This is a genomic window from Paraburkholderia xenovorans (assembly GCF_046030735.1).
Taxonomy (GTDB): domain Bacteria; phylum Pseudomonadota; class Gammaproteobacteria; order Burkholderiales; family Burkholderiaceae; genus Paraburkholderia; species Paraburkholderia xenovorans_A.
On the sequence record NZ_JAQQBV010000020.1, the window covers coordinates 57,319 to 114,122 of the forward strand.

The 56,804-nt window shown below is 65.7% G+C and carries 53 protein-coding genes (2 of these 53 only partly in view); 14 read left to right on the plus strand and 39 right to left on the minus strand.

Annotated features, from left to right (window positions below; translation table 11 throughout):
• From PQQ51_RS20405 to PQQ51_RS20480, 16 genes are all read right to left on the minus strand, one after another.
• Positions 1-53 carry the start of a class I adenylate-forming enzyme family protein gene (locus PQQ51_RS20405; protein ID WP_408498629.1) on the minus strand. It extends 1,525 nt beyond the left edge of the window, so the window shows 53 of its 1,578 coding nt (coding positions 1-53); the start codon lies at positions 51-53; its stop codon lies off the left edge, out of view.
• Entirely contained in the window at positions 50-814 is a 765-nt protein-coding gene (locus tag PQQ51_RS20410; protein ID WP_408498630.1) for a VOC family protein, read from the minus strand. The genes PQQ51_RS20405 and PQQ51_RS20410 overlap by 4 nt, the downstream gene beginning before the upstream one ends.
• Positions 814-1,281: a PaaI family thioesterase gene (locus tag PQQ51_RS20415; protein WP_408498631.1), complete on the minus strand. Its 468-nt coding sequence runs from the start codon at positions 1,279-1,281 to the stop codon at positions 814-816. The genes PQQ51_RS20410 and PQQ51_RS20415 overlap by 1 nt, the downstream gene beginning before the upstream one ends.
• 27 nt (positions 1,282-1,308) lie before the next feature.
• Entirely contained in the window at positions 1,309-2,313 is a 1,005-nt protein-coding gene (locus PQQ51_RS20420) for a zinc-binding dehydrogenase (RefSeq protein ID WP_408498691.1), read from the minus strand.
• Between the two features lie 53 nt (positions 2,314-2,366).
• Positions 2,367-3,404, minus strand: a complete 1,038-nt coding sequence (locus PQQ51_RS20425) for an ABC transporter substrate-binding protein (RefSeq protein WP_408498632.1) — start codon at positions 3,402-3,404, stop codon at positions 2,367-2,369.
• Positions 3,405-3,423: 19 nt separating this feature from the next.
• Positions 3,424-4,197 carry an ABC transporter permease gene (locus tag PQQ51_RS20430; RefSeq protein ID WP_408498633.1) on the minus strand — a complete coding sequence of 258 codons (774 nt, stop codon included), beginning with the start codon at positions 4,195-4,197 and terminating at the stop codon, positions 3,424-3,426.
• Between the two features lie 3 nt (positions 4,198-4,200).
• Positions 4,201-4,944 (minus strand): ABC transporter ATP-binding protein, encoded by a 744-nt coding sequence (locus tag PQQ51_RS20435; protein WP_408498634.1) that lies wholly within the window; start codon positions 4,942-4,944, stop codon positions 4,201-4,203.
• Positions 4,941-5,714: a GntR family transcriptional regulator gene (locus tag PQQ51_RS20440; protein WP_408498635.1), complete on the minus strand. Its 774-nt coding sequence runs from the start codon at positions 5,712-5,714 to the stop codon at positions 4,941-4,943. The genes PQQ51_RS20435 and PQQ51_RS20440 overlap by 4 nt, the downstream gene beginning before the upstream one ends.
• A gap of 214 nt (positions 5,715-5,928) precedes the next feature.
• A complete protein-coding gene (locus tag PQQ51_RS20445) occupies positions 5,929-7,185 on the minus strand; it encodes an SfnB family sulfur acquisition oxidoreductase (RefSeq protein ID WP_408498636.1) in 1,257 nt (418 codons plus the stop codon).
• Positions 7,186-7,188: 3 nt separating this feature from the next.
• Positions 7,189-8,439, minus strand: a complete 1,251-nt coding sequence (locus PQQ51_RS20450; protein ID WP_408498637.1) for an SfnB family sulfur acquisition oxidoreductase — start codon at positions 8,437-8,439, stop codon at positions 7,189-7,191.
• A 199-nt stretch (positions 8,440-8,638) separates the two neighbouring features.
• Positions 8,639-8,842 (minus strand): cold-shock protein, encoded by a 204-nt coding sequence (locus PQQ51_RS20455; protein WP_408498638.1) that lies wholly within the window; start codon positions 8,840-8,842, stop codon positions 8,639-8,641.
• Positions 8,843-9,041: 199 nt separating this feature from the next.
• Complete coding sequence (locus PQQ51_RS20460) at positions 9,042-10,148, minus strand: substrate-binding domain-containing protein (RefSeq protein WP_408498639.1); 1,107 nt, start codon at positions 10,146-10,148, stop codon at positions 9,042-9,044.
• A 47-nt stretch (positions 10,149-10,195) separates the two neighbouring features.
• Positions 10,196-11,626, minus strand: coding sequence for an LLM class flavin-dependent oxidoreductase (locus PQQ51_RS20465; protein WP_408498640.1), 1,431 nt, complete (start codon positions 11,624-11,626; stop codon positions 10,196-10,198).
• A gap of 80 nt (positions 11,627-11,706) precedes the next feature.
• Positions 11,707-12,951, minus strand: a complete 1,245-nt coding sequence (locus tag PQQ51_RS20470) for an SfnB family sulfur acquisition oxidoreductase (protein WP_408498641.1) — start codon at positions 12,949-12,951, stop codon at positions 11,707-11,709.
• A 168-nt stretch (positions 12,952-13,119) separates the two neighbouring features.
• Complete coding sequence (locus PQQ51_RS20475) at positions 13,120-14,184, minus strand: ABC transporter permease (RefSeq protein WP_408498642.1); 1,065 nt, start codon at positions 14,182-14,184, stop codon at positions 13,120-13,122.
• Positions 14,181-15,746 carry a sugar ABC transporter ATP-binding protein gene (locus PQQ51_RS20480; RefSeq protein WP_408498643.1) on the minus strand — a complete coding sequence of 522 codons (1,566 nt, stop codon included), beginning with the start codon at positions 15,744-15,746 and terminating at the stop codon, positions 14,181-14,183. Before PQQ51_RS20480 ends, PQQ51_RS20475 begins: the two co-directional genes overlap by 4 nt.
• Positions 15,747-16,028: 282 nt before the next feature.
• Between PQQ51_RS20480 and PQQ51_RS20485 the strand changes: the two genes are divergently transcribed.
• Complete coding sequence (locus tag PQQ51_RS20485; protein ID WP_408498644.1) at positions 16,029-17,387, plus strand: LLM class flavin-dependent oxidoreductase; 1,359 nt, start codon at positions 16,029-16,031, stop codon at positions 17,385-17,387.
• A gap of 32 nt (positions 17,388-17,419) precedes the next feature.
• Here the strand turns inward: PQQ51_RS20485 and PQQ51_RS20490 are convergent, their stop codons facing one another.
• From PQQ51_RS20490 to PQQ51_RS20520, 7 genes are all read right to left on the minus strand, one after another.
• Entirely contained in the window at positions 17,420-19,186 is a 1,767-nt protein-coding gene (locus PQQ51_RS20490) for a dipeptide ABC transporter ATP-binding protein (RefSeq protein WP_408498645.1), read from the minus strand.
• Positions 19,183-20,064: an ABC transporter permease gene (locus PQQ51_RS20495; protein WP_408498646.1), complete on the minus strand. Its 882-nt coding sequence runs from the start codon at positions 20,062-20,064 to the stop codon at positions 19,183-19,185. The genes PQQ51_RS20490 and PQQ51_RS20495 overlap by 4 nt, the downstream gene beginning before the upstream one ends.
• The gene (locus tag PQQ51_RS20500) at positions 20,061-20,990 is read right to left on the minus strand and encodes an ABC transporter permease (protein ID WP_408498647.1); all 930 of its coding nucleotides are present in this window, start codon (positions 20,988-20,990) and stop codon (positions 20,061-20,063) included. Before PQQ51_RS20500 ends, PQQ51_RS20495 begins: the two co-directional genes overlap by 4 nt.
• Position 20,991: 1 nt before the next feature.
• Positions 20,992-22,623, minus strand: coding sequence for an ABC transporter substrate-binding protein (locus PQQ51_RS20505; RefSeq protein ID WP_408498648.1), 1,632 nt, complete (start codon positions 22,621-22,623; stop codon positions 20,992-20,994).
• Between the two features lie 39 nt (positions 22,624-22,662).
• Positions 22,663-23,946: an acyl-CoA dehydrogenase family protein gene (locus PQQ51_RS20510; RefSeq protein WP_408498649.1), complete on the minus strand. Its 1,284-nt coding sequence runs from the start codon at positions 23,944-23,946 to the stop codon at positions 22,663-22,665.
• Positions 23,947-24,101: 155 nt separating this feature from the next.
• The gene (locus tag PQQ51_RS20515; protein WP_408498650.1) at positions 24,102-24,941 is read right to left on the minus strand and encodes a CmcJ/NvfI family oxidoreductase; all 840 of its coding nucleotides are present in this window, start codon (positions 24,939-24,941) and stop codon (positions 24,102-24,104) included.
• 18 nt (positions 24,942-24,959) lie between these two features.
• On the minus strand, positions 24,960-25,715 hold the full coding sequence (locus PQQ51_RS20520) for an SDR family NAD(P)-dependent oxidoreductase (protein WP_408498651.1): 756 nt from the start codon (positions 25,713-25,715) through the stop codon (positions 24,960-24,962).
• 237 nt (positions 25,716-25,952) lie between these two features.
• Here PQQ51_RS20520 and PQQ51_RS20525 point away from each other — a divergent pair, with 237 nt between their 5' ends.
• A complete protein-coding gene (locus tag PQQ51_RS20525; protein ID WP_408498652.1) occupies positions 25,953-26,900 on the plus strand; it encodes a D-isomer specific 2-hydroxyacid dehydrogenase family protein in 948 nt (315 codons plus the stop codon).
• A 74-nt stretch (positions 26,901-26,974) separates the two neighbouring features.
• Here PQQ51_RS20525 and PQQ51_RS20530 read toward each other — a convergent pair whose 3' ends face one another.
• From PQQ51_RS20530 to zigA, 3 genes are all read right to left on the minus strand, one after another.
• Complete coding sequence (locus PQQ51_RS20530) at positions 26,975-27,301, minus strand: 4Fe-4S binding protein (RefSeq protein ID WP_408498653.1); 327 nt, start codon at positions 27,299-27,301, stop codon at positions 26,975-26,977.
• The gene (locus PQQ51_RS20535; protein WP_408498654.1) at positions 27,298-28,947 is read right to left on the minus strand and encodes an FAD-dependent oxidoreductase; all 1,650 of its coding nucleotides are present in this window, start codon (positions 28,945-28,947) and stop codon (positions 27,298-27,300) included. Before PQQ51_RS20535 ends, PQQ51_RS20530 begins: the two co-directional genes overlap by 4 nt.
• A 324-nt stretch (positions 28,948-29,271) precedes the next feature.
• Complete coding sequence (gene zigA, locus PQQ51_RS20540; RefSeq protein WP_408498655.1) at positions 29,272-30,510, minus strand: zinc metallochaperone GTPase ZigA; 1,239 nt, start codon at positions 30,508-30,510, stop codon at positions 29,272-29,274.
• Positions 30,511-30,717: 207 nt separating this feature from the next.
• On the opposite strand from zigA, the gene PQQ51_RS20545 reads away from it, so the two are divergent.
• On the plus strand, positions 30,718-31,530 hold the full coding sequence (locus PQQ51_RS20545) for a VOC family protein (RefSeq protein WP_408498656.1): 813 nt from the start codon (positions 30,718-30,720) through the stop codon (positions 31,528-31,530).
• Between the two features lie 66 nt (positions 31,531-31,596).
• Here PQQ51_RS20545 and PQQ51_RS20550 read toward each other — a convergent pair whose 3' ends face one another.
• The 4 genes from PQQ51_RS20550 to PQQ51_RS20565 all read right to left on the minus strand — a co-directional run bounded on the left by PQQ51_RS20550 (position 31,597) and on the right by PQQ51_RS20565 (position 36,401).
• Entirely contained in the window at positions 31,597-32,337 is a 741-nt protein-coding gene (locus PQQ51_RS20550) for an ABC transporter ATP-binding protein (RefSeq protein ID WP_408498692.1), read from the minus strand.
• 65 nt (positions 32,338-32,402) lie between these two features.
• On the minus strand, positions 32,403-33,323 hold the full coding sequence (locus tag PQQ51_RS20555; protein ID WP_408498657.1) for an ABC transporter ATP-binding protein: 921 nt from the start codon (positions 33,321-33,323) through the stop codon (positions 32,403-32,405).
• 11 nt (positions 33,324-33,334) lie between these two features.
• A complete protein-coding gene (locus PQQ51_RS20560) occupies positions 33,335-35,158 on the minus strand; it encodes an ABC transporter permease (RefSeq protein ID WP_408498658.1) in 1,824 nt (607 codons plus the stop codon).
• A 40-nt stretch (positions 35,159-35,198) separates the two neighbouring features.
• On the minus strand, positions 35,199-36,401 hold the full coding sequence (locus PQQ51_RS20565) for an ABC transporter substrate-binding protein (protein WP_408498659.1): 1,203 nt from the start codon (positions 36,399-36,401) through the stop codon (positions 35,199-35,201).
• A 338-nt stretch (positions 36,402-36,739) separates the two neighbouring features.
• Here PQQ51_RS20565 and PQQ51_RS20570 point away from each other — a divergent pair, with 338 nt between their 5' ends.
• The 5 genes from PQQ51_RS20570 to PQQ51_RS20590 all read left to right on the plus strand — a co-directional run bounded on the left by PQQ51_RS20570 (position 36,740) and on the right by PQQ51_RS20590 (position 41,762).
• Positions 36,740-37,762 (plus strand): LysR family transcriptional regulator, encoded by a 1,023-nt coding sequence (locus PQQ51_RS20570; protein WP_408498660.1) that lies wholly within the window; start codon positions 36,740-36,742, stop codon positions 37,760-37,762.
• Entirely contained in the window at positions 37,759-39,264 is a 1,506-nt protein-coding gene (locus tag PQQ51_RS20575; RefSeq protein ID WP_408498661.1) for an NAD(P)-binding domain-containing protein, read from the plus strand. The genes PQQ51_RS20570 and PQQ51_RS20575 overlap by 4 nt, the downstream gene beginning before the upstream one ends.
• A 27-nt stretch (positions 39,265-39,291) precedes the next feature.
• A complete protein-coding gene (locus PQQ51_RS20580) occupies positions 39,292-39,867 on the plus strand; it encodes a CMD domain protein (RefSeq protein WP_408498662.1) in 576 nt (191 codons plus the stop codon).
• The gene (locus PQQ51_RS20585) at positions 39,864-40,439 is read left to right on the plus strand and encodes a peroxidase-related enzyme (RefSeq protein WP_408498663.1); all 576 of its coding nucleotides are present in this window, start codon (positions 39,864-39,866) and stop codon (positions 40,437-40,439) included. The genes PQQ51_RS20580 and PQQ51_RS20585 overlap by 4 nt, the downstream gene beginning before the upstream one ends.
• A 147-nt stretch (positions 40,440-40,586) precedes the next feature.
• Positions 40,587-41,762, plus strand: a complete 1,176-nt coding sequence (locus tag PQQ51_RS20590) for an ABC transporter substrate-binding protein (protein ID WP_408498664.1) — start codon at positions 40,587-40,589, stop codon at positions 41,760-41,762.
• Positions 41,763-41,867: 105 nt separating this feature from the next.
• Here PQQ51_RS20590 and PQQ51_RS20595 read toward each other — a convergent pair whose 3' ends face one another.
• The 3 genes from PQQ51_RS20595 to PQQ51_RS20605 all read right to left on the minus strand — a co-directional run bounded on the left by PQQ51_RS20595 (position 41,868) and on the right by PQQ51_RS20605 (position 45,316).
• A complete protein-coding gene (locus tag PQQ51_RS20595; protein WP_408498665.1) occupies positions 41,868-43,241 on the minus strand; it encodes an MFS transporter in 1,374 nt (457 codons plus the stop codon).
• A gap of 4 nt (positions 43,242-43,245) precedes the next feature.
• The gene (locus PQQ51_RS20600; RefSeq protein WP_408498693.1) at positions 43,246-43,998 is read right to left on the minus strand and encodes an alpha/beta hydrolase; all 753 of its coding nucleotides are present in this window, start codon (positions 43,996-43,998) and stop codon (positions 43,246-43,248) included.
• Positions 43,999-44,188: 190 nt separating this feature from the next.
• On the minus strand, positions 44,189-45,316 hold the full coding sequence (locus PQQ51_RS20605) for a C45 family autoproteolytic acyltransferase/hydrolase (protein WP_408498666.1): 1,128 nt from the start codon (positions 45,314-45,316) through the stop codon (positions 44,189-44,191).
• Between the two features lie 218 nt (positions 45,317-45,534).
• Between PQQ51_RS20605 and PQQ51_RS20610 the strand changes: the two genes are divergently transcribed.
• The 5 genes from PQQ51_RS20610 (at position 45,535) to PQQ51_RS20630 (ending at position 51,067) form a co-directional block, all read left to right on the plus strand.
• Positions 45,535-46,419, plus strand: coding sequence for a LysR family transcriptional regulator (locus PQQ51_RS20610; protein ID WP_408498667.1), 885 nt, complete (start codon positions 45,535-45,537; stop codon positions 46,417-46,419).
• A gap of 101 nt (positions 46,420-46,520) precedes the next feature.
• Entirely contained in the window at positions 46,521-47,669 is a 1,149-nt protein-coding gene (locus PQQ51_RS20615; RefSeq protein ID WP_408498668.1) for a porin, read from the plus strand.
• 2 nt (positions 47,670-47,671) lie between these two features.
• Positions 47,672-48,358, plus strand: a complete 687-nt coding sequence (locus PQQ51_RS20620) for an ABC transporter ATP-binding protein (RefSeq protein ID WP_408498669.1) — start codon at positions 47,672-47,674, stop codon at positions 48,356-48,358.
• A gap of 13 nt (positions 48,359-48,371) precedes the next feature.
• A complete protein-coding gene (locus tag PQQ51_RS20625; protein ID WP_408498670.1) occupies positions 48,372-49,337 on the plus strand; it encodes an ABC transporter substrate-binding protein in 966 nt (321 codons plus the stop codon).
• Positions 49,337-51,067 (plus strand): ABC transporter permease, encoded by a 1,731-nt coding sequence (locus tag PQQ51_RS20630; RefSeq protein ID WP_408498671.1) that lies wholly within the window; start codon positions 49,337-49,339, stop codon positions 51,065-51,067. The genes PQQ51_RS20625 and PQQ51_RS20630 overlap by 1 nt, the downstream gene beginning before the upstream one ends.
• A 73-nt stretch (positions 51,068-51,140) precedes the next feature.
• Here PQQ51_RS20630 and PQQ51_RS20635 read toward each other — a convergent pair whose 3' ends face one another.
• Together PQQ51_RS20635 and PQQ51_RS20640 are read right to left on the minus strand one after the other, a co-directional pair.
• On the minus strand, positions 51,141-52,010 hold the full coding sequence (locus tag PQQ51_RS20635; protein ID WP_408498672.1) for a hypothetical protein: 870 nt from the start codon (positions 52,008-52,010) through the stop codon (positions 51,141-51,143).
• A 94-nt stretch (positions 52,011-52,104) separates the two neighbouring features.
• On the minus strand, positions 52,105-52,995 hold the full coding sequence (locus PQQ51_RS20640; protein WP_408498673.1) for an AraC family transcriptional regulator: 891 nt from the start codon (positions 52,993-52,995) through the stop codon (positions 52,105-52,107).
• 162 nt (positions 52,996-53,157) lie between these two features.
• Between PQQ51_RS20640 and PQQ51_RS20645 the strand changes: the two genes are divergently transcribed.
• Positions 53,158-53,937, plus strand: a complete 780-nt coding sequence (locus PQQ51_RS20645) for an SDR family NAD(P)-dependent oxidoreductase (RefSeq protein WP_408498674.1) — start codon at positions 53,158-53,160, stop codon at positions 53,935-53,937.
• A 15-nt stretch (positions 53,938-53,952) separates the two neighbouring features.
• On the opposite strand, the gene argE is transcribed toward PQQ51_RS20645, so the two are convergent.
• The 4 genes in view from argE to PQQ51_RS20665 are tightly spaced (at most 9 nt apart) and all read right to left on the minus strand, a layout consistent with a single transcriptional unit that may run on beyond the window.
• A complete protein-coding gene (gene argE / locus PQQ51_RS20650) occupies positions 53,953-55,116 on the minus strand; it encodes an acetylornithine deacetylase (protein WP_408498675.1) in 1,164 nt (387 codons plus the stop codon).
• Positions 55,109-55,786: a DUF1028 domain-containing protein gene (locus tag PQQ51_RS20655; RefSeq protein ID WP_408498676.1), complete on the minus strand. Its 678-nt coding sequence runs from the start codon at positions 55,784-55,786 to the stop codon at positions 55,109-55,111. Before PQQ51_RS20655 ends, argE begins: the two co-directional genes overlap by 8 nt.
• Positions 55,787-55,795: 9 nt before the next feature.
• Positions 55,796-56,227: a RidA family protein gene (locus PQQ51_RS20660; RefSeq protein WP_408498677.1), complete on the minus strand. Its 432-nt coding sequence runs from the start codon at positions 56,225-56,227 to the stop codon at positions 55,796-55,798.
• Positions 56,227-56,804, minus strand: the final stretch of a protein-coding gene (locus PQQ51_RS20665) for a flavin-containing monooxygenase (protein ID WP_408498678.1). The gene runs 772 nt beyond the window's last position; the window shows 578 of its 1,350 coding nt (coding positions 773-1,350); the start codon falls outside the window, past its right edge; the stop codon is at positions 56,227-56,229. Before PQQ51_RS20665 ends, PQQ51_RS20660 begins: the two co-directional genes overlap by 1 nt.

A 56,804-nucleotide genomic window follows, 5' to 3' on the forward strand; every position in this document is an offset into this window, starting at 1 on the left:
TGCGGGTCCTGATCGCGATCGATCAACGCGCCGAGATTCAACGGAAACGTCATCGAACGAATTCCAGCAGCGTGTCGAAGCGCGGCAACGCCACCAGCGTGCGGCCCGGTTGCGTGACCGTAGGCAGGGCCGCCGCGGCCGCACGCTCGCCGATCTCGCGCCATTGCGGCGTGCGAACCGTGATCGCCGCATAGCGCGGCGCGCGCTGGACCACATGCTCCGCGAGCGGAGCGAACTGCGCGTCGAATGCGTCACGCGTGTGGAACGCCAGTTCGAAGCCCGGCGCGAGCGCGCCCAACCGCGCATAGGTATCCGCCGACGCATCGATCAGATGCAGACGCTCGAGTGCGTACGCGCCGTTCGGATGCGCGCGCCACGCGTCGCGAAACACCAGCTCGGGCGTCAGATGCTGGCAGAAGTACACGCGCCCGCCCGGCAACTGGCCTGGCGCGAGCCGCACCGTCGTGAACCGCGCGTCGCCGAGCGGCGGCACGGGGCGCGAGAAAGTTTGCGGCGGCGTCGCTTCGAGACCGGCGTCGCGCAACGAGGCGAACGTCGCGTCGGGGTCGTCGATACGAAACACCAGACCGTCCGCGCCGAGCGGGCTCGACGCGATTTCCTCGCGGATCGTCTTGCCGTCCGCCGGCAGGCCGATCAGTTCCAGATAGTGGTCGTCGAACACGATCGCGTGATTCAGCGAGCCGAGCGTATGGTAGCCGCGCGGCGTCAGCGTGAAACCGAGCTGCTCGAAAAGACCCTGAGCCGCGTCGGTATCGAAGCGCGTGTTGATGACGAGATGATCGAGTTTCAGCATCAGCTTTTCGCGGGCTGCGGGGCCGGGGTTGCTGTGGCTGCTGCCGTTGTCGCTGCCGTTGTCGAATAAACGCCGCGGCCGCTCGCGACGAGCTTGCCGTCCGCGTCGTACACATGGGCCTCGGCCGTCGACACCTGCGAGCCGAACTTGATCACCTTGCCCTTCACGCGCAAATCGCCCGGCAGCGCCGCACGGTGATAGTCGACCCGCAGATCGATCGTCGGCACGCCGCGGCCGGTCTTCGACACCAGCGCCCAGTCGGCGGCCAGATCGACGAGCGCCGCCAGAATACCGCCGTGCGTATAGCGTTTTTCCACGTTCACGACCCACTCTTCGCGCCACGTCGCGCTGAGTTCGATCTCGCCTTCGGCCACCGCGAGCACTTTCAGGCCCAGCCATTCATGAAAAGGCGCACGGCGCAAACGCGCCTCGATCTCGTGCGGCGCCGGTAATGTCGTTTCGCTCATGTTGTTTCCTTCGGATGCGGATGAGGTTCAGGGATTGACGACGACCTTGCCGAGCACTTCGCGGTCGCGAATCAGGCGCAGACCTTCGGCAGCCTGTTCGAGCGGCAGCACGCGATCGATCGACGGCTTGAGCTCGCCCTTCGCGATCTGGTCGAGCAACGCGCGCAGGTTGTCGTCGTAGAAACTGTTCGAGCCGAGCACCTTCAGCTCGAAGCTCCAGATGTAGCGCAGATCTTCGGCAGGCGCGTGGCCGGCGGTCGCGCCGCACACCAGCAGCGTGCCGCCGCGTTTCAGGCATTTCAGCGACGGCACCCACGTGTCGCCGCCGGTGAAGTTGACCACCACGTCGACACCGCCTTCGAAGCTGCGGCGCTGCGGCTTGCCATACTGGGCGACGGCCCACTTCGAGAAATCGGTGGTCTTGTAGTTGACCACGTGGTCCGCACCCAGCGCTTTCAATTGCGCAGTTTTCTCGTCGCTGCCGGCGCACGCGATGACTTCCGCGCCGAGTTGCTTCGCGAGCAGCAGCGACGCCGTGCCCACGCCGCCGCTCGCGCCGAGAATCAGCACGCGGTCGCCGGCCTTGACCGTGTTGTGCGTGATCAGCATCCGGTGCGCGGTGCCGTAAGCGACCGGCAATGCGGATGCATCGTCGAAGCCGACCGCGTCGGGCAACGCGATCAATTGTTCGGCCGACACCGCGCAGTACTGCGCCATCCCGCCGTCGAGCATTTCGCCCATCAGCCCTTTCTCGCGGTTCAGCGGATTCACCAGTACGCGATCGCCGACCTTCCAGCCGTCGACGTCCGCGCCGACCTGCACGATCTCGCCGGCCATATCGAGGCCGATCACGACCGGCAACGGCACCTTGATGCCAGGCATTCCCTTGACGGTGAACACGTCGTGATAGTTGAACGACGACGCGCGCACGCGAATCACGACGCCGCCGGCCGCCGCGCCCGGCACGGCTTTATCGGTGACGACATGCAACTGGTCGAGATTGCCTTGCTCGTTCAGCACGAGCGCCTTCATCGTCGACGGAATGGGTGATGCCATGATCTGCTCCAATGGGTTTGACTGAATAGTTATTGAATCGATTTCGATGCGATGTACGGGCCGGTCGCGAACAGATCGTCGGGCAGCTTGCCCTTGATCACCCCGCCGTCGACGAAAATCTGGTGCTCGCGTTTCAGCGTATCGAGATCGATCGGCTCGAAGGTCACGCGATTGATGTCCGACCAGCGCGCGGCGTACGCCTGCGCGTCGTTGGCCGGCAGATTGGCGCTCTTCTGCAGGATCGCCGCCACGTCGTTCTGATGCGTCGCGCCCCACTGCAACGCGGTGCGCAAACCGGCGATCAGCTTCGCGACGTCCTGCGGATGCTTCTCGAGATAGTCGGCGCGGATCGCGCTGACGCCGATATACGGCGTCGCGTCCGACTTCGTCAGCTTCTTCCATTGATCGCCGAAGCTGCCGAGCCGGCGAACTTTCAACTCCTGCAATTGCGCGATCGTCACCGAGCGCAGCGCGGCCGCGTCCACCTGCTTCTGCACGAGAAATTGCGCGAGGCGGCCTTCGTTGCCCGGCACGAGGGAAAAGTCGCCGCTTTTGATGCCGTCGTTGCCTTGCAGCACTGCGGTCGCGATGGCCGCAACCGAGCTGCCCGCGGGCGACATGCCGACCTTCTTGCCGCGCAGCTCCGCAAGCGTTTTGATCGGCGAATCGTCGGGCACGACGAAATCGACGTCGGCGGGTTGCGTGGCCAGCACGATCTTCAGCGGCACGCCTTCGGCCGCCGTGCTGAACACCGCCGCGGCCGGTGCGGCGAACGCGAAGTCGATCGCATTCGCGGCGAGCGCGCGGTTCGGTGCGTTGACGTCGGCAAAGCGCACGAACTGCACGTCGAGCCCGCGTTGCTGCAGGAATTTCTGTGCTTCGAGCACCGCGCCGAAGCCGAGGCTCACGCCGCTCGTCCAGTAGCCGACGCGGATCGGTTCGGCTTGCGCCGTTTGCGCCGTTTGCGCCGTTTGCGCCGTTTGCGCGGTTTGCGCGACCCCGAGCACTGCGCCCGCAACAAGCGCCGCCGACAGCACCGCGCGTTTGAGCAAAGGAATACGTTTCATGGTCCAGGCCCCGTTATGGTTAAGCTGTTTTTTTCCAGCGAAAGAGCCGCCGTTCAAGCGGCTTGAGCACGCCCGCTTCGAGCGCGAGCATCAGCACGACGAGCGTGACGGTCCACGCGAACACCTGATCGGTCTGCACGAGGTCTGCCGCCTGCCGCAAGCGGTAGCCGATGCCGTTCGACGAGCCGATCGTCTCCGCGACCAGCGACACGCGCCAGCCGAAACCGAACGCGAGCCGCGCGCCGGCGAAGAAATGCGGCAGGATCGTCGGCAGAAAAATCTTGCGCATGATCTGCGCGGAGTTCATCCGGAAACTGCGCGCCAGTTCGACATGCTGACGATCCACCGTCAACGCGCCTTGCCAGACGTTGGTCAGGATCAGCGGCATCGCGGTCATGAACACGACGAAAATCGTCGTCGCGTTGGAGATGCCGAACCAGATGATCGCGAACACCGCCCAGATCGCCGACGACACCGTATTCACGATCGACAGCAACGGCTCGAAAAAACGCGCCGCGCGCGGACTCGAACCGAGCACGATGCCGAGCGGCGCACCGACGAGCGCGGCCAGCACGAAACCCGCGAGCACCCGGTACAGCGTGATGCCGAGATCCTCGAAGAAGGTCCCGCTGTGCAGCAGCGCGATGAACGCGGTGCCGACTTTTGCGGGTCCGGGCAGCACGAATGGCGGCATCCGCAACGACGCGAGCCACCACGCGGCGAGCAGCAGCGCGACGAGCACGGCGCGCTGGACGAGCAGCCCGGCCAAAGAACGCGAATACGCAGTAGACATGGGTCAGATCAGCAAACGGAGTTGGCGGATCGCCTCGGCAACGGCGGGATCGGTGGCGACGCGCGGGCGCGGCAGGTCCACGTCGACGATGTCGCGCACGCGGCCCGGCCGCGGCGCGAGGACGACCACGCGATCGGCCAGCACGACCGCTTCTTCCACGTCATGCGTGACGAACAGCACCGTCATCTGTTGCAACTCGCGGATGCGCAGCAGTTCGTGGTGCATCTGCTCGCGCGTCTGCGGATCGAGTTTGGAAAACGGTTCGTCCATCAGCAGGATGCGCGGCTCGGTGACGAGACTGCGCGCCAGCGCGACGCGGCTGCGCATTCCGCCGGACAGTTGATGCGGATGCGCGTCGCCGAACGCGCCGAGGCCGACCAGTTCGAGCGCGGCCGCGGCGCGCGCGTGACGTTCGCGTTTCGGCACCGGCGGCTGTTGCGCCTCGAGACCGAACGCCGCATTCGCGCGCGCGGTGCGCCACGGCAGCAGCCGGTCCTCCTGGAACATGTAGGCGAGCGCGTGGCGCTCGCGCGCGCCTTCCGCGCGCCGGCCGTCGATCCACAGTTCGCCCGCGTCCGGATCGACGAGACCTGCGACGATGTTCAACAGCGTGCTCTTGCCGCAACCGGACGTGCCGAGCAACGCGACGGTCTCGCCTTGCGCGACATCGAACGCGACCTGCTCCAGCACCGGCAGCGCGCCATAGTGTTTGTTCACGCCGCGCAATGAAATGGCCTGCGTGGTCATCGGCGCAACTCCGCCACGCTGAACACCGGCAGCGACGCGCCGGCGCTCGACAGACTTGCGTAGACCTTCTCCATCGTCATGCTCTGGAAGGTTTCGATATGGCGGCGCGCGATGGTTTCGGCGCGGCGGCCGTCGCCCGCGTCGAACGCGTCGATCATCGCGTTGTGGTCGTGCTTGATCTCGGGCTTGGTGCCCTGCACGCCGAAGCCGAGCGCGACGAGCCGGGACATTTCGTCCATCAGGCTCGCGAGCGTGCGGTGCAGCCGTTCGTTGCCGCTCGCGGCCGCGATCGCCAGATGGAAATCGCGGTTCGCGTCGAGGAATACGCCGATCTGATCGGACAGCGCGCGCTCCGGATACGGCACCCGGCATGCGGCTTCGAGACGCCGCAGCAGCGCGATGTCCACTCGCCCGCACGCGAGCCGCGCCGCGAGCGGTTCGAGCTGCACGCGCAGCGCGAACACTTCTTCGACGTCGCGCAGCGTGACCGGCGCGAGACGGTAGCCCTGGCGCGGAATCGAGCGGATAAAGCCTTCCTGCACCAGACGCACCAGCGCGATACGGCAACTGTTCTTGCCGATCGCGTAGGTTTCCATCAACTGGCTCTCGCTGACGGTCGAGCCGGGCATGAAACGGCACGACAGAATGTCGCGGCGGATTCTCGCGTAAGCATCGTCACCGCGCGACAGCGCGGCACGGCCGTCGGCTTCGGTGAGATTCGCGTGGGGGTCTTCGTGGATCATCGACGATGGCAGTCGTGAGCTGCTCACGACCTCTCCTTGAAACACTCAAGCGGCCATCGTAGGTGTTCTGTCGGGAATAAGTAACGAACAAAACACGCTATCGATCTTATGCATTTTGCTAGCGTGGGCCGCCCAGCGGCGCGCCCCGCGCGGGGCGGGGAGCCGCCGCGCGTCGCCTTCGGAGGGTCATGGCAGGGTCACGGCGCAACTACCGCACAATGACATGGCACTTGCAGCGCAATTACAGCGCGCCGTGCCGCGGCGGCAACGTGTCGTTCAGATAGAAGTTGCCCACCGCGTGATATTTCCAGCGCACCGGATCGTGCAGCGTGTGCGTGCGCGCATTGCGCCAGAAACGGTCGAGACCGAGTCCGTCGAGCGTGGCCGCCGTGCCCGCGAGTTCGAACAGACGCGAGCCGGTGTCGAGCGAAACGGTGGTCGTCAACGCGCGGGCCTCGGCGACCGCCACGGACGCCTCCGCCACCGTGCGTTCGTTCGGCTGCGCCTGAGCGGCGTCGACGAAACGGCCGGCACGCCGCAACAATGCCTCGGCCGCGCGCAGCCGCACCGCGAGGTCGCCGAATTGCGCGACGGTGAGCGGGTCGTCCGCGGCGCGTTCGACCTTTGCATCGACCCACGGCCGCGAGCGCTCGCGCACGAACTGCAACGCCGCCGCGAACGCGCCGCGCGCCTGCCCCAGATCGATCGCCGCGTGGATGATCTGCGCGAGCGGGCCGATGGTCGTCGGCCGTTCGAACGAGGCCTGATACGGCACCAGCCATTCGGGCTCGACGCGCACGTGTTCGAACTGCACCGAGCCGCTGCCGGTCACGCGCTGGCCGAAGCCGTCCCAGTCGTCGGTCACGGTCACGCCCGGCGTATCGCGCGGGATGAACGCGAGATACGCGACCTCGCGTCCTGCGTCGTCGGCGACGACCAATGTCGGAATCCAGTGCGCGTACAGCGCGCCGGTGCAATAGAACTTGCGGCCGTCCACATGCCAGCCGCTCGCCGCGCGCGTCAGACGCGTACGCCGCTCGAAATCGCGGCTGCCGATTTCGGCAAGCGCATTGCCCAGACGGTCGCCGGCCAGCACCCGGGCGTAGAAAAAGCGCTGCTGCTCGACGGTGCCGCCCACGCGCAGCACTTCGAGCGCGTAGAAATGATTTTGCGGAATCTGGCCGAGCGAGCCGTCGGCCGCGGAGATCGTCGCCGTCACTTCGGCGAGCGTGCCGCTGCGCACGCCCGCACCGCCGAATTCGCGCGGCACCGTGATGCCCCACAAGCCGCTCGCGACGAATGCGTCGAGCTCCGCCCACGGCAGACGCCGCTCGCGGTCGCGCAATGCGGCGTCGGGCGCGAACTCATCCGCGAGACGGCGTGCGGCGGTTAGGGCTTGTGCATCGTCCGCGATCAGATCGGGGCCGTGCGGGTGCGGGGTGTTCGATACGCCGGGACGCGTAGTGTCAGGTGTCGCTACGGAGAGATCGAGGCTCATGTGTCAATTCCACGAATGCCGAGCCGGCAGCGCATGATTCAGGTGATAGTTGCCCAGCAGATGCAGCTTCCAGCGCACCGGATCGTGCAGTGTATGGGTGCGTGCGTTGCGCCAGTGACGGTCGAGGTTGTGAGCCGCGCGCGTCGATGCGGAGCCGGCGAGTTCGAATAGCTTTTCGCTCGCTTCGAGCGCGATGCGCGTGGTCAGCACCTTGGCCTCGGCCACCGCGACCGACGCCGCCGCGCTGCCCTCGGCATCGAGCGGCTGCGCGGCGAGAAGATCGAGCGCGCGGCCGGTTTCCTGCAGCACTTCGTGCGCGGCATGCAGGTCGATCTGCAAACGGCCGACATCGGCGACGATGTACGGGTCGTCGCTCGCGCGCGCGACGCCGGAGTCGACCCACGGGCGCGCGCGCTCGCGCACGAACGCAAGCGTGTCGGCGATGGCGGCCTGCGCGATGCCCTGATCGATCGCGGCCTGGATCAGTTGCGAGTTCGGACCGAACAGACCCGGGCGGTCGGCGAATTGCCAGATCGGCAGCACGTCGTCGGGGTCCACCGGCACGTGTTCGAACGTGACCGTGCCGCTCGCCGTGGTGCGCTGGCCGAACGCACTCCAGTCGTCGACGACGGTGAGACCCGGCGCGTCGCGCGGCACCCACACCTGCACGGCGCGGCCTTCGTCGTCGGTCGCGCGGGTCGGCACGCGATGCGCGAACAATGCGCCGGTCGAGTAGAAACGCTGACCGTCGAGGCGCAAACCGTCAGGTGTTCGACGCAAGCGCGTGGTGCCTTGCAGCACCGTCGCGGCGCTCGCGGAGCGGCGTTCGGGCCCGGCGTTGCCGAGTCTGCGGCCTGCGAGCACTTCGCCGTACAAGCGCGCTTGCTGCTCCGGCGTGCCGATCTCGCGCAACACGCCCAGCACGCCGAAATGATTCTGCGGAATCTGGCCGAGCGCCGGATCGGCCGCGCACAGAATCACGAAGACTTCCGCGAGCGTCGCATACGACACGTCGGCGCCGCCGTATTCGCGCGGCACGGTGATCGCACCGAGCCCGCTCTCCGACCACAGGTCGAGTTCGGCCCACGGCAGCAGGCGTCGCCGGTCGCGCTCGGCCGCGCCCTCGGCGAAACGCGCGGCGAGCGCATGGGCGCTGGCGAGTGCTTCGGCATCGTCGGCGATGCGCCGCACGCGGGCCGGATCGGGATCGCGCGGCAACAGATTCGGTACAGCGGGAGCTTGAGAATTAGACATGCTGGTTCGTACCGGCAGAGTGACGTGCGGACGTGCGGACGTGCTGATGTGCTGACGTGCGACCGCCACCCGCGCCGTCCGGCACGGCACTGGCGGCCTACGCGGGCGATGCAGGCCCGGATAGATCGGATGAGTATGCAGATCGCCGAAGCGCGCGGCGCCTGGAAAGCCCGAAAGCCTGGGACAGACAGTCCACCGCTTACAGCGGCTTGATATCGGCGGCCTGCTTGCCTTTGGGGCCCTGCTTCACGTCGAAACTCACCTTCTGGTTTTCCTTCAGCGACTTGAACCCTTCCGAGCGCACCTCGGAGAAATGCGCGAACAGATCTTCGCCGCCGTCATCCGGTGTGATGAAGCCAAAACCTTTTGCATCGTTGAACCACTTGACCGTACCTGTTGCCATGACCTTTCCTTGCTGTTTGTCGGACTGGACCTCGGCGAAGGCGTTACGCGCACAAGGCGCTCCGTTGCTGCCGGGTCCAGTTATGCTGGCGCGGGATCGTCGATCCACGTGCCGCAATAGACACGATACGGGTAAGGCGGCCGACTCGAAACCAAGAAATTCTTGAATGTTTATCAGCCGCAGCGCAGGTCCGCGACGCTCAGTCGGCGGCTGGAATCCATGCGGCGGTGGCCGCGTCGCTGGCGCGGAACGCGGAAAACTTCTGACCGAGCTCGGCGATCGTCCTGATGTTGTTCTTCACCAGATCGTCGCGCGTGATCAAGGTGGGTTTGACGACGATCCGGTGCTCGGGCTGCTGCCCGGCGAGCAGCAGCGCGGCGGCGCGCACCGACACCGCGCCGACCACTGCGGGATTGGTTGCCGCGGTCGCGACCCAGGCGCTGTTCGGCGCGCGGATCGCCTCGATATCGGAGGTCGAAATATCGGCGCTGTAGATACGCAGTTTCGACGACAGATTCGCCTCGTCCGCGGCGAGCTTCGCGCCGCGCGCGAATTCGTCGTAAGGCGCGAACACCACGCGAATCTCGGGATGCGCGCGATAAGCCGCCGCAGCCTGATTCGCGACGGACTGCGCGATCGGATTGTCGACCGTGCCCCAGCGCGCCTTTTCCTGAACCTTCGGATGCGCGGTCTTGAAGTCGCGCCACACCGCATCGCGCCGGTCGAGCGGCGCAAAGCCGGCGACATACACGTAGCCGGCCGCGAACGCGTCGCCGTTGTCTTTCACTGCCTGGTCGAGCAGCAGCGCCGCGAGGTCGTGATCGCTCTGCTCGATTTGCGGCACCTTCGGATTGCCGAGGTCGACATCGAACGCGACGACCTTGATGCCCTTGTCGAGCGCGCGTTGCACGACGTCCTTCAGCGATTCGGGCAAGCCGTGATTGACGATGATCGCCGACACGCCGAGGCTGATCGCCTGCTGGATCTGCTCGCGCTGCTCGGCTGCGTCCTGACGGCCTTCGTAGATGCGCAGATCGATGCCGAGCGCCTTCGCCTGTTTTTGCGCGCCGGCCTCGTAGGCCTGGAAGAAATCGCCGGTCGACAGATAGTTGACGAGCGCGACCTTCACGCCGCCTTTGTCGAACGGCGCGGGCGCGTCCTTGAGCGGCGCGGCGTGCGCGGCGGCGCCCGCCAGCATCGCGGCGGCAGCGACAGCCGCGGTGATCGCCGCGGTGACGGCAAGCGCACGCGGCTTCAGGCTCGTCTTCACGCTCGTCTCGAACTTACGACGCAGAAATGATTTCATCAGCGATCTCCAGACCGGAAAGGACAGCGTAGTAATGGATGGTTTTTTTATCCGGCATGCGCCGGTGTGTGGGTGGGCGCGTCGGTCTGCCCGTCGGCGTGCGCCTGGGTCCGCGCCGTCACCCGATAAGCCGCGCCCGGATGCGGCTCGGCGAGCCGCGGACCGCGCCCGTGCAACTTCTCGCGCAACGAGCCTGCCGCGTAGTCGGTTTTATAAACACCGCGCCGTTGCAGCTCGGGCACGACGAGGTCGACGAAATCCGTGAAGCTTTCGTGAGTCAGCGCGTATGCGAGGTTGAAGCCGTCGACGTCGGTCTCTTCGACCCATGATTGCAACTCGTCGGCGATCTCCTGCGGACTGCCGACGGACAGCGGACCCAGACCGCCAATGCCGCCCCACTTCGCGATCTCGCGCACGGTCCACACGCGCGTCGGGTCGGCGCTCGACAGCGCTTCCACCGCCGACTGCACCGCGTTGCTCTCGACGTAGCGCAACGGCTCGTCGAGGTCGTATTTCGACAGGTCGATGCCGGTCCACCCGGACATCAGCGCGAGCGCGCCCTCGTCGCTCGTGTAGCGGCGATAGTCGGCGTGCTTCGCGTGCGCGTCCGCCGACGTTTTACCGGTGATCACCGTGTGCAGATTGAAGATCAGCACGTCGTGCGGATCGCGTCCGAACGACTTCACGCGCGCCCGGATATCGGCGACAAAATTCTTCAGAATGGTGCGCGACGGCGCCGCGATGAAAATGCACTCGGCGTGCTGCGCGGCGAAATCCTTGCCGCGTTTCGATGCACCCGCCTGATACAGCACCGGCGTGCGCTGCGGCGACGGCTCGCAGAGATGAATGCCCGGCACGTCGAAATACTGCCCGAGATGCCCGATCGGGTGGACTTTAGACGGCTCCGTGAACACGCGCCGCGCGGTGTCGCGCACCACCGCGTCGTCTTCCCACGACGCTTCCCACAGCTTGTAGCACACCTCGAGATATTCCTCGGCGAGCGAATAGCGTTCGTCGTGATTGGCCTGGGCGGGCAAGCCGACATTGCGCGCGGCGCTATCCAGATACGACGTGACGATGTTCCAGCCGACCCGGCCGTTCGTCAGATGGTCGAGCGTCGACATGCGCCGCGCGAACGGATACGGATGCTCGTACGACAGCGAGCAGGTCAGGCCGAAGCCGAGATGCTCGGTCACGTGCGCCATCGCCGACACCAGCAGGATCGGATCGTTGACCGGCACCTGCGCGGCCTGGCGGATCGCGGCTTCGCCGTTGCCGTTGAAGACGTCGTAAATGCCGAGCACGTCCGCGATAAAAAGGCCGTCGAACTTGCCGCGTTCGAGCAGCTTTGCGAGGTCGGTCCAGTAGTCGATCTGCTTGTAGCGCCACGACGCATCGCGCGGATGCGCCCATAAGCCCGGCGATTGATGCCCCACGCAATTCATGTCGAATGCGTTGAGACGGATTTCTCTGGCCATGTTCGGATTCAGTGGAAAGTGACGACGGCGCGCCGGCACGGCCGGCCGCGAGCGATTGCGCAAAGCCCGGTCTCAGCCCGTCAATTCCACGGATGCCGCACCGGTTTGACGCCGTTCAGATAGTAGTTGCCGACCAGGTGATATTTCCAGCGCACTGGATCGTGCAGCGTATGCACACGCGCGTTGCGCCAGTGGCGATCGAAGTTGTGTTCGGCGAGCGTCGACTGCGTGCCGGCGAGCTCGAACAGCTTTTCGCCGGCGAGCAGCGCGACTTCCGTCGTCAGCACTTTCGCTTCGCCGACCGCGACCGATGCGCGCGCCACGTCGTCTTCGCTCGTTTCAGGTTTTGCCGCGATCTCGTCGATCACGCGTGCCGCACGCTCCAGCAGCGCTTCCGCCGCATGCAACTGGATATGCAGATGACCGATTTCGCGCACCGTCAACGGGTCGTCGCTCGCGCGTTCAACCCCGCTGTCGACCCAAGGCCGCGAGCGCGCGCGCACGAACGTCAGCGTATCGGCGAGCGCGGCCTGCGCGATGCCCGCATCGATCGCGGCCTGGATGATCTGCGAGATCGGCCCGTTCAACGTCGGAAAATCGGACACGCGATGCGCAGGCAACACATGCGATGCCGGCACGCGCACATGCTCGAGCGTCACCGTGCCGCTGGCCGTGGTGCGTTGACCGAAGCCCGACCAGTCGTCGATCACGGTCAGCCCCGGGGTGCCCTTCGGAATGTAGGCGAGCCAGCCCTTGCGCTCGGCGTCGAGTCCAAGCACCGGCACGAAGTCCGCGAACAGTGCGCCGGTCGAATAGAACTTCGTGCCGTGCACCACGTAGTCGTCGCCGTCGCGCGTCACGCTGGTCTTCAGGTCCAGCACGTTCTTCGTGCCCTTCTCCGAAAAGCCGTTGCCGAAGCGCTTGCCGCCCAGCACCTGCGCGAAGAAATACTGTTTTTGTGCTTCGCTGCCGGTCAGCGCGATCACGTCGACGAGACCGAAGTGGTTCTGCGGCAACTGTCCGAGCGACGGATCCGCTGCTGCAATGATCCTGATCACTTCGGTCAGTGTGACGAAAGACACGCCCGCGCCGCCGTAGGCCTTCGGCACGGTAATCGCCCATAGGCCCGACTGCGAGAACCAGTCGATTTCCTCGTGCGGCAGACGGCGCTCCGTATCGCGCTCCGCAGCGCCTGTCGCGAGGCGGCCTGCGAGTTCGTGAGCGACGGCGAGCGCTTCGGCGTCGTCGGCAATCACATGCGCCGCGGACCGGCTTGTATCGAGCGTTGTCGATTTCGAGGAAGCCGCTTCGTCAACTTCTGCCATCGGAGTCTCCGTTTGAATGACCGTTCGCTCAATCTATCAGCGGCCCTCGCGCGCGCAAACTGAACGATTCCGCAATCGATATTCCTTCGGACGGCAAAGGACTGGCGCGGACCGCTCGCGGCCACTTCGCCGAGCCTCGAACTCGACTCAAGCCTGAAGCCTGAAGCCTCAAGCGCGCGAGTCCACCCGCCGTCCGACGCTGAACGTGAATGCCAGCGCGAGCACCAGCAGCACGCCCTTGATGAAATCCTGCATGTAGTAAGGCGCGTTCAACATCGTCAGCCCGTTGAGCAGCACGCCGACGAACACCGCGCCCACCACGGTGCCGAACACATTGGGCCGCTTCGCGCCCCACACCGCGTAACCCATCAGCGCCGCCGCCACCGCGTCGAGCAGCAGCGAGTGACCGGCGCTGACGTCGCCGCGCCCGACCCGCGCGGCGATCAACACGCCGCCGAGCGACGCGATCGCCCCCGACGCCACATAGGCCGCGATCCGGTAACGCGCGGTCGGCGCACCCGCGAGCCGCGCGGCCGTCTCATTGCCGCCGATTGCATAGATCACGCGTCCCCAGCGGGTCGTCTCCATCACGACGCACGCAAGCACGGTCAACGCGAGAAGAACCAGCACGGGCAACGGCACCACGTCGAACAGACGCAGCCGGCCGAGCGCCAGAAACGCGTCCGGGAAAATCCCGCTCGCCTCGGTGCCGTCGGGCAAGATCGTGCCGGTGGCGAGCGATCGGCCGCCGGTCGGAATCAGTTGCAACCCGGCGAGCAGGAACAGCGTGCCGAGCGTCGCCAGTTGATCCGGCACGCGCAGCCGGGTGATCAGCAGGCCGTTGAACAGGCCGGCCGCGACACCGAGCACGAGACACGCGGCGACCGCCTCCAGCATCCCGCCGTGCCAGACGATCAGCACGTAGCTCGCCGCCATCTGCGCCGAAGCGGCCACGCTGCCCACGGAAAGATCGAAGCCGCCCGCGGCCAGCGTGATCGTCACGCCGATGCCGAGCAACGCGACGATCGATACCGCCTGGAGGATGCTGAACAGGTTGTCGATGTTCAGGAACGCGGGTTCTTTCGTCGCGAACACGACGATCAGGATCGCGAGCACGAGCAGAATGCCGGTGCGCTCCAGATGGTCGCGCAAGCTGCGTAAGCCACGCCGGGTGGGACGCGTATGGCGGCTTTCGGCGACGTCGCGCGCAACGGGAGGAGTGACGGATTTCATCGATCGGAAAGAGAACTCGGGTCGTGGATGGGTTGATGATCGAGCGTTGCGCGATCGAAACGGACGACGCGATCGGCGATCTCGAACGCCTCTTCGAGATCGCTGACGAACACGATCGTCGCGCGCTGCGGCGCATGGCGCCGCAACGTATCGGCGATGTCGGCGCGCGCGCCCGCGTCGACGCCCTGGAACGGTTCGTCGAGCAGCAGCAGCCGCGCGGGTTCGACGTGCCAGCGAGCCAGCACGACTTTCTGCTGATTGCCGCCCGATAAGCGCGTGAGGCGATCGTCGGGGCCGGTGCAGCGAATCCCGAAGCTGGCGATCGCCTGCGCGGCGACTTCGCGTTCCGTCGCCGGCTTCACCGCGCCGCGCCGGAACCAGCGCGACAGGAACGGAAAACTGAGCGTGCCCGCAATCGACGCGAACGGCACGCTGTCCGGAAACAGCGACGTGCGCCAACGGTCCTCGCCGGCAAGGAACACGCCCGCGCGAATCGCCGCGGCCGGCGAACGCGGACGCCACGGCTGTCCGTCGAGCAGCATCCGGCCGCCGCTCGCGCGCGTCGCACCGAAAATCGCACTCGCGAGCCGCGACTTGCCGCCGCCGACCGGACCCGCGATCGCGACGATCTCGCCGCGCCGCACGTCGAGATCGAACGGCACGCTGTGCGGGGTCAACTGGAAATCGCGCAGACTGAACGACGGCTCGCGCGGCAGCGCGCCGGCCGTCTGCCGGTTGCGTGCGTCCGGCAACGAGCGGCCGATCATCGTTTCGACAGCGGCGTCGAAATCGATCGGCGGGTGCAGGTCGGCCACCAGCCGTCCGTCGCGCACCACCGCGACGCGGTCCGCGATACGCCGCAAATCGCCGAGGCGATGCGAGACCAGCAGGATCGCGACGCCCTCCTGCCGCAACGGTTCGAGGCGTGCGAACAGCCGCTCGGCTTCGGCGGCGGACAGGCTCGCGGTGGGTTCGTCGAGAATCAGCAGCCGCGGGCGCGACGCCAGCGCCCGGGCCAGCGTCACGAGTTGCTGATTCGCGAGCGACAACGAACCGAGCGGCGCCGCCAGATCGACTTGCAGACCGACGCGTTCCGCGAGCGGTCGGGCCGCGGCGCGCCGCGCGGCAGGCGGCACGCGCCACGGCGAGCCCGGATCGCACAAACGATCCAGCAGCAGGTTGTCCGCAACCGACAGCGTGGGCACGACCGCATCGGCGATCGCCTGATGCACCGTTGCGACGCCGAGTTGCTTCGCGGCCTGCGCGGACGTCGGGCGATACGGCTTGCCGTCGAGCGTCAGCGTGCCGCCGTCGGGCAAATACACGCCGCTCAGGATTTTCACGAGCGTCGACTTGCCCGCCCCGTTCGCGCCCATCAACGCGACGACTTCGCCGGGATGAATCGACAGATCGAGGTTCGACAGCGCGAGTGTCGCGCCGAAGCGTTTCGTCACAGCGGCGGCGCTCAGAAGCGGCGCACGCGAGCCGCTACCTGCCGGCCGCACTGCGTCGCCGGCAGTTCTCTCCTGTGTTGCGTTTTCCGTGACGCTCTCCTGAACCATCCGATCGATCAGCCTGTAGTAACGGCAAACAGCGAGCAGCGAGCAGCGAGCAAGCAGCCGCTCTTCAACCGACCTATGCTAGCGGCGATTCGAGCGCGACTGAAACGATCATTTGTGATTTGAATATGGCGCCGCGGCTTTAGTCTCTGTCGACATATCGATGCCAGAATTGATTGGTGGCCCCGGATCGGCCGCCGATCGACAATGGAAAGATTCGCCCCGGCGCAGTTGCCCCTTCGCCATCGCTCCTCCTGCCGTCCTCTCCCGCATCCGACACGATCCATGACAACCGCCCCGCGCCGCCAGCTCCATCTGAACGTCAACATTCTCCACTCGGGTTTCGTGCCGTCCGCGTGGCGCGTGGCAGAAGCCGATCCGCGCGCGTTCGTCGATATCGACCACTACGTGCGCGTCGCGCGGATCGCGGAAGCCGCGAAATTCGACGCGGTGTTTCTCGCGGACAACGCGTCGATCGCCGATCAGATCGACTTCCGCCCGATCACCGCGCTCGAGCCGACCGTGCTGCTGGCCGGCATCGCATCGGCCACCACGCATATCGGCGTGATCGGCACCGCGTCGACCAGTTACAACGAGCCGTACAACATCGCGCGGCGCTTCGCGACGCTCGATCATCTGAGCGGCGGACGCTCCGGCTGGAACATCGTGACCACCGCCGATCTCGGCTCGGCACGCAATTTCGGCCGCGACGCGGTGCCGAATCACGCGGAGCGCTACGAACGCGCGGCCGAATTCACCGACGTGGTGAAAGCGCTATGGGATAGCTGGGAAGACGACGCGTTCATCGGCGACAAGGCGAGCGGCCGTTTCATCGACACCGCGAAAGTGCACCGCATCGAGCATCGCGGCAAGTACTTCAGCGTCGACGGTCCGTTCAATCTGCCGCGCAGCGCGCAGGGGCATCCGGTGCTGATCCAGGCGGGCGGCTCGACGGACGGCCGCGATCTCGCGTCGCGCTACGCGGAAGCGGTGTTCTCGGCGTCGCAGTCGTTCGACGAATCCGCCGCGTACGCGCGCGAGCTGAAATCGCGCGCCGCGGCGCTCGGACGCGGCGACGAAGCAATTCGTGTGCTGCCGGGTCTCACCACGATCATCGGCGCGACCGAAGCGGACGCGCTGCGCCGGCGCGACGAACTGGTCGATCTGATTCCGTGGAGCTATAGCCTCACGCGGCTCGCGGGCGTTCTCGGCGTGAGCGTCGAGCGATTGAAACTCGACGAGCGCCTGCCCGACGATCTCACGTTGCCCGGCGGCGGCAACGGCAATCACACGTTCTTCCACGCGACGCTCGCGCAAGCGCGCAGCAACGGCTATACGGCGCGTCAGTTGATCCGCGCGCTGGCGGGCGGCGGCGGACATCGCGTGATCGTCGGCACACCGGAACAGATCGCCGACGATATCGAACACTGGTTCAAAGGCGGCGCGGCCGACGGTTTCAACCTGATGCCGGACGTGCTACCCGGCGGCTTGCAGGATTTCGCGGACGGCGTGGTGCCGCTTCTGCAACAACGCGGGATTTTCCGCACCGAATACGCAGGTAATACGTTGCGCGAGCACTTCGGGCTGGCGCGGCCGGTGAGCCGGCATTTCGAAGCGAGACGGGAAGCCGCGGCGATCGCGTGAACGACGCCCACGGCAACACCGTGGGCCGACATTCAGCCCACGGCCGACTCCGCCTCCGCAACCCGAGCCGCTGCTGCGCGCTTCACGCGCCGCAGCGACGGCGAAGCCGCCATCAATTCACGCGTATAAGCGTGTTGCGGCGAATCGAAAATACCCTGTGCATCGCCGGCTTCCACCACCCGTCCGTTGCTGAACACCAGCACCCGATCGCTGACATGCCGCACGACATCCAGGTCGTGTGAAATAAACAGCAAGGACATGTCGAGCCGCGCCTGCAACGCGGCCAGCAGATCGAGCACCTGAGCCTGCACATAGACATCGAGCGCGGAGACCGGCTCGTCGCACACGATCAATGCCGGCTCTGTCGCGATCGCCCGCGCAATCGCGACGCGCTGACGTTGCCCGCCCGACAGCGTGCCAGGCCGCCGCGCGAGAAAACCCGCATCGAGTCCGACCTGTTCGAGCAACCCGACACTGCGATCGAGCAGCGCACGCTTGTCCAGCTTCGCCGGGAACAGCCCCTCGTGCAGCAACTGCTGCACGGTATGGCGCGGGTCGAACGAACTGAGCGGATCTTGCGGGATGTACTGCAAGCGCGGCCGCAGCGCGCGCCGCGCGCTTTCCTTCACGTTCGCGCCGTTCCAGTGCGTGCCGAGAAAAGTCACATCGCCTGCCGACGGCGTCACGAGTCCGAGCACGACGTTCGCGCACGTGCTCTTGCCGGAACCCGATTCGCCGACAATGCCGACCACCTCGCCTTTGTGCACGCTGAACGATACGTCGTCGAGCGCGGTGAACACGTCGTTGCTGTTCGCTCTGCCCGCGCCGCGCCTGGCATAGCGCTTGCCGATCGCGGCGGCGTGCAGCACCACCTCGGCCGAGCGTGCCGCGCGCGGCGGCAACGGTTCGCGCACGATCGACAATTCGCCGCTGCCGCTCAAGCGATCAGCGTCGGGCACCATGCGCGCCGAACTGAGCCGATGGCCACGCGACAGCGCGGACGGCTGCGCGGCCAGCAGTTGCCGTGTGTACGCATGCGACGGATTGTTCAGCACGCTCCCGGTCGTCCCGCTATCGACGACTTCGCCTTCATGCATCACCAGCACGCGATCGGCGATATCCGCGACCACCGCGAGATCGTGCGAGATCAGCAGCACGCCGACGCCTTCGCGCAAACGCGCCGCCAGCACGGCGAGAATCTGTGCCTGCACGGTCACGTCGAGCGCGGTGGTCGGTTCGTCGGCGATTACGAGCGCCGGCCCTGCCGCGATCGCCGACGCGATCAGCGCACGCTGCCGCAATCCGCCCGACAACTCGTGCGCATATTGATGCGCGCGCCGCTCGGGCTCGGGAATCCCGACGTCGCGCATCACGTCGCGCACCCTTGCCGCGCGCTCGGCGCGCGAGCGCAGCTTCGCGTGCAAGCCGACCGCCTCGCCGATTTCGGCGCCGACGGTACGCAACGGATCGAGCGACACGAGCGCGTCCTGCATCACGAGCCCGGCGAACGCGCCGCGCAGCGCGCGCCAGTCGCGTTCGCCGAAACCGGACGCGGAGCGTCCGTCGATCTCGAAACGCTGCGCGTCGATCCGCGCGCCCTGCCCGGCGAGACCTATCAGGCTGCGCGCAGTGAGGCTCTTGCCCGACCCCGATTCGCCGACCAGCGCGACACACTCGCCGGCGCGGATCGTCAGATCGACCCCGCGCACCAGCGGCCGGCCCTCGTTGGCGTGCGGAAAACGGATGCTCAACCCGCGGATATCGACGAGCGGCTGCGGCAACGGCAGATCGGTTTTCATCGTGTGCGCACTCCGTAGATGCGGGACAGGAACTTGCCGATCAGCGAAAACGCCATCACGGTCAGCGTGAGCGCCATTCCGGGAAACACGCTCGGCCACCACGCGACGCGCAGCACGTCGCGCCCTTCGGCGAGCATCACGCCCCACTCGGGTGTCGGCGGTTGCGGCCCGAGGCCGAGAAAGCTCAAGCCGGACACGGCGATGATCGCGCTGCCGATATCGATCGTCGCGATCACCGGCACGGCGGCGAGCACGTTAGGCAGGATGTGCCGGAAGAACACCTGGCCGCGCGACAGCCCGAAGGTCACCGCATGCGTCACGTAATCCGCGCGCCGCACCACGAGTGTCTGCGAGCGCAGCACGCGGCCGAACTTCGGAATGCCCGCGATGCCGACCGCGACCGCGATGTTCACGATCCCCTGACCGAGAAAAGTCACCACGAACAGCGACAGCAGAATCGGCGGAAACGCGGACAGCACGTCGAACACGCGCGACGCGCCCTCATCCACCGCGCGGCGGCCGAGGCCCGCCGTCACGCCGATCACGAGGCCGACCAGCAGACTCACGAGCGTGCTCGACAGGCCGATCAGCAGTGAATAGCGCGCGCCGTAGATCACTCGCGCGAACACGTCGCGGCCGATCCGGTCGGTGCCGAACCAGTGGCTCGCGTCGGGCGGCTGCATCGCGTGCGCGACGTCGCTGACAAGCGGGTCGTACGGCGTCACGACGCGCGGAAACGCCAGCGCGAACGCGAGCACCAGCAGGAAGGCCACGGCCAGCAACACAGGCGAAGGAATCCGCGAAGCGTTGCGGATGCACGCAGGCGACGCAGCGGAAGGAGCGGGAGAAGGAGCGGGAGCAATCGGTAGGTCGATCATTGGCTGCGCAGTCGGGGATCGATGAAGAGATAGGCGACATCGAGCAGCGTCGACATGACCACGTGGACGAACGCCGCCAGCAACACGACAGCGAGCACCACAGGCACGTCCTGCGACGTGACCGCCGTCAGCGTGACGCTGCCGATGCCGGGCCGGCCGAACATTTTCTCGGTGATCACCGCGCCGCCGAGCAGGCTGCCGATCAGCCAGCCGCCCAGCGTGACGACCGGCAACAACGCGTGACGCAACACATGCCGCACGCGCAATGCCGCTTCGGATACGCCGCGGGCCCGCACGGTCATCACGAACGGTTTGTCGAGCGTCGTTTCGAGCGCTTCGCGCATCACCTGCGACAGAATCCCCGCGGTCGGCAACGCCAGCGTCACGGCCGGCAGCACGAGCGAGCGCCAGCCCGCCGCGCCGGACACCGGAAACAGCCGCCAGTGAAACGAAAACGCGATCAGCAGCAGCATGCCGAGCCAGAACACCGGCGTCGACGTGAACGCGAGTTCGAGCGTCGACGCAACACGCGTCGCCCACGCGCCGCGGCCGGCATTGAACCCCGCGGTCGAGGTCGCGACGACGAGCGCGAGCCCGATCGCCAGCAAACCGGCCGCGCCCGCCAGTTGCACGGTCGGCCAAAGCTGGCTGCCGAGCACCGCGAGCACCGGCTGCTGCATCACGAACGAGGTGCCGAGGTCCGCGTGAGCGAGCCGCAACAGGAACTGTGCGTATTGCCACAGCAGGCTATGGTCGAGTCCCCACTGCGCGGCGATCGCCTCGCGCAGGCCGGGATACGACAGATCGCCGGCCAGCACGTCCTCGATCCGCCCCGGCAGCGCGTGAATCGCGACGAACGCCGCGCTCGCCGCGAGCCACAGCACCAGCAAGCCGGTCAACAGACGCGTGACGATTTTCCTCAACACGTCAGCCTCCCTGCTTGTCGACCCAGATGTCGTACGAACTGGCCGGGCCGTCGAGTTGCGGCTCGAAACCGATCCCATGCACCGACGACTTCGCCGCGAGGTGATACGCCGGCGCGAACAGCGGCACGATGAACGCCTGGTCGACCGCGCGCTTCTGCACGTCGGCGAGCAACTGGCGACGCGCGTCGCCGACCGGCAACAGGCGCGCGCGGTTGATCGCGTCGGTGATCGTCGGGTCGGGATTTTTGATCGCGTTGTACAGAAAGCCCTGGTCGCCGAGCATGTCCCACAGTTCCATCGCGACGTCCGACGGGTTGTCCGTGTTCGGGTAGATGGTCCAGTTGCCGGTCGCCTTCTGGTTCGTGAAGTCGCCCGCGGTGGTGATGCGCAAGCCGAGGTCGAGGCCGAGGTTCTGCCGCAACGCCGACTGCACCGCGCGGATCAGCACGTCGCGGCTGTCGCGCACATACGGCTGCGGATAACCCACTTCGATCGACAGACGCTTGCCGTCTTTCGTGCGGAACCCTTCGCTGTCGCGTTGAGTCCAGCCCGCGTCGTCGAGCAGCTTGTTGGCCGCGGCGACGTTGTTGCCCCACGAGCCCTTGAGCGCCGCGTTGTAGTCGGCATTGTCGGGGCCGATGTTCGACCACGCGCGCTGCACCGTGCCGAGATACACGCTCTTGACGATCGCATCGAGATCGAAGCCGTCGCGCAGCGCACGGCGCACGCGCACGTCGCTGGCCGGCGCGACCGTGTAGTTGATGTTCAGCGTGAACGAGGTGGTCGCCGATGGGCCGCTCAGGTACTGAAATCCATCGACCTTGTCGAACACGCTCGCATCCGTCGGCTGGACACCTTCGATCAGATCGACCTGACCGGAGCTCAACGCGCCGGTACGCACTGCGGCTTCGGGCAGGAAGCGGTACGTGACCTTGTCGAGGTACGCCGCGCCCTGGTGCTGCGCATTGCCCGGCGCCCAGTTATACGCGGCGTTGCGCGTGAAAGTGGCCGATTGCCCGCGCTGGTACGCGCTGAAAACGAATGGTCCGGTTCCGACGATCCCGGGTCCGCCGCCGCACAGGTCCTTGTTTTCCGCGAGCGCCTTCGGCGAAATGAAGCCGAGCTTCACGCTGGACAACGATTCGAGCGTCGTCGAATCGGCCTGCTTCATCACGAAGCGCACCACGTACGGCGACACGACCTCGGTATGGTCGTAATGAACCAGCAGCGATGCGGACGCGGCGGTCGTACTGACGTTGTTCAGGATGTAGTCGAAGTTGGCCTTTACGGCTTCGGCATTGAACGGCGTGCCGTCGGTGAAATGCACGTCGTCGCGCAGATTGAACGTGTAGCTCTTGCCGTCGTCGGCCACGCTCCACGACTTCGCGAGCCACGGTGCGTACGTGCCGTCGGTCTTCTTGCTGATCAACGAATCGATGTAATTGCGGATCACCCAGAACGCGTTCTGTTGCGACGAGCGATGCGGGTCGAAGCAGGCCGGCTCGGTGGTGACGCCCCAGGTGAGTGTGCCGCCGGCGGCGGGGTGGGATGCATGCGCCGACGCTTGCGCGGCCTGCGCGGGATCGGTTTTATCGCAGCCTGCCAGCAGCGCAACGGATGCCACGGCGGTCATGACAGACAGGCCGGCGAGAGAAAAATGGAACACTTTCATTTAACGAACGACCTCGGCGAGCACGGGTTGGCCGAGGCTTGCGCCCGCATCGGCTGGCGACGACGCAGCATTGTTCTGCACCGCATGCGGCAGACTGAAACGCTCGTCCGGCGGCGTGCCGTTCAGGTAGTAGCGCCCGATCGACGCCTCCCGTTGCGAGATCGGATTATGCGACGCGATCGTGCGCGCATTGCGCCAATGGCGGTCGAGGCGCCGCGTCTCGCTGGTGGCCGACGCACCGCCGACCTCGAACAGCAGCGTCGCCGCTTCGAGCGTCTGCTCGATCACGATCTGCTGCGCCTGATAGGCTTCGATGTCGACGGCGATGTAATCGTCCGTGGTCGCTACGCCCCGCTCGCGTTTTTGATGCACCGCTTCCAGCGCCTGCGCGACCGAATCGACGATGCTGCGGGTCGAATAGCCGAGGCTCGCGAGCCGGCCCACCACACGCTGAACCAGCGGATTGTCGCGCGGACTCGATTGGCCGGCCACGCCGAACGTGCGCGTGCGGCCTTGCGTGAATGCGACGCTGTCGCGGATGATCGCCTGCACGATGCCGGCGAGCGTGGCGAGATGCACGGTCTGGAAGTACGCGCTGAGAAACGAGTTGCGGCGCGGCTCCGAAGCCTTGTAGCGCGACACGATCCACTCCTGCGCCACGGCGACGGATTCGAAACGCGTCGTGCCGCTCGCGGTCAGGCGCTGGCCGAAGCCGTCCCAATCGTCGATGCGCGCGACGCCCGGCGCGTTCGCCGGAATCACCACGTTGATGTCGGTGTCGTCGTCGTGCGCGGCGACGCTGATCCAGTCCGCGTATAACGTGCCGGTGCTGTAGTACTTCTCGCCGTTCAGGCGCAGCACGTTGCGCGCGGCGTCGTGCGTCAGGGTCACCGAGTTGTGGGTCGAGCCGGTGCGCTCGGAGTGCGCCGAGCCGAACGTGTCGCCGTTCACGACCCGTTCGAGCCAGCGGCGGCGCAACGCTTCGTCGGTGTCTTCGAGACGGTATTCGATAAAGCCGAAATGCGAGCGCAGGCTCTGCGGCAGGTTGGAGTCGGCGGCGCCGAGTCTGCTCAATTGCCGGAAAAACTGCGGCAACGTAATGCCCCCGCCGCCATAAGCGCGCGGCACGCGCAGCGCGGTAAAACCGGACTCCTTGAGCCACTTCACCGCGTCGTAGGCGAGTTCGCGCTTCTGCTCGCGTTCGATGCTGCCCTCTGCGATGCGCTCGAAAATCGGCGCGTAACGCTCGTCGAGCTGCGCGTCGCTCAAAATAGCCCCGGTCATAGGTACGGTATCCTGAAGAGATAATCTTCTAGAATACGGGCCCCGTGATGCGGCACGCAACGAAGCAAACTTGCTTTGTATATCTCGATGCGCGTGCGAAGAATTCCCCCGGTACGCGAACCTCGGCTTATCCGCGTGAAAGAGCCTGAAAAAGCCTAAAAGAACAGTAGCGCGCGCAATTCGATGCTGCGCCGTGGCGGCGCATCGGCCGGTGTGGTCGGATCGTCGAACGCGGTGTGCGCGGTCAGCCGCGCGATCCCGTCGCCGGCCGAATCGTAGATCTTGAGCAGCAGGAATTCATCGGGCGTCATGTTGGGGAAGTAGTACCAACGATGACGCGGATTGAACACCAGCGCATACGTTTCGCCCACCTTGTCCGGATACACGAGATCCGACGCCACCAGATCGTTGAGCACGATACTGCGCGAATCGCACAGCGCGAGCGGCGACGACTGCGCAGGCGCGCCGATCGGACGCCACAGGTTGACGATCGCGACGCGCCCTTGCAGCAACTGCTCGGCCTCGTCCGCCGGCAGATGATCGCGCACGCGGCGCGGACCCGACACGAAGGTCTGGTCGTTGTGAATGTATTTGACCGGTTCGCGCACGCCGTCCGTGCGCCCGCTGTCGCCGTCGCGCAGCGTGTGATCGAACACGACGACGCGGCGCGCGCCGCTTGCCTGCTTCAGCAGTTGCCCGGCTTCGCGATAGTAGACGGCTTCGATCTGCGCCGGGTCGGAGAAGTCGCTCAACGCGCTCGCGTGCCGATGCAATTCGAAGCCGTTGCGATCGAGCGATAACCCACCAGGCGGCGGCGCGACGCGCGCATTCGACACGCTCACCCGATACGGCCGGTACACGCCGCTCCGCTTCGGCACGCCGGGCGGCGGCTCGTACTGATACGACACCGGCCTTTCGCCGTTGAATTCGAGGTAGTTCAGTTCCGCGTCGACCGCCGTGACGGCCACCGGTTTATCGATGACGATATCGCTCATGGTCACGTCCTCATCACGTCAAAACGATTCGTTGAACGGCCGCAGATCGATTTCCTGCGACCACGCACTGCGTCCCTGCTGATGCAGATGCCAGTAAGCGTCGGCGATGTGTTCCGGATTCAGCAGGCCGTCCGGCCCACGCTCGGCCACCCGCTGCGGCGACGAACTGCGCAGACGCTCGCCGTCGATGCCGCCGTCGACCACCACATGCGCGACGTGGATATTGCGTGGTCCAAACTCGCGCGCGAGACTCTGCGCGAGCGAGCGCAAACCGGCCTTCGCGGACGCAAACGCGGCAAACGGCGGACGGCCGCGCAGCGAGGCCGTCGCGCCCGTGAACAACAGCGAGCCGCGCCCGGCCGCCAGCAACGGCTGCAACGCCGCGCGCGCGAACAGGAAGCCGCCGAGCGTGGTGACGCGCCACGCCGCTTCGAACTGCTCGGCGCTCAGTTCGAGCGTCGGCGCGCGCGTCGCACCGGCGGCGTTGAAAATCGCGACTTCGAGCGTGCCGTGTTCGGCGAGTTGCCGCGCGATCGCGTTCAGATCGCTTTCGCTCGTCACGTCGCCGGGTAAAGCAAGCGCATGCGCGCCCGTCGCGCGAATTTCCGCGACGAGCGCATCGAGCCGCTCGCGCGAGCGCCCGGTGACCGCTACGCTGAAGCCTTCGCTCGCGAAACGGCGCGCGAGCGCCGCGCCGAGCCCCGCGCTTGCGCCGACACCTGCAATCCACGCGAGCCGCGCGCCGGATTCTTTATTGCTGACTGCTTCGGTCATGACTTTCTCCATGGCATCTGATCAGCGTAGGCGAGCGCCGCCACCGACGGAAATAACGAATCATGGAAAGTTAAGCGTCGGATATATGTTTTTCATCATTCGTTGGTTGCCCGGCGCGCGAACACGTCTTAGCCTCGGGCATCCGTGCGCGGATGGCGGTGATGTCGCGCCGTTCTCCATCCGCGCACCTCTCTTCAGCACACTTCGCGCACAACGTATGGTCACGTATGGTCACTTATGGTCACGATAGCCAGCCAACTCCCCGAACCCTTCAACGAAGCCGTGCGCGCGCTGCTGCCCGACACGCGCGTAATCGGCATTCCTCGCGGCGTGCCCGCTGAATTGCTCGCGGACGCATCGATCCTGGTGGCCGCGCCGATCATCGTGCGCGGCGCGCAGGCACCGGCTCATGCCCCGGCGGGCTGGCCGTTCGGACTGCGCTGGGTGCAACTGGGTTCGTCGGGCATCGACTTCTATCCGCGCTGGTTCTTCGACGGCCCGCCCGTCACCACCGCGCGCGGCACCGCGTCGCACGCGATCGCCGAGTTCGTGCTGGCGGCGATCTTCGCGCACGCGAAACGGCTCGACGAAATCTGGATTCACGACGCGCAGCAATGGAAGATGTCCCCGCTCGCAACGGTGCAAGGCAGCACGGTCGGCATTTTCGGTTTCGGTTCGATCGGCCAGGCGGTCGCGCAGAAAGCGCTCGCGCTCGGCGCGCGGGTTGTCGCGGTGCGTCGCCAGGCTTCGACGAAACCGCCGGTGGACGGCGTGAGCGTTGTCGCGGATCTCGGCGAACTGGTGCGGCAAACCGATCATCTGGTGCTCGCCGCGCCCGCGACGGAAGCGACGCGGCATGTCGTCAACCGCGCGTTGTTGCAGCACGCGAAGCCCGGCCTGCATCTGATCAATGTCGCGCGCGGCTCGCTGATCGACGACGACGCGCTGCTCGACGCGCTCGACCATGGACTGATCGGCGCGGCGTCGCTGGATGTCACCGAGCCGGAACCGTTACCTGCCGGACATCGCTTCTACACGCATCCGCGCGTGCGGCTGTCGCCGCATACGTCGGCGATCGGGCCGCAGAACACGATCGAACTGGCGCGCAAATTCGTGCGCAATTTCAGCGCGTTCTCGACGGGCGCCGAACTGGAAGATCGGGTGGATATACGTCAGGGGTACTAGCCGCCCGCCCCGGCTTACCGCTTAATGACCGGCGAGCCGGCGGCGGCAGGCGGCTCGTCGGCGGCATCGCTCGCTCAATGCGAGCGCGTCAGCAACTCGTAGCTTGCGTCCTGATCCGCGGTCGATTGCCGTTTGCTGCCCCAGCCGACCGCGCGCCGGTAATGGCCGAACGGGCCGAACGTGTCGCTGCTGGCGTCGCCGACCGGCATCGGCTCGATCTGCGGCGCGACGAACAGCGCGTCCTCCGGGCAATACAGCTCGCACATGAAACAGGTCTGGCAATCGCTCTGACGCGCGATGCGCGGCGGCGCATCCGCCACGATGTCGAACACGTTGGTGGGACACGCGCGCACGCAGATGTTGCAGCCGGTGCAGCGCGCGGCGTCGACGATCTCGATCATGCGGGCACCTCTTCGCTGCGGACGGCCGCCTGCGAGACCACGGTCCTGTCGATCCACACTTCATCCAGCCCGCCGCTCAACAAACGCTGTTGCTGCGCAGGATCGAGCGCCGCATGCTCGCGACGCCGATGCATCCCGCGCGTCTCCGTGCGTTGCTGCGCGCTGCGATACATCCAGCGCGACGTCGCCAGCATCGCCGCGGCCTCGCGCGCGCGCACGGCCTCCAGCGCGCTCTTCGCCGGCGCGGCGCGGCGCACGCTCTGCCACAGCGCATCGAGCCGTCCGAGCGAGTCGTCGAGCAGATCGCCTTCGCGGGTCCAGTTGCGCTGCGTCGGAAACACCTCGCGCTGCACGTTGCGAATCAGTTCGTGGCTATCGAACGGCGCCGCACCGCCGCCGTCGCGCAAACCGGCACCGCCCGCGCGCCATACCGCGCCGTCGCGCGCGCTGCGTCCGCGCGACCTCGCATAGTCCGCTGCGCCCGCGCCCGCCCAGAACCCCGACGACATCGCCCACGCCGCGTTATGACTTCCGCCGCCGGTGAAGCCGCCGCAGATCAGTTCGCGCGTGGATGCGTCGCCGGCTGCATAAAGGCCGTCGACCGACGTCGCGCAGGTCTCGTCGACCAGATGCAGTCCGCCGGTTCCGCGCACCGTCCCTTCGAGACGCAGCGTGACCGGGAAATGCTGTGTGAAAGGATCGATGCCGAGCCGGTCGAACGGCAGGAAGAAGTTCGGTTGCGCCGTGCGCATCCATGCGCGGATCTGTTCGTCGGCGCGATCGAGGCACGCGAACACCGGCTGCGTCTGCAAGGTCTGCGCGATCACGCCGCGACCGTGCGCGGAGCCTGCGCCGGGAATCGCGGAGCCGTCCCGGTAGTAGAACGTCGCCCACTTGTAGAACAACGATTTCGTCACCGACGAGAACGCCGGTCCCAAACCGTACGCATTCGAAAACTCCATACCCGATAGCGCAGCGCCCGCTTCGGCCGCCATCAACTGGCCGTCGCCGGTGAGCACGTTGCAGCCGAGCGCGTTGCTGAGAAACGCGCATCCGCCGGTCGCGATCACCACCGCATTTGCCCGCACGATCCACGGCTCGTCCGCCTGACGATCGACGCCCGCAGCGCCCGTCACCGTGCCGTGTTCGTCGACCAGCAACTCCAGCGCGGGGCTGTGATCGAGTATCCGCACGCCGGCCTGCTTGACGCGCTTGCGCATCAGACGCATGTACTCGGGCCCTTGCAACGACGTGCGCCGCTGCTCGCCGGTTTCGTCGACCGGAAACGGATAGCCCCACTCGGCCAGTTGCTGCGCGTTGGTCCACGTCTGTTCGAGCACGCGGTCCATCCACGACTGTTCGGCCAGCTCGCCGCCGAGCTTGAAGCGGCTCGCCTTCGCACGCTCGCGTGCGTCTTCATCAGGCGGCACGTACCAGACGGCCGTGCCTGCCGGCGCAGTCGCGCCCGACGTGCCGCAAAATCCTTTGTCCGCCAACACCACGCGCGCGCCCTTCGCCGCCGCGCTGATCGCGGCCCACGCGCCGGCCGGACCGCCGCCGATCACCAGAACGTCGGCGTCGTGATGTGCGCCACGGTCGGCGGCGCTCACCGCGATCTTCTGCTGGTTGCTCGTGTAGCCGCTCATGAAAGAGCGTCCATTACGTGACGGACGTGACGGCGCGAGCGAATCTGCTGCGCGTGTTGGACGCGGCGCGCGGCGCTGCGCGGCTGCCGGCATTCGGGCACGGTACTCATGGCGCTGTCCTCGAGAGCGATAACGCGGACCATGAAAACAGCACTGAACTATGCCGGCAACCAACGATTCAGCAAATCCATATACGACGGCGAACGAATCGATTAGTCGCGGGCGTCGTACATGGAATCCATCAGGCTCGTGCTTTGCTTCGAACAAAAGCTTATTTCGAAGCGTGTTGCGCTTTACCTAAATTAGAAGGTTTGGCCGCCAGACTCACGCATCGACCGCATCGTCCTCGATCGCTTCCCGCTCGACAGGACTCGCGATCGACCACACCGGAAACGGATCGTCGTAAGCGGCCCACGCCTGCGCGCCTTCGTTCATTTCCCAGTCGGTCAGCAGACACCGGTCGAAGCAGTCGCGAAGCACCACCTCGTCGATACCGGTACCGATGATCACGAGTTCCTGCTGCCGGTCGCCGTGAGGCAACTCCCAACGTTGCGCGATCATGTGACGGCTTTCGGGATCCTGCGGCCAGCGGCTCGGCGGAACCGCGGCCCACCATCGGCCGGCCAGTTCGTGCCGCGAAATCGCGCCGGCCTGCGACCAGTTGCCCACCAGATCGTTACGCGACGCCAGCCAGAAATAGCCCTTCGAGCGCACCACGCCCGGCCATTCAGCCTGAATCCAGCGCCAGAATCGCAGCGGATGAAACGGCCGGCGCGCGCGATAGACGAAGCTCGTGATCCCGTATTCCTCGCTCTCGGGAATATGCTCGCCGCGCATCTCCTTGAGCCAGCCCGGCGCCTGCGCGGCCGCGTCGAAATCGAAACGGCCCGTGCCCATCACCTCGCCGAGCGGCACCTGGCCGAACGACGCATCCACGATGCGCGCGCGGCTATTGAGGCTGCGCAGCACGCCTTTGAGCCGGCTCAAATCGTCCGCTGCGACGAGATCCGTTTTGTTGAGCACGATCACGTCGGCGAATTCGATCTGCTCGGTGATCAGATCGACGACGGTGCGCTCGTCCTCTTCGCCCATCGTTTCGCCGCGATCGTGCAGGCGGTCGTGCGAGCCGTAGTCGCGCACGAAGTTGTACGCGTCCACCACGGTCACCATCGTGTCGAGACGCGCGACGTCGGAAAGACTCTCGCCCGCTTCGTCGCGGAACGTGAAGGTTTCCGCCACCGGCAGCGGTTCGGAGATGCCGGTGGATTCGATCAGCAGATAGTCGAAACGCCCCTCGGCGGCGAGCCTGCGGATCTCGACCAGCAGATCTTCGCGCAACGTGCAGCAGATGCAGCCGTTGCTCATCTCGACCAGCCGTTCCTCGGAACGCGACAACTGCGCGCCGCCCTCGCGGACCAGCCGCGCGTCGATGTTCACCTCGGACATGTCGTTGACGATCACCGCGACGCGCCGGCCTTCGCGGTTGTTCAGCACGTGATTGAGCAGCGTGGTCTTGCCGGCGCCGAGAAAGCCCGACAGGACGGTAACGGGGAGCTTGTTCATGGTTTCTGGGACGAGTCGTGGGTGAGGATATTTATGTTATGTTATAACATTTATTCGACGCCAGAAAACTTTTTGCCGTTGCCATCACGGGCACTGAGCCGCCCACGCCTGCAGATCCCGCACTATGCATTCGACAATCCGTTGCTAGTGTTTTTGCGAACGGCTTCGCATACTTTGCGGCTCCCTCTTTCTGATGAGCCGACCGGCATGTCCCTTTCACTCGACCACATCGTGATCCGCGTGCAGGATCTCGAACACACCATCGCCCATTTCAGCGCGCTCGGCTTCACGGTGCAGCGCGGCGGCACGCATGCCGACGGCGCGACGCACAACGCGCTGATCGGTCTCGCCGACGGCAGCTATTTCGAACTGATCGCGTTTCTGCGCGATGCGCGCACGCATCGCTGGTGGGACGAGAACAATCGCGTCGGCGACGGCTTCGTCGATTACGCGCTGCTGCCGCAATCGGTCGCCGCGACAATCGAGGCCGCGCGCGAACGCGGCCTCGCGTACAACGGCCCGATTGCCGGCGGACGTTTGCGTCCCGATGGCGAACGGCTGGAATGGCAGCTCGGCACGCCGCACAGCGCGGACCTGCCGTTTCTATGCGGGGATGTGACGCCGCGCCGTTTGCGCGTCGCCGAAGGAGAGGTGCGCCGGCACGCTAACGGCGCGCGCGGCGTTAGAAATCTCACGCTGGTGGTGAACGATCTCGACGCGAGTCTCGTGCGCTATCGCGCGCTGCTCGGCGACGTGGATGCGCAGCGTGCGCCGTTGCCGGGTTATGGCGTCGAGATCGCGATCCTGCCGCTCGGCACGACGACGCTCACGTTGCTGAGTCCGTCGCGGGGGGCATTGGAGCGCGCCGAAGGTCTCGCAGCCGACGTCCGCGAGTACCTGGCGACGCGCGGTGAAGGCGTCTTCGCGGTCTCGCTGGAAACTCATCCGGGCGGCACGTCGCGTGCGTTCGACAGCGCGCTCACGCATGGCGCGACGCTCGAGCTCGTCGCCGGTTCCTGATCGGGCGGCGGTGCCCAATCCGGCGTCCCGTCGCACCATGCACGGGACGCTAAACGTCAGCCAATCTCAAGACGCCGTTTCCGCCGCGAGCGAGCCGCCGAGATACGCATCGCGAATCCGCTGATCGCCGAGCAATTCGCTCGCGGTGCCGGACAGCACCACACGCCCCGTCTGCAACACATAGCCGCGATGCGCGATCTGCAACGCGAGGCTCGCGTTCTGCTCGACCATGAAAAACGTGATGCCTTGCCGGTTGATGGTCTGGATCAGTTCGAGCACCTTGTCGACATACAACGGCGACAGCCCCATCGTCGGTTCGTCCATGCAGACGAGCGACGGACGGCTCATCAGCGCGCGCGCCATCGCGAGCATCTGCTGCTCGCCGCCGGACAACGTGCCCGCACGCTGGGTCAGCCGCTCTTTCACGCGCGGAAAGAGTTCGAGCATGTGCTCGTAGTCTTCTGCGATCGCGGCGCGGTCGTTGCGCGTGAACGCACCCATCAGCAGGTTTTCGCGCACCGTCATGTCGCCGAACAGGCGCCGCGCTTCCGGCACCGAAGCAATCCCGCGCCGCACGATCTGCGGCGTCGCAAGACCGTTCAACGGTTTGCCGTCGAAACTGATGGTGCCGTTACGCGGCTTGTGCAAGCCGAGGATCACCTTCATCGCGGTCGACTTGCCGCTCGCATTGCCGCCCAGCAAGCTGACGATCTCGCCGCGTCCAATGCTCAGATTCACGCCGAAGTGAACCTGAATCTGTCCATAGAACGTATCGATCTGGTCGAGTTTGAGCAACGGCTCGGTCATGGCGGCTTGAGTAGAAGGCGTAATGGGTAAAGGGTTCGACGCAACCCGATGCAGGCTGGACGTGTTCATGCTGCGGCGACCGTTTCGCCACGGCCGGCCTGCGTGCCAGGCTGTGTACCAGCGTGCGTGCCGACCTGCGTGCCGACCTGCCGGTGTCCGAGGTAAGCCTCGATCACCGCGGGGTCGTTGCGCACCTCATCGGGCAGACCGGACGCGATCTTGCGGCCGTCGTCGAGCACGAGCACGCGATCGGAGAGCCGCATCACGAGATCGAGCTTGTGTTCGATCAGCAGAATCGTCAGGCCCTCGCGCTTCAACTCGAGAATCAGTTCGAGCATCTCCGCGGTTTCGGACTCGTTCATCCCGGCGGTCGGTTCGTCGAGCAGCAGAATGCGCGGCCGCAAGGCCAGCGCGCGCGCAATCTCCACACGCCGGCGGTTCGCATAAGACAGGCTGTGCGCCGGTTCGTCGATACGCGGCGCGAGGCGTGTGCCGAAGCGCGCCAGCAGCGTCTTCACTTCGGCGCGCAGTTCGGCGTCTTCACGGCGCACCGCCGCGGACCCGAGCAGCGCGCGCAGCACTTCCGCGAATGCGCCGACCACGGGCCAGCCGCGCCGTGTCGTCGCGAGACGCGCATGCGCGCCAATCAGCACGTTGTCCAGCACGCTCAGATTGCCGAACACGCGGCCATGCTGGAACGTGCGCGCGACGCCGCGTGCAGCAAGCTGTTCCGGCGCCATGCCGGTCACGTCTTCGCCGTCGAAGCGCACCACGCCGGAGTCAGGCGTGTCAACACCGGTCAACAGATTGAACAGCGTCGACTTGCCCGCGCCGTTCGGTCCGATCACGCTCACGCATTCGCCGCGCGCAATCGACAGGTTCACTTCGTCGACGGCAACGAGGCCGCCGAAACGGCGCGTGACGCTCCGCACGTCGAACAGGATGTCCCGGCCGCCGGCGGAAAAAGTCTGGTCAGAAGAGGTCATCGTCGTCTCCGTCATACCGAGCCGAACAGGCCTTGCGGCCGGAAGCGCACCAGCAGCAACAGGATCACGCCGTAGATCAGCATCCGGTAATCGGCGGCGAAGCGGAACAGTTCGGGCAGGCTGATCAGCGCGAGCGCGCCCGCCACCGCGCCGACCACGCTGCCGAGGCCGCCGAGTATCACCATCGTCAAGGCGAGGATCGACACCTGCGAATCGAAGGTCTGATAGTTGATGTAGCTGTACAGATGCGCGGCGATACCGCCGCCGATCCCGGCCGCGAGACCGCCGCACGCGAATGCGATCGCCTTGTAGCGATTGGGGCGAATGCCGTACGCGCGTGCAGCGACGTCGTCCTCGCGGATTGCACGCCACGTGCGGCCCAGATGCGAGCGCAACAGCCGCACCTGCAACAGCGCGAGCACCACCAGCACCGCGAGCGTGAACCAGTAGACCGCGCGAACGCCGGTCAACTGCCAGCCGAATAGCGACAGCGGCGGAATGCCGGTGATGCCGATCGGCCCGCGCGTCAGGCTGTCCCAGTTCAGCACCACGAGGCCGATGATCTCGCCGATCCCGAGCGTCGCGATGGAAACATAGTGCCCGCGCAGCCGGAACGACGGATAGACCAGCAGCGTGCCGATCGCCGCGGTGATCAGGCCGGCGAGCGGAATCGTCAGCGCCGGCGACCAGCCCAGATTCACCGACAGCAGCGCCGACGCATACGCGCCGATCAACAGCAACGCCGCATGACCGAGCGAAATCTGCCCGACCGTGCCCGCGACCAGCGTGAGGCTGAGCGCGAGCAAGCCATAGATCCAGCCGTTGGTCAGTGTTTGCAGCAGATACGCGGACGGCGCGACGAACGGCAACGCGAACGCAAGCGCGACCACCGCGACGATCACACCGCGTGGAATCCGGACGGCGCGCCGGTTCGACAGAAAGGTGCCCGTCAGCGGCTCGGGCGGCAAACGGCGGCTCGAACTGAAGAGCCCGTTCGGCCGCCACACGAGGAACGCGAGCAGCAGCACGAACGCGAACAGGTCGCGATAGCTCGTGCCGAACAACGCGACGCCATAACTTTCGACGAGACCCAGCAGCAAACTGCCGGCGATCGCGCCCGGCACATTGCCGAGGCCGCCGATCAGCAACGCGACGACGCCCTTCAGCGTCGCCTGGAAACCCATCGCGGGATCGATGCTGTTGTAGTACATGCCCACCAGCAAGCCGCTCAAACCACCGAGTCCGCACGCGATCGCGAACACCGCCTGATTCACCGCATTCACGTTGACGCCCATCTGCTGCGCGGCGTCGCGATCCTGCGCGGTCGCGCGCACGGCCCAGCCGAGTCGCGTGAAGCGCAGGAACACATACAGCACGGCCGCCGCGCCCACGCCGATCGCCGCGATCAGCAGATCGAGCGAGCCGAGCGTCGCGCCGCCGAGCGACAGCGTCCAGTCCGGCAACGGGCTCGGCACCGGACGCGGGTCCGGTCCGAACACGATCTGCGCGAGCTGGTCGAGCACGAAGCTGATGCCGATCGTCGCCAGCAGCGGCGCGATGCGCGCGGCGCCTTGCAGCGGCCGCAAGCCGATCCGCTCGATCAGGATGCCGAGCAGCGCGCAGCCCGCGACCGTCGCGACGAGCGCGACTGGCAGCGGCAAGCCGAGCCGCGTCAGACACAGCCAGCCGATGAAGCCGCCGACCATGTACACCGAGCCGTGCGCGAAGTTGATCAGATGCGATACGCCGAAGATCAGCGCGAGGCCGACCGCCAGCAACGCATAGATATTGCCGACGATCAATCCGTTGATCGTGTAGTCGAACCAGGCGGTCATAGCGAGTCAGTCCTGTAGCTCACGGTGTGCATGGGTTCGATCATTGCGCGTGCACGGCGCTGGCACCGTCCCACAGCGCGAACTTGCCGTCCTTCACCACGAGTTCGAGATTCTTCGCACCGGCCACGCGGCGGGTCTGCGGATCGAACTTGAACTTGCCGAAGATCACGCTCGGCACGTCGCTGATTTTCGCGAAGCCGTCGTGCACGGCCGCGCGGTTCGCGCCGTAGCGGCGGATCACTTCGCCCGCGAGAATCATCGCGTCGTACGCGCGCGCGGCGAAGGTGTCCGGATCGGCGCCGTATTTGGCGCGGTAACGCTGCACGAAGCTCTGCACTTCCGGACGCGGATCGCCGGGGAAGAAATTCGATTCCGTGTACACGCCGTTCACCGCCGGGCCGCCCAGATCGAGGAACTTCGGCGAATAGACCGAACCGACCGCCGCGATCGGCGTGTGCACACCGGCCGTGCGGGCCTGACGCACGATCTGCGCGCCGTCGGAGTAGTACGAGATCAGCACGATCGAATCGGGATCGGCGCTGCGCACGCGCGTGAGCGTCGCGCGAAAGTCCTTTTCGTTCGGCTGATACGCCTCGGCCGCGACGACCTGCGCGCCGTCCGCGCTCGCGGCCTTCGCGAAGATGTCCTTGCTGGTGCGGCCCCAGTCGGTATTCAGATAGAGCACGGCAATTTTCTTGAAGCCGAGCCCTTTGGTCACGTAGTGCGCGAGCATCGGCTGCTCTTCAGCCTGGCTGATCGCGGTGCTCCACATATAGTCGCCGCCCTTCGTGAAGTCGGGATGCGAGTTGGTGAAGCCGAACTGCACGAGGCCCGCGCGCTGATACACCGGCGACGCGGCCATCGACGCGCCGCTCGACAGGTCGCCGAGTTCGAGCAGGATGCGTTTGTCGTCGGTGAATTTCTGCGCGATCGAGACGGCCTGGCGCGGGTCGCTGCGGCTGTCCTCGAAATCGTAGTTGAGCGGATGGCCGTTGATGCCGCCGTGGGCGTTGATCTGCTCGAGCGCGAGATCGAAGCCGCGCTTCCACTGCTCGCCGTATTGCGCGTCCTGGCCGGTCAGCGGACCGGTCACGCCGACCCAGTACGGATCGCCGGCCGCCGCATTGGCCGCGTGCGCCACATTAGCCGCGGGCAGCGCGGCGCCGAATGCAACGCTCAGTGCGCCGGCCAGTTGAAGGAACGTGCGGGCTGCACCGCGCTTGTTGTGCCGCAGAATCGACATGCTGTTCTCACGCCATGAATTAGGGTGAGGCGATGAAACCATGTCGCATGAAAGCGGGCCAACGAAGATAAGCGTCAAAGCTTATTCCAACATTCGCGCAAAGTTTATGACAAAACACGATTAAGGCGCTTATGCGTGTCGTCGTGCGTCGCTCCCATCTGCGTAAACCCCTTGTTTCATGGGCTTTTCCGCGCTGCGTGCCGTGGCTCGTGCAATCGCCCGGAGGCACGCGCGGCCCGTTCGATTGCAGAATTCGTCACTTGGATAGCTCGATTTATTATAAGAATTTCGCATTCAACGGCCACTAGAATGCAGCCAACACATGAACGGGATATCGCATGGAGCTGCATCAACTCGAGGCGTTTTCGGCAGTCATGTCGACCGGCAGCATGACTGGCGCAGCCCGTCTGCTCGGCCGCTCGCAGCCGGCCGTGACGAGAACCATCCAGGACCTCGAACAGGAAATCGGCTACGCGTTATTCGAGCGCAAAGGGCCGCGCGTCACGCCGACCAACCGCGCGTTTCTGCTTTACGACGAAGTCGAACGATCGCTGATCGGTCTCGCGGCGATCCGCGACAGCGCGCGCGCGATTGGCCGCGACGAGGCGATGCCGTTGCGCGTCGTCGGCACGCCCGCGCTCGCGGCAGCGTTGGCGCCGCGAGCGATCGCAAAGCTCGCGCCACCGGATGCGGCAACTCGCGCTCAACGTTACTCGCGCGCCGGCACGCAACTGCGCAGCGCTTCGGCCGAACAGGTCGTGCAGGCGCTGCTGTCGCGTGCCGCCGACGTCGGCATCGCGACGCTGCCGCTCGATCACGCGGCGCTCGACGTCCACTACATCATCGAAGCACCCTGCGTCGCGGTGCTGCACCGCGACGATCCGCTCGCGCAGGAAGCCGTGCTGCCGCTCGCACGGCTCGCCGGCCAGCCGGTCGCGACGCTCGCGAACCGCTACCGTCTGCGCAACCGGATCGATCGTGCGTTCGAACAGGCCGGCGTCGCGCTGCACGTGACGCTGGAAACGAATGCCTCGCTGAACGCGATGATGGCCGCGCAGGAAAAGCTCGGCGTGGCGATCGTCGATCCGGTGACCGCGTTCGGCATGCGGATCGCCGACGTCGAAGTGCGGCCGCTCGATGTGGCGATCCCGTTCCAGTTCGGCGTCGTGACGCTGTCCGGCCGCCCGCGCAGCGACGACGTCGACGCGCTGATCGACGCGCTCGCCGAGGTCTCGCATGCGCTGCTGCCCGGCGCGGTGCGCCACGCGGCGTCGCAGCACGGCGCGCTGGTCGCGCCCGATCGCGCGGACGGCAACCCCGATCCCTCCTCCACTCACCGCGACACCGGAGTCACGGCATGACCGCATCGAACCCTCCTCACGCCGCTGACGGATTGGCCGCGCTCGAAGCCCGGCTTCGCGAAGACCTCGGTTGGCTCGAGCTGCCCGCGCCCGCTTGGGTGCCCGCGCGCAGCGTCGACGCAGAGCGTGTGCTCGATGTCGCGATCATCGGCGCGGGCATGGCCGGGCTCACGGCGAGCGCCGAATTGCGGCTGCTCGGCATCGACAACCAGCAGTTGTTCGATCAGGCGCCCGCAGGCCAGGAAGGACCGTGGATCACCTACGCGCGGATGCAAACGCTGCGCTCGCCGAAGCAACTGACCGGCCCCGCGCTGCGCCTGCCCGCGCTGACGTTTCGCGCGTGGTACGAAGCGCAGTTCGGCCGCGAGCAATGGAGCGCGCTCTACAAGATTCCGCGCGCGCAATGGATGGACTATCTGCGCTGGTATCGCCGGGTGCTCGAACTGCCGGTGCGCAACGACACGCGCGTGCTGAAGCTGCAACCGCGCGCCGACGGCCTGATCGCGCTCGATCTGCTGCGCGGTCCCGCCGACGGCACCGGCCACGCTCAGCGCGAAACCGTGCTTGCGCGCCATGTCGTGCTCGCCACCGGCCGCGAGGGCCTCGGCGGCCCGTTCATTCCCGGATTGGCCCGCCATCTTCCCGCGCATCTGCGCGCGCATTCGTCCGACGCGATCGACTTCGCCGCGTTGCGCGGCAAGCGCGTCGGCGTGGTGGGCGCGAGCGCGTCGGCGTTCGACAATGCCGCGAGCGCGCTCGAAGCCGGCGCGGGCCGCGTCGATCTGTTCGTGCGGCGCGCCGCGCTGCCGCGTGTCAACAAGCTGACCGGAATCGGCAGCCCCGGCCTCGTGCACGGTTTCGCCGGTTTGCCGGACGACTGGAAGTGGCGCTTCCTGCATTACTCCGCGCGTACGCAAACTCCGCCGCCGCGCGATAGCGTGCTGCGGGTTGCCCGATATGAAGACGCGCATCTGCATCTGTCGAGTCCGCTGATTCAGGTGAGTCACACAGACGACACCGTCGTGGTCGACACGCCGCGAGGACGTTACACGCTCGATTACCTGATTTTCGGCACCGGCTTTCATTCGGAAATCGACACGCGCGACGAGTTCGCGCTGATCGCGCCGCACGTGCGCCGCTGGCGCGAGCGCTTCACGCCGTCGTCCGATCAGTCGAACGACGAGCTCGCCGCTTCGCCCGATCTCGATCGCAACTTCGCGTTCCAGGAGCGCGTGCCGGGCAGTTGTCCGGCGCTCGCGCGCATCCACTGCTTCAACCACGCGGCGAGCCTCTCGCACGGCAAGGTTGCCGGCGACATCCCCGCGATCAGCGACGGCGCGCAACGGCTCGCCCGCGCGATCGCCGCAATGCTGTTCGACGCGGACCGGGATACGCACTACACCGCGCTGCAAGCGTTCGACACCGCCGAACTCGCCGGCGACGAATGGGCCGACGCGGACATCGACGCCGAAGCCGGCTCCATCGACACCACCACCGCCTGACCTTACCTTTTGACGGACCGACACAGCATGTCTTCATCACCTCCATCACCGTCGGCCGGCGTGGCCGGCACGGCGAACGATCTCGTCGCCCAGTTGGCCGGACTCGCGCCCGACAGCCCGGTCGCGGCGCTGCGCGAGTTTCGCGGCGACACCACCCGCTACACGCAAGGCAGCCACGACGCGCTGTTCTCGGACGACGTCGTCGATCTGACGCTGCGCGAGCGGCTTTACGCGGCGTGGTACGCGGCGCTGCTGTCGAACGCGGATCAGGCCGCGCAGGCTTACCGCGAGCGTCTGCTCGCGTTGCCGACCGACAACCGTGACGCCACGAGCTCGCTGCTCGACGCGATCACCGAGCAGCGCGCGCTTCCCACCGAGTCGTTCGCGGCCCTCGACAATCGCGTGAAGCGGCTGGCGGCGATCCTGATTCATACGGAAGCCGTCGTGCAGCATCCGTCGACGGTCGGCAAACCGGCTCTCGAATCGTTGCAGGCGGCCGGGCTGACGACGCGCGCGATCGTCGCGCTGTCGCAACTGATCGCGTTCGTCACGTTCCAGGTGCGGATCGTCGCCGCGCTGCGCGCACTGGAGGCCAACGCATGAGCACCGCTCACGGCTTCACCTCGCAGACGCTCGGCTGGAGCGCGTGGCTCGATACGGTTGCGCTCGATCAGGCGTCGCCCGCGCAAACCGCGGTGCTCGAAACCAGCCACCCGCACGCAAAAACCTCCGACTACTACCTGCTGCTGGTGCACGAAGCAGAAATCCTGCGGCAACGTTCAGGCGCGTTCAACAGCATCATGTACGCGCCCGGCGGCCTGTCGCGCGCGGAGCGCGAACTCGCGAGCACGGTCGTGTCGCGAATCAATGGCTGCGTGTATTGCGCGTCGGTGCATGCGCAGCGCTTTCAGCAGTTGACGAAACGCGACGACGTGATCCAGCAGGTTTTCGCCGATCCGCAGACGGCGGGCACGACCGAGCGCGAACGCGCGATCGTCAGGTACGCGATCGATCTCACACTGCATCCGGAAGCCGTCAATGCCGAATCGCTCGACGCATTGCGCCACGCGGGTCTCGACGATGCGCAGATTCTCGATCTGAGCCATGCGATTGCGATCTTCGCGTGGGCGAACCGGCTGATGCTGACGTTGGGTGAGCCGGTGTTTCCTGGCTGACAGCGGCAAACATGCAGTAAAAGGCGGCGTGGTGCGGCTAGCGACAGCCGGCGAATATGGATATGCCAATCGCTTGGTTGTCGCACGAACCGATGCGTTAGAGACTCGTAGTCCAACTCCGCAGTCCAACTCATCGTGGGAACCACCATGTCTGCCTCGCGTCCTTCCGCGCTGGTCCGGCGATTCTTCGCGCTCGCCGGCGCCGTGCTCGCCTTGTCGCTCCATGCTCCATCGTTCGCGGCGCCCGCCAGCGGCGAGCCGGTTTTCTTCGGCGTGAGCGGACCGTTGACCGGTCCGAACGCGCAATACGGCGCGCAGTGGAAAGCGGGTTTCGACCTCGCGCTGGACGAGATCAACAGCCAGGGCGGCATCAACGGCCGCCCGTTGCAGTACGTGTTCGAAGACAGTCAGAGCGATCCGCGCCAGGCGGTCGGCATCGCGCAAAAGTTCGTCGACGACAAACGCATCCTGATCGAACTCGGCGACTTCTCCAGCCCCGCTTCGATGGCGGCCTCGCCGATCTATCAACGCGCGGGTCTCGTGCAATTGGGCTTCACCAACTCGCATCCCGACTTCACCAAGGGCGGCGACTTCATCTGGAGTCCGTCGGTCAGCCAGGCGGATGCGCAGCCGCTGCTGGCGGATCTGGCTGTCAAGCAGGGTTTCAAACGGATCGCGGTGCTGTTCCAGAACACCGACTGGGGCCGCGCCAGCAAGGACGTATTCGTGAAGGCCGCGGCCGCGCGCGGCGCGCAAGTGGTGGCCGCCGAAGGCTACCAGCCCACCGACAAGGATTTCCGCGCGACGCTGCTGCGCGTGCGCGATACGAAGCCCGACGCGCTGGTGCTGATCTCGTACTACACGGACGGCGCGCAGATCGTGCGTCAGGCGCGCGGCAGCGGCATCGAACTGCCGATCGTCGCGGCAAGCTCCGTGTATTCGCCGAAGTTCATGGAACTCGGCGGCGACGCGGTGAACGGCGTGACGACCAACACCAGTTTCTTCCCCGGCGACCCGAACCCCGAAGTCCAACACTTCGTGCATGCGTTCGAAGCGAAGTATCACCATCAGCCGGACGCGTTCAATGCATTCGCGTACGACGCCACGATCATCGCCGCGTACGCGTTGCGCAGCGGCGGCCTCGATCGCCGCGGCGTGCGCGATGCGCTGCCGAAACTGCGCGACGTGCCGAGCGTCGTGTTCGGCAAGGCGACGTTCGACCCGGCTACGCGTCGCGTGATCGGCGTGAAGAGCGTCAACCTCGTGATCGAGAACGGCCAGTGGGCACTTCTCGGCAGCAAGCCGACGGTGGCGTCGAAATAACGGCAACGCCCGTCACGGCGATCGCCGCGCCCGAGGTCCAGGCGGCTTCGTCGGAAGCCGGCGCAAACAGTCGGGCTGCAAGCGGATGTCGACGGGCGCTCGCGCCTACGCTGCCCGGTCGCCCGGATTCGTTGCCTGCATCGCACCGGTGTTGCGCGCCGCACGCCGTTGCCGGTGCGCGACGCGGTCTTCGTGCAGCACGCGGCGGCCCGTGCGGGTCGCCAGCACCAGCACGACGGCCAGCAACCCGGTGCCGAACAGATAACCCGGCGGAACGAAACGCGCGTCGGTAAAACGCGCGACCACCGAGATATAGAACGGCGCCAGGCCGCCGAACAGCATCACCGACGTGTTATAGGACATCGCCACACCGGTCGAGCGCCCTTGCACGGTGAATATCTTGACCAGCATCCCCGGATGCGCGGCGCCTTGCAGCGTCAGGAACAGCATGCCGATCAGTTGCACCAGCATCAAACGGGTAACGCCTGGGTCGGCCAGCAGATACCAGAACAGCGGAAACACGCAAACCAGCCAGCCCGCGATAAAAAAGCAGAACAGACGATACGCGCCGACGCGGTCCGCCAGCATTCCGAACACCGGCGACAGCACGCACGACACGATGCTCGTGACGAACACGCTTTGCAGCGTCGAGCTCAGCGACAGATGCAATTGAATCTGCGCATAAGCCGGCAAATACGCATTCCATACGTAGTTCAGCGAGGTCCCTGCGATCATCACGCCCATCGCGCACAACACGGCATCGCCGTTGTCGCGCACGAAATCGCGCAAGCGCGTGCCGACCGGTGCGCGCGCGGCGGGCCGCGCCTGCATCGCATGAAAGTCGTCCGATTCCTTCACGTGATGCCGTATGTAAAAACCGATCGGCCCGACCAGCGCGCCGATCAGGAACGGCACACGCCAGCCCCATGCGTCCAGATTCGCATGCGACAGATGGCTCGACAAAAAGTAACTGCATCCTGACGACAACAGCACCGCGATACCCAGCGACACCATGTTGAAGCTGCCGTAGAACATCTTCCGGTGAGGCGGCGCGACCTCGTAGATCGTCACCGACGACAGCGCGAACTGCGCGCCCACCGCGAAGCCCTGCACGAGCCGCCCGATCACCACCAGCAGCGGCGCGGCCAGGCCGAGGGTTGCGAAGCCCGGCGTCAACCCCAGCAGCAGCGAGCCGACCGACATCATGATCATGATCCACGACAGCACCTTCACGCGCCCGATCCGGTCCGCGACCATCCCCATCACGACACCGCCGATCGGCCGCGCGAGGAAGCCGACCGCGAACGTGGCGAACGTCAGCAGCAACGCGCCGCTACGATCGACACTGGGAAAAAACACCCGCGCGATCGTACTCGAGAAATACGAGTACACCATGAAGTCGAACCATTCGAACGTGCCGCCGATCACCGTCGACGCGATGGTCTTCCAGATTTTCTTCGTATCGTTTCCGGCATCCATCGGGTTACCCTCCGGCGCGTAACGTGCGCAAAGCCTGCGCGAAGAAATCCTGCACGACGTCGACCGCCTGCATGCCGTTATGCGCGACGTTCGGCAGTTCGTCGAAATGCACGCGAACGCCGGCCGCCTCGAACGACGCCTGCAACGTGCGCAGCCGTTCAGGACGCGTCGCGCCGGTGTCGTTGATGCCCGGCATATACAACGGGCTATCGTCGCTCACCGTGATTTCCCACGTTTCCAGATCCGCGCGCCCCACCACCATGTGCACCGGCACGCGCTGCAACGCGGCGAGATCGAAGGGCTTGCCGAAGTACCGCTCGAATCCGCCGACACCGAGCCACCAATCCTTCGACGTATCGAGCACCGTGACATTGCCGGGCGCGCCGATGGATGCAGCCCACAAGCGCTCGGGATGCGCATACGCAAAGCGGTTCACGAACTGGCCGCCGCCCGAATAGCCGAACAGCGCGAACGTGTCGAAGCGTTTGCCGTATCGTTCGCCGACTTCGCTCACCATGTCGAGCAGCACCGTGTCGTAGCGGATATCGCCTTCGATCAGGCGCTTGAAGCCGCTGCGATCGCCGTCGCCGCGCACGCCCACCGGAAACAGCGGGCACAGCACGATGCAGCGATTCCAGCGGCCGAACGGCGCGAACGCGTCGCGATACGGAATGAACTGGCGCCCGGTGCCGTGCACGACGACGACCAGTTCGACGTCGTTGCCGGGCGTGAGTACTTCGTGCGGCACATACAGCACGTACGGAAAGCGCGGATCGTGGCGGCTCGCATAGACGGTGGTCGATCCCAGGTCGTACAGCGCTTCTGCGTTGTCATGACCGGGAGCGGAAGGTTTTGCGGCGTCGAACATGTGTCGTTCCTCCATGTTGGTTGTAGTTGGTGTAATGGGTGTTCTCATTGCGTCGCGCTGAACGACGCATCAGGACCGTTCATGCCGCTGCGGCAAGCGGTTCATGGTGCAGGCTGTATCGCGTGAACACGCGGTTGAGCGCGGGCATCGGCGCGACATCCATCTCGCCCGCGGCCGGAATCATCACGATCATCGCGACCGTCGCGGTCAGTTTGTGACGCGTGCCCTCACGCGGCGGACGGCAGACCGAGAACGGCGTGCCGAAGTCGTCGAACAGCGCGGCCTTGACCGCGTCACGATCCAGTTTCGGCGCAGCGTTCAGCAATTGACGCACGCGCCAGTCGCGGTAATAGCTGTCCGGCGAATTCTCGCAACCGCTGTCCCGCAGCCTGGTGCGCGCCACCGGGCTCACCCAGTGATTGGCGTGCACGATCAGTTGATCGTCGCCCGGATAGATCGGGAACGCTTCGTCCGGCGCGCATTCGAAATCGATGCCGAAACCCTCGGCCATCCCGAGCATGATGTTGTTGGAACACGATTTCGGCGTGGTCGCGATCACACGCAACGCGTTCGCGAAAACCGGCTCTTCCAGCACGCGCCGGCGCAGCAGCGACAGCGGCACACCCAGTTGCATGAAGTCGCGTTCGGACTCCAGATAGTTGGCGGTGATCGACACGCCCGTCGCGTTGAAACCGCTGCGCGCAAGGCCGCCCGCTTCGACGAAGGTCAGAAAATCGGGACCGTCTTCATTGCGTACGCGCAGCACGATGCCGGTGTCCGCGCAATCGGCCTTCCAGTCCCAGTTCTGCGCGTGAATCAACTGCCCGCTCGCCGAGCGCGACGGCAACACCAGCACGCCGGTGCACCCGTCCTCGTCGTCGGCCGGCACCGTCTGCTCGAGGCGCGCTTTGGCGAGCACCTCGGTGCGCGCATTGATCATCACGATGTCTTCGAACGGCACGTCCGCGCCGACGGCGATGCCGCGCATCTCGTCCAGATACGCGGGCTGGAATTCGCCGATGACCTGCTCGAGCGAGCGGATCAACGCGGTCTGCGACGCTTCGCTATAGCCGAGATTGCGCAACGTCTGACCGTAGCGGGATGCGCTCAGGCGCACCCGCGCGGCCGCGGCGCGGCCGTATTGCACGCCGCGCTCGTACGGCTTGCCGGACACGCTGACGAAGGGGAACTGCTGGATTTGCGACATTGTGGGACTCCTCACCCTGGCTGCTGCCGACCGCGTTAGCGCATCGGCTCGATTCCTGACAAATCGATTTTCAGTGCCCACAAATAAAATAAAAAGCGTTATTTTCTTTACCGAAAAGAAAGAAAATTTTTCGTTTCGTGAGATGATGCGACGCACCGAACGTGACGAAAGCCGCGCGTTTCGTACGCATCCCAGAACAACCCGGAGGAGATCCCGCGATGAGTGAAATCCGCACACTCAAGACCTTTCTCGCAATCGAAAAGCACGGCACGATGGCGGCCGCGGCGGACCGCATGGCGCTCACGCACGCGGCGGTCGGCGCGCAGATGCGCACGCTGGAGCGCCTCTGCCAGCGGCAACTGTTCGACCGCAGCGGGCGCAGCGTGCAGTTGAACGACGCGGGCCGCTCGATCATCGAACAGGCGCGCGCCGTGGTGGCCGCGTACGATTCGCTGCTGCGCGGCGTAGGCGACGAACTCAGCATCAGCGGCTCGGTCACGATCGGTTCCACGGCGTCGTCGATGGGTTTTCTCGCGGCCAACGTGATCCGGCTGCGCGGCGCCTACCCCGGTCTGAAAGTGCGTCTCGTCCACGGGATCAGCGGCGAACTGGAGCGTCAGGTGCGCGCGGGCGAGATCGATGCCGCGGTGATCGTCAGCGAGCCGCGCACGACCACGCTGCCGGAGTCGTGGGAGCGCCTTTACGACGAACCCCTGGTACTGCTCGTCAATCCGCTCGTGGCGAGCGCGAACGCCGACGCGTCGGTCGCCGCGCTGCTCAGGCGCTATCCGTTCATCAGCTTCGAAGCCAGCACGCTGACGGGCATGCATGTGGCGAGCGTGCTGCGGCGTCTGCGTGTCGAGGTCGACTCGATTCTGGAAATGAATTCGATCGCGTCGATCGCCGATCTCGTGCGGCAAAACGTGGGCGTGTCGATCGTGCCGCGCCTGCGGCATGCAGCATGGGAAGAAGATCCGCTGCTGTCCGTCAGGCCGCTTCCGGGTACCGCGTGGCGGCGGCATGTCGGCTGGTACGAATTCGGGCGGCAGCCGCTCGCCACCGCGATCGTCAAGAACCAGTTGCTCACCGCGCTCGCCGAATAACACGCCTCGCAACCGTTTTCGCTCGTGTCCTGCTGTCACGCGGATGACTTACGCGCCACTTACATTCGTGGCTCAAATTAATCCCAAAGAGGACACAATCCGTGAACCACTCCTACCGCAACACGGCGGTAGGCTGCTGTCTGGCCGTCTGCGCCAGCCTGTCCGCCTACGCCCATGCCGACGAAACACCCGCCATTTCCGGCTCCTCCGTCACGCTCTACGGTATCGTCGATACCGGCCTCGAATACCTGACCAACGCCTCGTCGACCAAGGGCCAGACGCATAGCGTCACGCGCCTCACGTCCGGCGACATGTCCGGCTCGCGCTGGGGCATCACCGGCACCGAAGACCTCGGCGGCGGCTCGCGCACCTTCTTCCTGCTCGAAAGCGGCATCAACGTGACGAACGGCGCGCTGCTGCAAGGCGGCCGCGAGTTCGGCCGGCTCGCCTACGTCGGGATCGCGAACGACACGTGGGGCTCGTTTTCGCTCGGCCGCCAGGGCGGCCTGTTCCTCGACTGGGTCAGCGAATACAACCCGCTGAAAAACGCGGTCTACGCGATCAAGATGCAAGACCCGGCCTTCTCGGACCGGCTCGACAACACCGCGCGCTACGAGAAACGCTTCGGCGCGCTGACCGCGATCGTGCAATACAGCTTCGGCTACGACGCCGTCACGTACGGCGCGCAGCCGGCCGGCGACACCCGTTTCGCCCGCGTGATCGAAGGCGGCCTGCGCTACAAAAGTGGCCCGTTCAGCGCGACCCTCGTGTACGACCAGAAGAACGGCGGCAGCACGAGCCAGACGGCCGCGCATACGTCGAAAGCCGGCGGCTACGAAGGCGATATCGACCGGCGCGTGTCGTTCGCAGCGAGCTACCGGATCTCGACGGTGACCACCTACGCCGGCTACCGCTACCTCGATTCGCACGCCGTGCACCTGAGCACGCTGAGCACGTCGCCGGTCGAAGCGACGAGCCTCTACTGGCTCGGCGCGACCTGGCTCGCGCAGCCGGCCCTCGCGTTCTCCGGCACCGCGATGTACCAGAACTTCTATGGCACGTCGCGCGATCCGTGGTCGTTCCAGGTCGACGCCGATTACTTCCTGTCCAAGCGCACCGATCTCTATCTGAACCTCGCGTACGCGCTGAACAGTCACGGTTCGAACCTCGGCCTGAACGGCTTCGGCACCGACGTAGTGGCCGGCAAGAACCAGTTCGGCCTGATGGCCGGCATCCGCCACAAGTTCTGAGCATGCCGATGAACGACGCGAGCGTATCGATCCATGTACGCGGACTCCGCCAGCGTTTCGGCGGACAAACGGTGCTTGACGGCATCGATCTCGACGTGCCGGCGGGCACGACGCTCGCGCTGCTGGGGCCGTCGGGCTGCGGCAAGAGCACGCTGCTCAAGCTGCTCGCCGGCTTGCTGCGCCCCGACGCGGGCAGCGTGCGCTTCGGCGGCGAAACCGTCGCCGATCCGGCCACCTGTACGCCGCCGGAAGCGCGCGACCTCGGCATGGTGTTTCAGGACTACGCACTGTGGCCGCATATGACGGTCGCGGGGAATGTTGCATTTCCACTGGAGATGCGCCGCGTGCCGCGCGCCGAGCGTGGCGCCGCGGTCGCGCAGGCGCTCGCGCGCGTCGGTCTCGAACATCTCGCCGGACGGCGTCCGTCGGCACTCTCGGGCGGTCAACAGCAGCGCGTCGCGCTCGCCCGTGCGATCGTCGCGCGGCCCCGCGTGCTGCTTTTCGACGAACCGCTTTCGAATCTCGATGCGCAATTGCGCGCCACCCTGTGCGACGACATCCGCACGCTGCTCGCGCAACTCGGCACCACCGCGGTGTACGTGACGCACGACCGCAGCGAAGCCGATGCGCTCGCGCACACGATCGTCACGCTCGCGCACGGACGCGTCGAGCAAACGATCCATCGATAAAGGAATCGCTACAATGGCCAGATCGCTGTCTTCTCTTGTTTGTTCCCTTTTCCTTGCCTTCGGGCTCACCCAATCCGTGCACGCGCTTACCGTCTATACCGCCGGCCCCGGCAATCTCAGCAAAAAACTCGCGCAAGGTTTCGAGCGCAAAACCGGCCACAAGGTCGACCTGTTTCAGGCGACCACCGGCAAGGTGATGGCCCGCATCGAAGCGGAATCGAGCAATCCGCACGCCGACGTGCTGATCTCCGCGTCGTGGGACACCGCGCAGGACCTCGAACGGCGCGGCTGGCTCGCCCCTTACACGAGCCCGAACGCGGCCCACGTGCCGCCGATGTTCAAGGCGCCCTCGTATGTCGCGCAAGGCATCTCGGCGCTCGGCATCGTGTGGAATACACGCACCGGCAAACCCGAACCGCACGACTGGCGCGATCTCGCCGCGCCCGCCTATCGCGATCAGGTGACCACGCCGAATCCCGCGCTGTCGGGCGCGTCGCTCGATCTGCTGCTGGGCTTGCAGGACCGCCTCGGCGAATCCGCATGGACGCTGTTCGACAGCCTGCACAAGAACGGCATGGTAGTGCTCGGGCCGAACGCGCAAGCGATCAACCCGGTGCTGCAGGGCGCGAAATCGGCGGTGTTCGGCGCGGTGGATTACGTCGCGTACGGCGCGGCCGCGAGCGGCGAATCGGTGAAGGTGATCTTCCCGTCGAGCGGCACGGTGATCGCGCCGCGTCCGATGATGATCCTCAAGTCCTCGCATGCGCAAGCCGAAGCGCGCGCGTTCATCGACTACGTGCTGTCCGACGAAGGCCAGCAACTGGTCGCCGCCGCATACCTGATGCCGGCGCGCGACGACATCGTCACGCCGCGTCCGCGCTTGAAAGATCTGAAGCTGCTGCCGCAGGACGACGGCAGTAATACGAAAACGCGCGCCGAAGTTCTGTCGCGCTTCAATGCACTGTTCGGCGAACACTGATGGCCAGCGTGATCGCGCAGCGCGCAGCCACGCTACGCGCGTGGCGCGCGGGTATGGTCGAGTCGATCGGGCGCTCGGGGCGTGGCGCGGCATTAGTCGCGCTGTTCGTCGCGTTCGGATTGCTGGTCGCGTTGCCGATCGCTTTCGTGGCCCTGCAGGCGATTTTTCCGGCGCTGAATCACGGCTCGTTCGCGCAGCCGTTCGCCGCCATCCGCAGTACGTTGACCCAGGCGGACACGTGGCCGCTGCTCGGCAATACGCTACGTTTCGGCGTGACGGTCGCACTCGCGAGCCTCGCGCTCGGTGTGCCGCTCGGCGCGTTGCGCGGCCTCACGCGCCTGCCGGCCGCGCGGCTCTGGGACCTGCTGTTTCTCGCGCCGTTTCTGATTCCGCCGTATCTCGCCGCGCTCGGCTGGATGCTGCTGTTGCAGCCGCATGGTTATCTGCAGCAACTCGCGGGCTTCGATCTCGGCGGCTATCTGTTCTCATTCGCGGGCATCGCCTTCACGATGACGCTCAGCGTATTCCCGGTCGTGTATTTCGCGGTGTCGCGCGCGCTGATGTCGACCGGCGGCAGACTCGCTCAGGTCGCGCGCGTGTGCGGCGCCACGCCGTGGCGCGCGTTCGTGCGCGTGACGCTGCCGCTCGCCGCGCCGGCGATCGCCGCGAGCGCGCTGCTCGCGTTCACGATGGCGATCGAGGAGTTCGGCATTCCGTCCGCGCTCGGTCCGCGCGCCCGTTTCAGCCTGCTGGTCACGTCGATCGAAGCGCGCTTTTCCGACTGGCCGATCGATCTGTCCGGCGCGTCGGTGCTCTCCGCTCTGCTCGCGTTCACCGCACTCGCCGCTTTCGTCGCGCAACGGCGCCTGCTCGCCGGCCGCGATTTCGACACGCAAACCGGCAAGCCGGTGGCGAGCGAACCGGTTTCGCTGGGCGCGTGGCGCGCGCCGGTGCTGCTGCTGTTCGGCGCGGCCGCATTCTGCACGACCCTCGCGCCGCTCGGCGCGATCGTCGCGACCTCGTTCGTGCGCACGTTGTCCGGCGGTTTGAGCGTGGCCAACCTGACGCTCGCGCACTTCACGGCGATCGCGTCGGCGGGCGAAGGCGGCGGTGCACTGCTCACGAGTCTCGGGCTCGCCGCGGGAACCGCCGGGCTCACCGGCACGCTGGGTTTTCTTGCCGCGTGGGTCGTGATCAAGACGCGCACGCCGGGACGCGCCGCGCTCGACGGCCTCACGCTGCTGCCCCACGCGATGCCGGGCATCGTGATCGGCGTGGGCCTGATTCTCGCGTGGAATCTGCCGGTGTGGCCCGTTACGCCGTACAACACGTGGGTCATTCTGCTGCTGTCGTATAGCTGTTTGCTGCTTCCTTATCCGGTGCGTTATGCGAGCGCGGCGCTGCGGCAGATCGGCGGCAGCCTCGAAGCCGCCGCGCGCGTGCATGGCGCGAGCGAAACGCGCGTGCTGTGGCGCATCGTGCTGCCGCTGGTCGCGCCGCCGCTCGCGGCGTCGATGATGATCGTGTTCGCGGTTGCATCGCGCGAACTCGTGACTTCACTGCTGCTTTCGCCGAGCGGCGTGCAAACCGCTTCGGTGTTCATCTGGCAGCAGTTCGAACAGGGATCGATCGGCGACGGAATGGCGATGGGCACGTTGATGCTGGTGATCAGCGGCGGGTTGCTCGCGCTGGCGTCGTTGTGGACGCGGCGGCTCGATACGCTGCCTTGAAGCAGACCGCTTGCGCCTTTGAAATTTGCCGCGCCGGCGAACGTGCGATGCCGGCGCGGCGATACAGCGAACGTTACTGGCTACAGAAAGACGGTTGGTACTTGTAGACCCACGCGGTCTTCGTGGAACTCGGCGACTGCACCCAGTTCGTCATGCTCTGAAGCGTGCTGAAGATCAGTTGCGAACGCGAGGTGACTTTGTCGGTGAACACGCCGTCGTCGTTCACGTCGACTTCGAATGAGATTTCCGCGAGGGCCGGCGTAGTCGAACCGTTCGCATACCAGACGGTCATCGTGAAATCGGCGCTCTCCTGACCGAGATCGCTGGTCGGGCCGTCGAAGGTCAGTTCATGAATCGACAAGCCGCTCACCGGCACGAGCGCCTGCGTACCGATGCTGTCGAATACGTGGGTGGTCGGGAACAGGTCCTTGATGTCGCTCAGATGATTCAGGTTCTTCGAGTCGGACAGCGGTTCGCTGGTCGAATGCGAGTAGGTTTGATTCGACGGCGGCGTGATGTCGTCTTCGAGTTTGCTTTTCGCCTTCGACGAACTGCCGCTCACATCCGTATTCGCCGACGTGCTCTGGTTCGGCGAACCGAACTTCAACTCGATATTGCGGCCGCTGCTGTCGTCGCGCTCGCGCATCGAGTAACCGGCCTGCTTCACCGCACACGTGCCCGGCGCGTCGTAGTACTGCACGGTGCGATCGTTGTCGGCGCTGAAGCTCTTTTTGACCGTGCTGTCGAAGCCGTTTGCCGCAAGGCTCGCCTTCAGGTCGGTCAGGAAACGATTCGCGGCGTCGACGGGAGCGCTTTCGAACGCGACCGGATTGAGCAACACTTTGTACTCGCGGCTGCCGACGCTCGGCGTGCCGGCGTGCGCGAACTGGGACGCCGCGAAAAGCGCGACGGCTGCTGCATGATTCCACTTGATCTTTGTCATTTCGGTTCTCATGGTTGAAGGGGTACTGCAACCACGACATTAGTTATCCGAAGTGACGGTGATGTGAAGTTATCGAAATACGCTGTTGGTGCGGTCAGCCTGTCGCGTTTCGCAGCGTTGCGATGCTGCGGCGTGGCGGCGCGCCGAACATGCGCGAATACTCGCGGCTGAATTGCGACGCGCTCTCGTAGCCGACCTGGAACGCGGCGGTCTCCGCGTTGGCAAGACCCGTGACGAGCAACTGCCGCGCTTCCAGCAAACGCAGTTGCTTCTGATATTGCAGCGGCGTCATCGAGGTCAATGCCTTGAATTGCCGATGAAACGCGGAAAGGCTCAACTGCGCGATCGCCGCAAGATCTTCCATGCGCACGGTTTCCCTGAACTGGTCGCGCAATGTATGGATCGCGTGGACCACACGCCGCGCGTGACCGCTCGCCAGCGCGACGTTCGCGATTTCCGCTCCATGTGGCCCGGTAAGCAGCCAGTAGCCTATTTCGCGCATGATCAGCGGCGCGATGGTCGCGATGGCGGCCGGCGTATCGAGCAGTCGCACCATCCGCAGCACGCAATCCGATAACGCGCCGTCGAAGTTCGTGACCAGGACGCCGCGCCGCACGTCGTCCACCGCTTGCGGCGGGTTGTCCAGTCCTTCCAGAACCTGGCTCATCGCCGCGAGATCGAATTCGATCACGACGCTCAGGTTCGGCTTGTCCGGACTCGCTTGCACAACCCGGCTCAACGCCGGCATCTCGACGCTGACCACCAGGGCCTGCCCTGCCCCGTATTCGAAACGCTGGTCGCCGAACGTGCTCCATTTGGCGCCCTGCACGACCACGCACAGCGCGGGCCTGAAGATGATGTGCGACGGTGGTTTCTGGTGATCGGAGCGCACGATCGTGAGCCCCGGAACGGCGGTCGCGAACGGACTCGGTCCGGCCTGTGCGTCGGTATAACGCTTGACGGCCTCGGTCAACGCATTCGACATCGCTCAATTCCTCCTTGCTTCCCTGTGTTTGCCGATTCTATAGCGGATCCGGCGAACGTCAGCAGGCGGAGCAGGATTGGGCAAGAAGCCGCCAACTTTGGGCATTCAGCTCCTGGGACGAACGGCCTAACCTACGCTTATTCACTCAACCAGGAACACGTCATGCCGACAGCCGACACTCAAGCAAAACCGGCGCGTATCGCGCTCATTACCGGCGGCAGCCGGGGCATCGGCCGCAATACGGCGCTGCATCTCGCGCAACGCGGCGTCGATTCGATCTTCACGTACAACAGCAGGCAAGCCGACGCCGAACAGGTGGTCGCCGCCGTGCGCGAAACCGGCAGCAAGGCGATCGCGCTGCAACTCGATACGGGCGACACGCGCGCGTTCGACGCGTTCGCGAAGCAAGTCAGACACGCGTTGGCGGACTGGGGCGCGGAGCGCTTCGATTATCTCGTCAACAACGCCGGCACGTCGCACCACGCGCCGTTCGACCAGACCACCGAAGAAGAACTGGACAGCCTCTACAACGTCCATTTCAAAGGCGTTTTCTTTCTGACGCAAAAGCTGTTGCCGCTGCTCAACGACGGCGGCCGCATCGTCAATATTTCTTCCGGCCTGACGCGGATGACCTTTCCCGGCAGCTCGCCGTATGCGTCGATGAAAGGCGCGGTCGAGGTACTCACGCGTTATCTCGCGAAAGAACTCGGCCCGCGCCGGATCGCGGTGAACACGGTGGCGCCCGGCGCGGTCGCCACGGATTTCAGCGGCGGCATGGTGCGCGACAACCCCGAGCTCAACAAGCTCGTCTCGGACGCGACCGCGCTCGGCCGCGTGGGCCTGCCGGACGACATCGGGTCGATGATCTCGTCGCTACTGTCCGAAGACAACCGCTGGGTCAACGGGCAGCGGATCGAAGTGTCGGGCGGCGCGATGGTCTAGGCGGGTCCGCCCGGATCAGGACGGCTCACGAAGATAATCGGCGAGCCGGGCCAGCATCGCGTCGCAGCCGGCGAGTTGGTCGAGCGTGATGAACTCGTCCGGCTTGTGCCCCTGGTCCATGCTTCCCGGTCCGCAGACCACGGTGGGAATGCCCGCGGCGTCGAACAGACCGCCCTCGGTGCCGAACGCCACGGTACCGAATTCGGACGAACCGCTCAGCAGCGCCAGCAGACGCGCCGCCTCGCTGTCGGGCGAAGTCGCGAGACCCGGATAGGCGCTCAGCGCTTGCAGACGAATATCCGTATCGGCTTGCACCGCCCGCATGGCCGGCAGCAAATCGGCCTGAGCGTAGGTCTGCAATGCTTCCGATACTTCGCCGACATCGAAGCCCGGCAGCGCGCGGACCTCGAAATCGAATTCACACTCGGCCGGCACGATGTTCAGCGCGCGGCCGCCTTTGATCACGCCGGTTTGCACGGTGGAAAACGGCGGATCGAAACGCTTGTCGTGAAGTTCGGGTTGCGCGAGGCGCGTGCCGATCTCGCCGAGGCGGCCGATCAGTTTCGCCGCATATTCGATCGCGTTCACGCCGTACGGCGCATAGGCCGAATGACAAGCAGCGCCTTTCACCTGACACCGCATTGCCAGTTTGCCTTTGTGACCGAGCACCGGCTTCAACTCCGTCGGCTCGCCGATCAGGCACACACGCGGTTTGTGTTCGCGTTTCTCGAGTTCGGCCAACATCGGTCGTACACCCAGGCAACCCACTTCTTCGTCGTAGGAGAACGCGAGGTGTACCGGCACGTTCAGCGGTCGCTCGAGAAATGCAGGCACCGCCGCCAGCACTGAAGCAATGAAGCCCTTCATATCGGCCGTGCCGCGACCGTACAACCGTTCGTCGCGCCCGGTCAGATGAAACGGCTCGACGGTCCAATCCTGACCGTCCACCGGCACGACATCCGTATGGCCCGACAGCACGATTCCGCCGCGATCGAGCGGGCCGATCGTCGCGAACAGGTTGGCCTTGGTGCGCGCCGGGTTGTAGAAGATTTCGCTGCGTACGCCGAGATCTTCCAGATAGGCGCGGATGAACTCGATCAGTTGCAGATTCGAGTCCCGGCTGACGGTGGCGAAACCGATCAGTCGTTCGAGCAACGCGCGGCTGGACAGATCACGCATTGCCCGGCACTCCGTAGCTCGGCGCGGCGGTCGGATTCAGCGCGCGGGTCAGGTAATCCTGCATCTGCGGCCGATACGCCTGCCAGAGACCGTCCAGTTTGCCGATCGGGTCTTCGTCCGCCCAATCGACCCGCAGGTCGACGATCGGCCAGCTCAGATCGCCGACCACCTGAAGCGCCGCCGAATGCACCGGCCCCGCCTCTCCACCTGCGGCCATCGCCGCCTGCATCGCCGCGAGCAGACGGTCGGCGAGCAGCCCGGACGCATTCTCGAATGCGTGGACCATCGCCTCGATAACCTGCACGCCCGCCAGCAGATTGCCCGCGGCAACGCACTGCTTTCCCGCTATCGCATGGTGCGTGCCGAGTGCCTCGTTGCCGCTGAAAAACGCGGTACGTCCCTGGCGATCGATGACCGTCACCTGCCGATACTGACTCCACGCATCGGCACCCAGCGCAACGTCCAGCGCCGCGGCCGGATCGAGTTGCTGCTCGTCGAGGTAGTCGAGAATCCGCGTGCCGAGCGCGGGCAGCGTCACGTTCTGCGTCGCTACCGCGCCGACGCCCGCGCGCACCCACGGGCAACGCGCGCCCACCGCAATGCTCGACGAACTGATCGCGATGCCCAGCTGACCGGTTTCCGTACAGCGTCCGACGATCGAGAATGTCATGCCCGCTCCTTAAGCCTGGTTCGCTTGCCAGCCGTCCGGGATCACGGCGATCACGTCGATTTCCATCAGCCATTGCGGCTGACCCAGCGCGCTCACCACCAGTCCGGTGGAAATGGGAAACACGCCCTTCAGCCACTTGCCGACTTCCTGGTACACCGGCTCACGGTAGCGCGGGTCGATCAGATAGGTCGTGGTCTTGACGATGTGGCTCAGGTCGCTGCCCGCTTCCTCGAGCAACTGCTTGACGTTCTTCATCGCCTGTTCGGCTTGTGCCTGCGGGTCGCCGAGTCCGACCAGACGGCCCTCGAAATCCGTGCCGATCTGACCGCGCACATACACGGTATTGCCCGCGCGAACAGCCTGGCAGAGATCGTTGTCGAGCGACTGATTCGGATAGGTATCCTTGGTGTTGAACATCCGGATGCGAGTATGAGTAGGCATCAATTCACTCCCAATTCGTTGACTTGTTGAACTTGCGATTGGTCTCTTGCATCGGCAAGCGCTTTGTTTCGGGGCTTTTCGCCGTCACGCTGCACAGGAGCGCGATACGACTGATATTTGCGCTGCGTGGCGATGTGATCGGCGATATGTTTGGCGTCGTGCCACACGCCCCAGATAAACGTCGAGCCGCGTCGTGCAAGCCATGGCAGACCGAGGAAATAGACGCCAGGCTCCTTCGACACGCCGCGCTGATGCTGCGGCTTGCCCTTTGCGTCGAACGCATCGACATGCAGCCAGTCGTAATCGACTGCATAGCCGGTCGCCCAAACGATCGAAGTCACGCCCGCTTGCGCCAGGTCGAGTTCATGCAACGGTTGCGTCACGCAGTCCGGGTCCGGCAACATGCGGCGAGCGTCCGGTTCTTCCGGAAGGTCGAAACCGTTGCGGGCAATGTACGCGTCCGCCGCGTCGAGCAACGCCAGATAGTTCTCGTCGCCGCGCGCGATGTTGATCGCGAGATCCGATTCGAAGCTCACGGTGTCGCCGTCGAACGTCTTTGTCAGACCGACGAGCGTTA

Bases quoted from the DNA above. Each gene is read 5' to 3' on its own strand.
- PQQ51_RS20485 (WP_408498644.1), top strand. From the start codon at position 16,029: ATGACAACCGCCCCGCGCCGCCAGCTCCATCTGAACGTCAACATTCTC.
- PQQ51_RS20530 (WP_408498653.1), bottom strand. From the start codon at position 27,301: ATGATCGAGATCGTCGACGCCGCGCGCTGCACCGGCTGCAACATCTGC.
- PQQ51_RS20515 (WP_408498650.1), bottom strand. From the start codon at position 24,941: ATGAGCGATATCGTCATCGATAAACCGGTGGCCGTCACGGCGGTCGAC.
- PQQ51_RS20545 (WP_408498656.1), top strand. From the start codon at position 30,718: ATGTCCCTTTCACTCGACCACATCGTGATCCGCGTGCAGGATCTCGAA.
- PQQ51_RS20550 (WP_408498692.1), bottom strand. From the start codon at position 32,337: ATGACCGAGCCGTTGCTCAAACTCGACCAGATCGATACGTTCTATGGA.
- PQQ51_RS20585 (WP_408498663.1), top strand. From the start codon at position 39,864: ATGAGCACCGCTCACGGCTTCACCTCGCAGACGCTCGGCTGGAGCGCG.
- PQQ51_RS20580 (WP_408498662.1), top strand. From the start codon at position 39,292: ATGTCTTCATCACCTCCATCACCGTCGGCCGGCGTGGCCGGCACGGCG.
- PQQ51_RS20595 (WP_408498665.1), bottom strand. From the start codon at position 43,241: ATGGATGCCGGAAACGATACGAAGAAAATCTGGAAGACCATCGCGTCG.
- PQQ51_RS20415 (WP_408498631.1), bottom strand. From the start codon at position 1,281: ATGAGCGAAACGACATTACCGGCGCCGCACGAGATCGAGGCGCGTTTG.
- PQQ51_RS20420 (WP_408498691.1), bottom strand. From the start codon at position 2,313: ATGAAGGCGCTCGTGCTGAACGAGCAAGGCAATCTCGACCAGTTGCAT.
- PQQ51_RS20535 (WP_408498654.1), bottom strand. From the start codon at position 28,947: ATGAGCGGCTACACGAGCAACCAGCAGAAGATCGCGGTGAGCGCCGCC.
- PQQ51_RS20430 (WP_408498633.1), bottom strand. From the start codon at position 4,197: ATGTCTACTGCGTATTCGCGTTCTTTGGCCGGGCTGCTCGTCCAGCGC.
- PQQ51_RS20475 (WP_408498642.1), bottom strand. From the start codon at position 14,184: ATGAAATCCGTCACTCCTCCCGTTGCGCGCGACGTCGCCGAAAGCCGC.
- PQQ51_RS20520 (WP_408498651.1), bottom strand. From the start codon at position 25,715: ATGACCGAAGCAGTCAGCAATAAAGAATCCGGCGCGCGGCTCGCGTGG.
- PQQ51_RS20605 (WP_408498666.1), bottom strand. From the start codon at position 45,316: ATGTCGCAAATCCAGCAGTTCCCCTTCGTCAGCGTGTCCGGCAAGCCG.
- PQQ51_RS20425 (WP_408498632.1), bottom strand. From the start codon at position 3,404: ATGAAACGTATTCCTTTGCTCAAACGCGCGGTGCTGTCGGCGGCGCTT.
- PQQ51_RS20660 (WP_408498677.1), bottom strand. From the start codon at position 56,227: ATGCCTACTCATACTCGCATCCGGATGTTCAACACCAAGGATACCTAT.
- PQQ51_RS20635 (WP_408498672.1), bottom strand. From the start codon at position 52,010: ATGACAAAGATCAAGTGGAATCATGCAGCAGCCGTCGCGCTTTTCGCG.
- PQQ51_RS20525 (WP_408498652.1), top strand. From the start codon at position 25,953: ATGGTCACGATAGCCAGCCAACTCCCCGAACCCTTCAACGAAGCCGTG.
- PQQ51_RS20560 (WP_408498658.1), bottom strand. From the start codon at position 35,158: ATGACCGCCTGGTTCGACTACACGATCAACGGATTGATCGTCGGCAAT.
- PQQ51_RS20435 (WP_408498634.1), bottom strand. From the start codon at position 4,944: ATGACCACGCAGGCCATTTCATTGCGCGGCGTGAACAAACACTATGGC.
- argE (WP_408498675.1), bottom strand. From the start codon at position 55,116: ATGCGTGATCTGTCCAGCCGCGCGTTGCTCGAACGACTGATCGGTTTC.
- PQQ51_RS20495 (WP_408498646.1), bottom strand. From the start codon at position 20,064: ATGATCGACCTACCGATTGCTCCCGCTCCTTCTCCCGCTCCTTCCGCT.
- PQQ51_RS20460 (WP_408498639.1), bottom strand. From the start codon at position 10,148: ATGAAATCATTTCTGCGTCGTAAGTTCGAGACGAGCGTGAAGACGAGC.
- PQQ51_RS20610 (WP_408498667.1), top strand. From the start codon at position 45,535: ATGAGTGAAATCCGCACACTCAAGACCTTTCTCGCAATCGAAAAGCAC.
- PQQ51_RS20625 (WP_408498670.1), top strand. From the start codon at position 48,372: ATGGCCAGATCGCTGTCTTCTCTTGTTTGTTCCCTTTTCCTTGCCTTC.
- PQQ51_RS20565 (WP_408498659.1), bottom strand. From the start codon at position 36,401: ATGTCGATTCTGCGGCACAACAAGCGCGGTGCAGCCCGCACGTTCCTT.
- PQQ51_RS20465 (WP_408498640.1), bottom strand. From the start codon at position 11,626: ATGGCCAGAGAAATCCGTCTCAACGCATTCGACATGAATTGCGTGGGG.
- PQQ51_RS20510 (WP_408498649.1), bottom strand. From the start codon at position 23,946: ATGACCGGGGCTATTTTGAGCGACGCGCAGCTCGACGAGCGTTACGCG.
- PQQ51_RS20655 (WP_408498676.1), bottom strand. From the start codon at position 55,786: ATGACATTCTCGATCGTCGGACGCTGTACGGAAACCGGTCAGCTGGGC.
- PQQ51_RS20480 (WP_408498643.1), bottom strand. From the start codon at position 15,746: ATGGTTCAGGAGAGCGTCACGGAAAACGCAACACAGGAGAGAACTGCC.
- PQQ51_RS20505 (WP_408498648.1), bottom strand. From the start codon at position 22,623: ATGACCGCCGTGGCATCCGTTGCGCTGCTGGCAGGCTGCGATAAAACC.
- PQQ51_RS20575 (WP_408498661.1), top strand. From the start codon at position 37,759: ATGACCGCATCGAACCCTCCTCACGCCGCTGACGGATTGGCCGCGCTC.
- PQQ51_RS20555 (WP_408498657.1), bottom strand. From the start codon at position 33,323: ATGACCTCTTCTGACCAGACTTTTTCCGCCGGCGGCCGGGACATCCTG.
- PQQ51_RS20620 (WP_408498669.1), top strand. From the start codon at position 47,672: ATGCCGATGAACGACGCGAGCGTATCGATCCATGTACGCGGACTCCGC.
- PQQ51_RS20450 (WP_408498637.1), bottom strand. From the start codon at position 8,439: ATGTCTAATTCTCAAGCTCCCGCTGTACCGAATCTGTTGCCGCGCGAT.
- PQQ51_RS20590 (WP_408498664.1), top strand. From the start codon at position 40,587: ATGTCTGCCTCGCGTCCTTCCGCGCTGGTCCGGCGATTCTTCGCGCTC.
- PQQ51_RS20645 (WP_408498674.1), top strand. From the start codon at position 53,158: ATGCCGACAGCCGACACTCAAGCAAAACCGGCGCGTATCGCGCTCATT.
- PQQ51_RS20570 (WP_408498660.1), top strand. From the start codon at position 36,740: ATGGAGCTGCATCAACTCGAGGCGTTTTCGGCAGTCATGTCGACCGGC.
- PQQ51_RS20640 (WP_408498673.1), bottom strand. From the start codon at position 52,995: ATGTCGAATGCGTTGACCGAGGCCGTCAAGCGTTATACCGACGCACAG.
- PQQ51_RS20445 (WP_408498636.1), bottom strand. From the start codon at position 7,185: ATGAGCCTCGATCTCTCCGTAGCGACACCTGACACTACGCGTCCCGGC.
- PQQ51_RS20630 (WP_408498671.1), top strand. From the start codon at position 49,337: ATGGCCAGCGTGATCGCGCAGCGCGCAGCCACGCTACGCGCGTGGCGC.
- PQQ51_RS20455 (WP_408498638.1), bottom strand. From the start codon at position 8,842: ATGGCAACAGGTACGGTCAAGTGGTTCAACGATGCAAAAGGTTTTGGC.
- PQQ51_RS20470 (WP_408498641.1), bottom strand. From the start codon at position 12,951: ATGGCAGAAGTTGACGAAGCGGCTTCCTCGAAATCGACAACGCTCGAT.
- zigA (WP_408498655.1), bottom strand. From the start codon at position 30,510: ATGAACAAGCTCCCCGTTACCGTCCTGTCGGGCTTTCTCGGCGCCGGC.
- PQQ51_RS20490 (WP_408498645.1), bottom strand. From the start codon at position 19,186: ATGAAAACCGATCTGCCGTTGCCGCAGCCGCTCGTCGATATCCGCGGG.
- PQQ51_RS20410 (WP_408498630.1), bottom strand. From the start codon at position 814: ATGCTGAAACTCGATCATCTCGTCATCAACACGCGCTTCGATACCGAC.